51 protein-coding genes and 3 pseudogenes (2 of these 54 running past the window's edge) are annotated in these 57,671 nt (G+C 69.0%); 27 read left to right on the top strand and 27 right to left on the bottom strand.

The window, feature by feature from the left end; all coding sequences use genetic code 11:
* Positions 1-73: the 3' end of an energy-coupling factor transporter transmembrane component T family protein gene (locus QR64_RS25030; protein ID WP_039587785.1), read on the top strand. 737 nt of this gene lie to the left of the window's left edge; the window shows 73 of its 810 coding nt (coding positions 738-810); its start codon lies beyond the left edge, outside the window; it ends in the stop codon at positions 71-73.
* A gap of 4 nt (positions 74-77) precedes the next feature.
* Here the strand turns inward: QR64_RS25030 and QR64_RS25025 are convergent, their stop codons facing one another.
* Entirely contained in the window at positions 78-737 is a 660-nt protein-coding gene (locus QR64_RS25025; protein WP_033098021.1) for a DedA family protein, read from the bottom strand.
* A gap of 136 nt (positions 738-873) precedes the next feature.
* Here QR64_RS25025 and QR64_RS28970 point away from each other — a divergent pair.
* Both QR64_RS28970 and QR64_RS25020 read left to right on the top strand, forming a co-directional pair.
* Positions 874-1,139: pseudogene (locus tag QR64_RS28970) on the top strand (hypothetical protein).
* Entirely contained in the window at positions 1,136-1,618 is a 483-nt protein-coding gene (locus QR64_RS25020; RefSeq protein WP_006552866.1) for a flavin reductase family protein, read from the top strand. The pseudogene QR64_RS28970 and the gene QR64_RS25020 overlap by 4 nt, the downstream one beginning before the upstream one ends.
* A 64-nt stretch (positions 1,619-1,682) precedes the next feature.
* Here the strand turns inward: QR64_RS25020 and QR64_RS25015 are convergent, their stop codons facing one another.
* Positions 1,683-3,287 (bottom strand): MFS transporter, encoded by a 1,605-nt coding sequence (locus QR64_RS25015; protein WP_039587784.1) that lies wholly within the window; start codon positions 3,285-3,287, stop codon positions 1,683-1,685.
* Positions 3,288-3,377: 90 nt separating this feature from the next.
* On the bottom strand, positions 3,378-3,575 hold the full coding sequence (locus QR64_RS25010; RefSeq protein WP_006552868.1) for a DUF4177 domain-containing protein: 198 nt from the start codon (positions 3,573-3,575) through the stop codon (positions 3,378-3,380).
* 104 nt (positions 3,576-3,679) lie between these two features.
* Between QR64_RS25010 and QR64_RS25005 the strand changes: the two genes are divergently transcribed.
* Entirely contained in the window at positions 3,680-4,642 is a 963-nt protein-coding gene (locus QR64_RS25005) for an Acg family FMN-binding oxidoreductase (RefSeq protein ID WP_039587795.1), read from the top strand.
* Positions 4,643-4,720: 78 nt separating this feature from the next.
* Here QR64_RS25005 and QR64_RS25000 read toward each other — a convergent pair whose 3' ends face one another.
* A complete protein-coding gene (locus QR64_RS25000; RefSeq protein ID WP_372477601.1) occupies positions 4,721-5,158 on the bottom strand; it encodes a PPOX class F420-dependent oxidoreductase in 438 nt (145 codons plus the stop codon).
* 57 nt (positions 5,159-5,215) lie between these two features.
* Between QR64_RS25000 and QR64_RS24995 the strand changes: the two genes are divergently transcribed.
* On the top strand, positions 5,216-5,995 hold the full coding sequence (locus QR64_RS24995; RefSeq protein WP_039587782.1) for a maleylpyruvate isomerase family mycothiol-dependent enzyme: 780 nt from the start codon (positions 5,216-5,218) through the stop codon (positions 5,993-5,995).
* Between the two features lie 78 nt (positions 5,996-6,073).
* Here the strand turns inward: QR64_RS24995 and QR64_RS24990 are convergent, their stop codons facing one another.
* The gene (locus QR64_RS24990) at positions 6,074-6,349 is read right to left on the bottom strand and encodes a hypothetical protein (protein ID WP_006552872.1); all 276 of its coding nucleotides are present in this window, start codon (positions 6,347-6,349) and stop codon (positions 6,074-6,076) included.
* 155 nt (positions 6,350-6,504) lie between these two features.
* A complete protein-coding gene (locus QR64_RS24985; protein ID WP_006552873.1) occupies positions 6,505-7,377 on the bottom strand; it encodes a helix-turn-helix domain-containing protein in 873 nt (290 codons plus the stop codon).
* Between the two features lie 36 nt (positions 7,378-7,413).
* Here QR64_RS24985 and QR64_RS24980 point away from each other — a divergent pair, with 36 nt between their 5' ends.
* Positions 7,414-7,974: a TIGR03086 family metal-binding protein gene (locus QR64_RS24980; protein WP_033098055.1), complete on the top strand. Its 561-nt coding sequence runs from the start codon at positions 7,414-7,416 to the stop codon at positions 7,972-7,974.
* Between the two features lie 20 nt (positions 7,975-7,994).
* Positions 7,995-8,903: a pseudouridine-5'-phosphate glycosidase gene (locus QR64_RS24975; protein ID WP_039587781.1), complete on the top strand. Its 909-nt coding sequence runs from the start codon at positions 7,995-7,997 to the stop codon at positions 8,901-8,903.
* Positions 8,904-8,933: 30 nt separating this feature from the next.
* On the opposite strand, the gene QR64_RS24970 is transcribed toward QR64_RS24975, so the two are convergent.
* On the bottom strand, positions 8,934-9,599 hold the full coding sequence (locus QR64_RS24970) for an NUDIX hydrolase (RefSeq protein WP_024103645.1): 666 nt from the start codon (positions 9,597-9,599) through the stop codon (positions 8,934-8,936).
* A gap of 61 nt (positions 9,600-9,660) precedes the next feature.
* On the opposite strand from QR64_RS24970, the gene QR64_RS24965 reads away from it, so the two are divergent.
* Positions 9,661-10,641, top strand: a complete 981-nt coding sequence (locus QR64_RS24965) for an ADP-ribosylglycohydrolase family protein (RefSeq protein WP_006552877.1) — start codon at positions 9,661-9,663, stop codon at positions 10,639-10,641.
* 116 nt (positions 10,642-10,757) lie between these two features.
* Positions 10,758-11,888, top strand: coding sequence for an iron-containing alcohol dehydrogenase (locus QR64_RS24960; RefSeq protein WP_039587794.1), 1,131 nt, complete (start codon positions 10,758-10,760; stop codon positions 11,886-11,888).
* A gap of 7 nt (positions 11,889-11,895) precedes the next feature.
* Here the strand turns inward: QR64_RS24960 and QR64_RS24955 are convergent, their stop codons facing one another.
* The 6 genes from QR64_RS24955 to QR64_RS24930 form a co-directional block, all read right to left on the bottom strand.
* The gene (locus QR64_RS24955) at positions 11,896-12,090 is read right to left on the bottom strand and encodes a hypothetical protein (protein ID WP_006552878.1); all 195 of its coding nucleotides are present in this window, start codon (positions 12,088-12,090) and stop codon (positions 11,896-11,898) included.
* A gap of 129 nt (positions 12,091-12,219) precedes the next feature.
* Positions 12,220-12,681, bottom strand: coding sequence for an SRPBCC family protein (locus tag QR64_RS24950; protein ID WP_039587779.1), 462 nt, complete (start codon positions 12,679-12,681; stop codon positions 12,220-12,222).
* Positions 12,682-12,704: 23 nt separating this feature from the next.
* Complete coding sequence (locus QR64_RS24945) at positions 12,705-13,478, bottom strand: PIG-L deacetylase family protein (RefSeq protein WP_039587793.1); 774 nt, start codon at positions 13,476-13,478, stop codon at positions 12,705-12,707.
* 38 nt (positions 13,479-13,516) lie between these two features.
* Positions 13,517-15,559 carry an elongation factor G-like protein EF-G2 gene (locus QR64_RS24940; protein WP_039587777.1) on the bottom strand — a complete coding sequence of 681 codons (2,043 nt, stop codon included), beginning with the start codon at positions 15,557-15,559 and terminating at the stop codon, positions 13,517-13,519.
* Between the two features lie 151 nt (positions 15,560-15,710).
* Positions 15,711-17,480 (bottom strand): sulfite reductase subunit alpha, encoded by a 1,770-nt coding sequence (locus QR64_RS24935; RefSeq protein ID WP_039587776.1) that lies wholly within the window; start codon positions 17,478-17,480, stop codon positions 15,711-15,713.
* Positions 17,477-22,972: a glutamate synthase-related protein gene (locus QR64_RS24930; RefSeq protein WP_039587775.1), complete on the bottom strand. Its 5,496-nt coding sequence runs from the start codon at positions 22,970-22,972 to the stop codon at positions 17,477-17,479. Before QR64_RS24930 ends, QR64_RS24935 begins: the two co-directional genes overlap by 4 nt.
* 326 nt (positions 22,973-23,298) lie before the next feature.
* Here QR64_RS24930 and QR64_RS24925 point away from each other — a divergent pair, with 326 nt between their 5' ends.
* Positions 23,299-24,723, top strand: a complete 1,425-nt coding sequence (locus QR64_RS24925; RefSeq protein ID WP_039587773.1) for an aldehyde dehydrogenase family protein — start codon at positions 23,299-23,301, stop codon at positions 24,721-24,723.
* 57 nt (positions 24,724-24,780) lie between these two features.
* Here QR64_RS24925 and QR64_RS24920 read toward each other — a convergent pair whose 3' ends face one another.
* Positions 24,781-25,578, bottom strand: coding sequence for an SDR family NAD(P)-dependent oxidoreductase (locus QR64_RS24920; protein WP_039587771.1), 798 nt, complete (start codon positions 25,576-25,578; stop codon positions 24,781-24,783).
* Positions 25,579-25,726: 148 nt separating this feature from the next.
* Positions 25,727-26,023 (bottom strand): chorismate mutase, encoded by a 297-nt coding sequence (locus QR64_RS24915; RefSeq protein WP_019288919.1) that lies wholly within the window; start codon positions 26,021-26,023, stop codon positions 25,727-25,729.
* A 318-nt stretch (positions 26,024-26,341) separates the two neighbouring features.
* Between QR64_RS24915 and QR64_RS24910 the strand changes: the two genes are divergently transcribed.
* Both QR64_RS24910 and QR64_RS24905 read left to right on the top strand, forming a co-directional pair.
* Positions 26,342-27,307 carry a hypothetical protein gene (locus QR64_RS24910; RefSeq protein ID WP_039587770.1) on the top strand — a complete coding sequence of 322 codons (966 nt, stop codon included), beginning with the start codon at positions 26,342-26,344 and terminating at the stop codon, positions 27,305-27,307.
* Between the two features lie 192 nt (positions 27,308-27,499).
* Positions 27,500-28,684 carry a thiolase family protein gene (locus QR64_RS24905; RefSeq protein ID WP_006552890.1) on the top strand — a complete coding sequence of 395 codons (1,185 nt, stop codon included), beginning with the start codon at positions 27,500-27,502 and terminating at the stop codon, positions 28,682-28,684.
* A gap of 60 nt (positions 28,685-28,744) precedes the next feature.
* Here QR64_RS24905 and QR64_RS24900 read toward each other — a convergent pair whose 3' ends face one another.
* From QR64_RS24900 to QR64_RS24890, 3 genes are read right to left on the bottom strand one after another with little or no spacing between them, the layout of a single operon-like run.
* The gene (locus QR64_RS24900) at positions 28,745-32,971 is read right to left on the bottom strand and encodes a TIGR02680 family protein (RefSeq protein ID WP_152641015.1); all 4,227 of its coding nucleotides are present in this window, start codon (positions 32,969-32,971) and stop codon (positions 28,745-28,747) included.
* The gene (locus QR64_RS24895) at positions 32,968-34,113 is read right to left on the bottom strand and encodes a TIGR02678 family protein (RefSeq protein WP_039587769.1); all 1,146 of its coding nucleotides are present in this window, start codon (positions 34,111-34,113) and stop codon (positions 32,968-32,970) included. The genes QR64_RS24900 and QR64_RS24895 overlap by 4 nt, the downstream gene beginning before the upstream one ends.
* Complete coding sequence (locus QR64_RS24890; protein ID WP_039587768.1) at positions 34,110-35,639, bottom strand: DUF2397 domain-containing protein; 1,530 nt, start codon at positions 35,637-35,639, stop codon at positions 34,110-34,112. Before QR64_RS24890 ends, QR64_RS24895 begins: the two co-directional genes overlap by 4 nt.
* A gap of 175 nt (positions 35,640-35,814) precedes the next feature.
* Here QR64_RS24890 and QR64_RS24885 point away from each other — a divergent pair, with 175 nt between their 5' ends.
* Positions 35,815-36,303 (top strand): MarR family winged helix-turn-helix transcriptional regulator, encoded by a 489-nt coding sequence (locus tag QR64_RS24885; RefSeq protein ID WP_024103658.1) that lies wholly within the window; start codon positions 35,815-35,817, stop codon positions 36,301-36,303.
* Complete coding sequence (locus QR64_RS24880) at positions 36,296-38,086, top strand: AMP-dependent synthetase/ligase (RefSeq protein ID WP_039587767.1); 1,791 nt, start codon at positions 36,296-36,298, stop codon at positions 38,084-38,086. Before QR64_RS24885 ends, QR64_RS24880 begins: the two co-directional genes overlap by 8 nt.
* 62 nt (positions 38,087-38,148) lie before the next feature.
* Here QR64_RS24880 and malQ read toward each other — a convergent pair whose 3' ends face one another.
* Positions 38,149-40,272 (bottom strand): 4-alpha-glucanotransferase, encoded by a 2,124-nt coding sequence (malQ, locus tag QR64_RS24875; RefSeq protein ID WP_039587766.1) that lies wholly within the window; start codon positions 40,270-40,272, stop codon positions 38,149-38,151.
* A 61-nt stretch (positions 40,273-40,333) separates the two neighbouring features.
* On the opposite strand from malQ, the gene QR64_RS24870 reads away from it, so the two are divergent.
* Complete coding sequence (locus QR64_RS24870) at positions 40,334-40,864, top strand: O-acetyl-ADP-ribose deacetylase (protein WP_033098005.1); 531 nt, start codon at positions 40,334-40,336, stop codon at positions 40,862-40,864.
* On the opposite strand, the gene QR64_RS24865 is transcribed toward QR64_RS24870, so the two are convergent.
* Positions 40,855-42,288, bottom strand: a complete 1,434-nt coding sequence (locus tag QR64_RS24865) for a T3SS (YopN, CesT) and YbjN peptide-binding chaperone 1 (RefSeq protein ID WP_006552899.1) — start codon at positions 42,286-42,288, stop codon at positions 40,855-40,857. The two genes, QR64_RS24870 and QR64_RS24865, sit on opposite strands and share 10 nt — an antisense overlap.
* Before the next feature lie 231 nt (positions 42,289-42,519).
* Here QR64_RS24865 and QR64_RS24860 point away from each other — a divergent pair, with 231 nt between their 5' ends.
* The 3 genes from QR64_RS24860 to QR64_RS24850 are packed head-to-tail and all read left to right on the top strand — an operon-like array spanning position 42,520 to position 44,584.
* The gene (locus QR64_RS24860; RefSeq protein ID WP_019288929.1) at positions 42,520-42,678 is read left to right on the top strand and encodes a hypothetical protein; all 159 of its coding nucleotides are present in this window, start codon (positions 42,520-42,522) and stop codon (positions 42,676-42,678) included.
* Entirely contained in the window at positions 42,675-44,249 is a 1,575-nt protein-coding gene (locus QR64_RS24855) for an FAD-binding protein (RefSeq protein ID WP_039587765.1), read from the top strand. Before QR64_RS24860 ends, QR64_RS24855 begins: the two co-directional genes overlap by 4 nt.
* A complete protein-coding gene (locus QR64_RS24850; protein WP_039587764.1) occupies positions 44,246-44,584 on the top strand; it encodes a ferredoxin family protein in 339 nt (112 codons plus the stop codon). The genes QR64_RS24855 and QR64_RS24850 overlap by 4 nt, the downstream gene beginning before the upstream one ends.
* 25 nt (positions 44,585-44,609) lie before the next feature.
* Here QR64_RS24850 and QR64_RS24845 read toward each other — a convergent pair whose 3' ends face one another.
* Positions 44,610-45,644 carry an alpha/beta hydrolase gene (locus QR64_RS24845; RefSeq protein ID WP_039587791.1) on the bottom strand — a complete coding sequence of 345 codons (1,035 nt, stop codon included), beginning with the start codon at positions 45,642-45,644 and terminating at the stop codon, positions 44,610-44,612.
* 257 nt (positions 45,645-45,901) lie between these two features.
* Between QR64_RS24845 and QR64_RS24840 the strand changes: the two genes are divergently transcribed.
* The 6 genes and pseudogenes from QR64_RS24840 (at position 45,902) to QR64_RS24820 (ending at position 51,269) form a co-directional block, all read left to right on the top strand.
* Positions 45,902-46,300, top strand: coding sequence for a non-ribosomal peptide synthetase (locus tag QR64_RS24840; protein ID WP_235367329.1), 399 nt, complete (start codon positions 45,902-45,904; stop codon positions 46,298-46,300).
* 93 nt (positions 46,301-46,393) lie between these two features.
* Positions 46,394-47,665, top strand: a pseudogene (locus tag QR64_RS24835) (carboxylesterase/lipase family protein); the annotation flags it as partial.
* 1 nt (position 47,666) lies between these two features.
* A pseudogene (locus QR64_RS28530) lies at positions 47,667-47,900 on the top strand (carboxylesterase family protein); the annotation flags it as partial.
* A 102-nt stretch (positions 47,901-48,002) separates the two neighbouring features.
* Entirely contained in the window at positions 48,003-48,659 is a 657-nt protein-coding gene (locus tag QR64_RS24830; protein ID WP_006552906.1) for a TetR/AcrR family transcriptional regulator, read from the top strand.
* 10 nt (positions 48,660-48,669) lie between these two features.
* Positions 48,670-49,617 carry an ABC transporter ATP-binding protein gene (locus QR64_RS24825; RefSeq protein ID WP_039587762.1) on the top strand — a complete coding sequence of 316 codons (948 nt, stop codon included), beginning with the start codon at positions 48,670-48,672 and terminating at the stop codon, positions 49,615-49,617.
* A complete protein-coding gene (locus QR64_RS24820; RefSeq protein ID WP_230810636.1) occupies positions 49,614-51,269 on the top strand; it encodes an ABC transporter permease in 1,656 nt (551 codons plus the stop codon). Before QR64_RS24825 ends, QR64_RS24820 begins: the two co-directional genes overlap by 4 nt.
* 4 nt (positions 51,270-51,273) lie before the next feature.
* On the opposite strand, the gene QR64_RS24815 is transcribed toward QR64_RS24820, so the two are convergent.
* Genes QR64_RS24815 through QR64_RS27105 form a run of 6 tightly spaced genes read right to left on the bottom strand, consistent with a single transcriptional unit; the run spans position 51,274 to position 54,507 of the window.
* Complete coding sequence (locus tag QR64_RS24815; protein WP_006552909.1) at positions 51,274-51,564, bottom strand: GNAT family N-acetyltransferase; 291 nt, start codon at positions 51,562-51,564, stop codon at positions 51,274-51,276.
* On the bottom strand, positions 51,561-52,211 hold the full coding sequence (locus QR64_RS24810) for a Type 1 glutamine amidotransferase-like domain-containing protein (RefSeq protein WP_039587760.1): 651 nt from the start codon (positions 52,209-52,211) through the stop codon (positions 51,561-51,563). Before QR64_RS24810 ends, QR64_RS24815 begins: the two co-directional genes overlap by 4 nt.
* A 4-nt stretch (positions 52,212-52,215) precedes the next feature.
* Positions 52,216-53,070, bottom strand: coding sequence for a maleylpyruvate isomerase family mycothiol-dependent enzyme (locus QR64_RS24805; RefSeq protein ID WP_039587759.1), 855 nt, complete (start codon positions 53,068-53,070; stop codon positions 52,216-52,218).
* Positions 53,067-53,507: an HIT family protein gene (locus tag QR64_RS24800; RefSeq protein ID WP_052227421.1), complete on the bottom strand. Its 441-nt coding sequence runs from the start codon at positions 53,505-53,507 to the stop codon at positions 53,067-53,069. The genes QR64_RS24805 and QR64_RS24800 overlap by 4 nt, the downstream gene beginning before the upstream one ends.
* A gap of 9 nt (positions 53,508-53,516) precedes the next feature.
* Positions 53,517-54,281, bottom strand: coding sequence for an SIR2 family NAD-dependent protein deacylase (locus QR64_RS24795; protein WP_039587756.1), 765 nt, complete (start codon positions 54,279-54,281; stop codon positions 53,517-53,519).
* 22 nt (positions 54,282-54,303) lie between these two features.
* Complete coding sequence (locus QR64_RS27105) at positions 54,304-54,507, bottom strand: hypothetical protein (protein ID WP_006552914.1); 204 nt, start codon at positions 54,505-54,507, stop codon at positions 54,304-54,306.
* Positions 54,508-54,943: 436 nt separating this feature from the next.
* Between QR64_RS27105 and QR64_RS24785 the strand changes: the two genes are divergently transcribed.
* The 3 genes in view from QR64_RS24785 to QR64_RS24775 are tightly spaced (each overlapping or abutting the next) and all read left to right on the top strand, a layout consistent with a single transcriptional unit that may run on beyond the window.
* Entirely contained in the window at positions 54,944-56,071 is a 1,128-nt protein-coding gene (locus QR64_RS24785) for a Re/Si-specific NAD(P)(+) transhydrogenase subunit alpha (protein ID WP_006552915.1), read from the top strand.
* Entirely contained in the window at positions 56,072-56,401 is a 330-nt protein-coding gene (locus QR64_RS24780; RefSeq protein WP_006552916.1) for an NAD(P) transhydrogenase subunit alpha, read from the top strand.
* On the top strand, positions 56,401-57,671 hold the 5' portion of the coding sequence (locus tag QR64_RS24775) for an NAD(P)(+) transhydrogenase (Re/Si-specific) subunit beta (RefSeq protein ID WP_033097995.1). Its footprint extends 154 nt past the window's final position; only the first 1,271 of its 1,425 coding nucleotides appear in the window; it begins with the start codon at positions 56,401-56,403; its stop codon lies beyond the right edge, outside the window. The genes QR64_RS24780 and QR64_RS24775 overlap by 1 nt, the downstream gene beginning before the upstream one ends.

The following is a 57,671-nucleotide window of genomic DNA, read 5'->3' as shown; positions in this document are numbered from 1 at the left end:
ACTGCGGCTCGGGGACGTCCTGACGGTGCTGGTCGTGGCAGGCGCGTGCACGGCGATCACCGTGTGGGGTTGACCCGTCAGTTGCGGTTGTGCGAAGCGGTGTCCTTCGAACGCGAGCGGATGCGCCGGACGATCCCGTAGCCGATCACCGCCACGACGACGGCGATCACGACGTACTGCAGCGCCGAGGCGTACGGTTCGACGGCGCTCCAGTTCTCGCCGAGCTGATAACCGGCCAGCACGAAGATCGAGTTCCAGATGAGGCTGCCCGCGGTGGTGAACGCGAGGAACTGCCAGATCGGCATCCGTGTGACACCGGCGGGGATGGAGATGAGGCTCCGGAAGACGGGCACCATCCGGCCGAAGAAGACGGCCTTGCGTCCGTGCCGCTGGAACCAGGCGGTCGAACGGTCGAGGTCCTCGACATCGACGAGTGGAAGCTTCCGCATGACCGCGCGAATCCTGTCCTCACCCACCCAACGGCCGATCGAATAGAGACCGAGAGCGCCGACCACGGAACCGAGGGTCGTCCAGAACAGCGCACCGAACAGGGTGAAACTGCCCAGGCTCGCGGCGAACCCGGCGAGCGGCAGGATGACCTCGCTGGGAAGCGGCGGAAAGAAGTTCTCGAGAGCGATCGCGATGCCGGCGCCGACACCGCCGAGGCGATCCATCAACTCGAGCGCCCATCCTGCGAGACCGTCCGTGGGGGCTGACTGTGAATCCGCGACACTCATCCACCCGACCCTACCGAGGGGTCGTCGAGGTTTCCGCTCGTACGGATCGAAACAGTTCCGGTCTGCTCGATCGGCGAGAAGGATGGCGGCGAATGTCGCTCTCCACCCCGAGGGCCGATCCGGAAGGTGATCTCCAGTGACGATCGTTGTCGTCGCGGGCAACCCGAAGCTCGCGTCCCGCACCCTCGCCGCCGGGCACGCCGCGCCACGGCCCTCACCGGACGAGAGCCCGATCACGTTGTGGATGTGATCACACTCGGTGGTAGAACTGGGGCGCTATGCCCAGCCCCCGGCCTGTATCTTCACGATTCGACCTACACAACCGAGATCCGTATTGCGGACTACGCCGAACGCTGGTCGTCGGTGCTGTCCGCCGCACTTCGAAACGAGGCCGCCTCATGACCACTCTCGACGGACCGTCTCTGCGCCAGGCATTCGCGCACGTCCCCTCGGGCGTCGTCGCGATCTGCGCGGAGATGGACGGAGAGCGGATCGGGATGGCGGCGAGCACTTTCGTGCCGGTGTCGCTCGATCCGCCGCTCGTCTCGTTCTGCGTACAGAACACCTCGACCACATGGCCGCGTCTGGCGTCGCTCCCGCATCTCGGCATCAGCGTGCTGAGCGAGGAGCACGACGGTGCCGCGCGGGTGCTCGCCGCGAAGAACGGCGATCGCTTCGCCGGGATCGACATCGAGAGCCGCGAAGGCGGCGCGCTGTTCGTCTCGGGCACGAGCGTGCGCATGGACGTGACTGTGCAGCAGGAGGTTCCGGCGGGCGACCACGCGATCGTCGTACTGCGCATCAACGAACTGCTCACCGACGCCGATGTCGAACCCATCGTGTTCCACCGCAGTTCGTTCCGTCGACTGCTCGCGTCCTGACCTGCATACGATCGATTTCGGTGGTTCCACCCCCGCTCAGCGCGGGTGGAACCACCGAAGTTCTCTAGGGCGGTGGTGTTCCGACCGATCGTCGCGGCAGCCGTCCGGTTCCGAACAGCGCCGCGATCGCGAGGAGCGCTGTCACAGCGAACGCGGCGCGTAGCCCTTCGAGTCGAGCGTCGGCGTTGACCGCGACGAGTGCTTCCGTTGTGGACGGGTCGACACCCGCCTCGTCGAGCCCGGCCCGCAACTGGGTCGTGGACAGGAACGGCACACCGGAGGCCAGCTCGGTCGTCGCCTGCTGCTGCACCGACGGCGGGATGTCGGAGTTGTCCTCGATTCCGGCAACGACCGATGTGGTGAGGGTGGCGATCAGGATCGATCCGATCAGTGCGGTGCCCAGCGACGCCCCGAGATTCGTTGCGGTGTTCTGCACACCGCCGACTTCGGCGCTCTGGGAATCCGGTACCGACGAGACCGTGATCGCGCCGAGCTGGGACGCCAACGCTCCCAGGCCGAGACCCATCAACAACATCGGTATCGACACCACGGCCGCATCGGCACCCGGGTCCATACCGGCAACGAGGATCAGGATCCCCAGGATCATCGAACCCAGACCCATACGCACCACGCGTCGGGGATCGGCGTGGGGTCGCACTTTCGGGATCACCGTTGCGGCCAGCACCAGCGCGATCGACAACGGCAGGATCCGCACACCTGTCTGGACTGCGCTGAGTTCGAGTACGACCGACAGGAAGAGAGGGACGGAGAAGAAGACTCCGGCCTGCACCGCGAACTGTGCGAAGAACATCGTCAGACCACCGACGAGCTGTCGGTTGGCGAACAGCCCCGGATCGATCAGCGGGTCGCGACCCTTGCTGACGAGAGCGCTCTGCCACCGCATGAATGCATAGAGCACCAGCGAGCCCGCGACGAGAAGCCAGATGACCGGGGACAGACCCAGTACGGCGGGTGCGCCCGGCTCGGCCCGCACCCAGCCCCATTCGCTCGAACGCAGGACGCCGTAGACGACGGATCCCAGACCGAGTACGGACAGTGCGGATCCCACGAGGTCGAGGTGGACGCGGTGAGGGGGAACGTCCTCGATGCGGCGCAGCACCAGCAGGATCAGCACTACCAGGACGACCTCACCGAAGAAGACGTAGCGCCACGACGCGAACGTCGTGACGGCCCCGCCCAGCAACGGCCCCACAGCCACTGCCGACGCACCGGCCGCCGCCACCAGACCGTACGCTGCGGCACGTCGCTCGGGAGCGAAGTTGGCCGCGACGAGCGAGACGATCGCCGGCATTATCAGGGCCGCGCCGATGCCTTCGAGCAACGACCAGCCCACCAGTAGGACCGCGAGGTTCGGGGCGAGTCCGGTGGTGAACGAGCCGATGCCGTAGATGACCAGTCCGACACCGAACGCGCGACGTCGACCGAGGATCGTGCCGACCTTCCCGCCGGTGATCATCAAGGATGCCATCACCAGGGTGTAGAGGGTGATCGCGGTCTGGATGCCGGTGATCGTGGTGCCGACGTCCTGCGCGACGGTCGCCATCGACACGTTCATCACCGAGCTGTCGAGCGTCATCAGGAACTGGCCCGACGCCAGCACTGCGAGTACCAGTGTCGAACCCGAGCGGACCTCCGGCTGCGACGACACCTGTCCGTCCTTCGGCTCAGGTCGCCGGCAACGGCCGACAGGAGCTACTGCCGCTACCGGTGGGCACCGGCATCCGCTGCGACATGACTTCTATTCTTCGCGTTCGAACGTCACGAGCATTCCCTCGACGCCACCGGGACCGATCCGTCCCTTGATGTCGGCGGAGGTGATCGCCTTCAGGCGCCACCCATCTCGGGCATGATCGTTGAGGATCTTCTCGAGCTTGCCGCCGGACATCTTCCCGCCGAGCATGCCCTCGCGGATCTCGATCACCTTGTACGAGTACACCCGTTCAGCTTACGGTCGTCCCGCGAGAATCTCGTCGAAATCCGACGGCTGTACGTGACACTGGAAGGTGACGTTTTCGAAACCCGGAGGCAGCAGTGGAGACGATGCCGGACCGTCGGACTCTCGAGTCGGCAGTTGCGCTCGCGAGTCGCGCGCCGTCGCTTCACAACAGCCAGCCGTGGCGGTGGACTCTGGACGCGGACGAGCTTGCGCTGTTCAGCGACAGTGATCGCATCCTTCCGGCCACCGATCCGTCCGGTCGTCAGATGGTGTTGTCCTGTGGAGCAGTGCTGCACCATCTGCGGGTGGCGCTCACCGCCCGGCACTGGGCCACGGTGGTCGAACGGATGCCGGACGCGACGAATCGTCGTTGTCTCGCGACGCTGCGCTTCCGCCGACTTGACGCGGTGACCGACACCGACCTCCGGATGGCAGAGGCGATCGGCTGCCGACGTACCGAGCGGTTACCGATGGGGGCTCCGCAGGAGTGGGCTCGGACCGAGAGCGCTCTGCAGATGCTCGTCGAGCCCGCGGGTGTCCGCCTGAGTGCCATCGCCGAACACGAGCGACCTGCACTGGAAGAGCTGTCCCGTCGCATCGGCGGTGAGCGTCGCTCCGATGCGACCTACCAGACGGAACTTTCCTGGTGGGCCGGGCACGGGATGTACCCGGACGGAATACCTCCGGACGCACTCCCACCGGGACGGCGCACGGTAGCGACGGAGCGGGAGTTCCCTCCCGGCAACGCGACCGGCGAGTCGGCAGAGACGGAGGACCGAGCCGCGATACTTCTCCTGTCGACCACGACGGACACGCGGCTCGACTGGCTGCGGAGCGGTGAAGCCCTATCGGCCGTGCTCCTCGCGTGCACCGCCCGTGGACTGGCCACCTGCTCCGTCACGCACCTGACGGAATCCGAATCCTCACGTGCGTTCCTGCGGGAAACGGCCCGCATCGAGGGCGTGCCGCAAGTGATGATCCGGGTCGGTGTACGCGCGGGACCGGGTCCGGATGCGGCGACGCCGCGCCGTCCGACTTCCGCGATTCTGTTCCGCAAGCAATCCTGATCCCGAACTTCGGTGTTCCCGACCGAGCTCAGCGACGTCGAAACCACCAGAATCGTTCGAGGACAACAAAAGCCCGGATCAGCGGGCGGTGCCGTAGAAGCGGGAGACCCGTACACGCAGCAGCAACCTGCGATCGGCGACCATCGCGGCCCGGAAGTCGTCCCAGTCCGGATGCTCGCCCTGCACCGCTCGATACAACTCGACGAGCTGCTCGACGGTGTCGTCGTGGGGGTCCGCGGCCACCGGCGTCAGCTCGGCCTCGCCCTCCGCGACGGCGTAGGACCACTTGTCGTCGGAGTCGACGAACAGGCTCACACGCGGGTCGCGGCGCACGTTCCGGGTCTTTGCCCGGTCGTCGGTGATGGAGACGGAGAACGTGCGGGTCGCGGGCTCGTACCGGTAGGTGACGTTCGACAACTGGGGTCGCCCGTCGCGCTTGATCGTCGCGAGCACAGCGACACCGGTGGGAGGGAACAGGGCTTCGAGTGCGCTCTCGTCGGCCGGCATGGCGCCCAGCCTACGGCCGACCGTGCAGAATCGGGGCGGGTATCGGGCCGAGCACGAAGGGTAGGCATGCTGGACTACGCGCGTTACTGCGGAGAGATCGTCGAACAGACGGAACTGCTGGTGGACTCACTGGCCGGGCAGGACATGACCACACCGGTGCCGTCGTGCCCGGGATGGAACCTCGGTCAGCTCGCCCGACACATCGGCTACGGCCACCGCTGGGCGAGCGAGGCGGTCCGCGGTGAAGGGGCGATGCCGCGCACCGACCGCGCGATGCGGGAGTTGGCGGACTACGTCGACGAGGATCCGGACGAGCTGATTCCGTGGTTACGGGAAGGAGCGCGCGAATTCGGGGCCGCGTTGCGGGAGGTCGGTCCGAACATGCGGGTGTGGACACCGATCCCGGGTGGCAAGAAGACCCCGGAGTTCTTCGCCCGACGCTTCGCCCACGAGACCGTGGTGCATCGCGCCGACGCTGCACTCGCACTGGGAGCGGACTTCGAGCCGGCCCACGATCTTGCGGTGGACTGCGTGGACGAATGGCTCGACCTGGCGGTCGTCACCTGGCCACGACTCGATGTCGAACGGCACCGCGCGTTGCACGGACCCGACCGGACGCTGCATTTCCACGCGACGGACACGTCGGCGGAATGGGTCGTGGACCTGTCCGGCGAGGACTTCGCGTGGCGGCATGCCCACGAGAAGAGTGCCGTGGCGGTACGCGGCCCGCTGACGGAACTGCTGTTGGTGCTCTATCGTCGGCGCGCTGTGGGCGCAGCCGACGTGGAGGTCTTCGGCGACTCCGGGTTCCTGGCGTCCTGGCTCGACGTCAGTCCCTTCGGATAGAACGCACAGCGGGTGGCCGCACCGCGACGGGCCCGAGTAGTCGCACCGCGACGGCGAGACGCGGCCCCCACCTATGAACTAGACCGACAGGCGCGAGGCCGAGTACGCGTGGCGGATCGCGTCGAGTGCGCTGGTGCAGGGAATATGAGCTTCCTGCAGCGAATGGATCACCTCGGCGATCGGTCCGGACTGCTCGAAGGCGCTACCGGCGGCGACGGCCCAGGCGACTTCGCCGGGCTCGAACGTCCGGGTGGGCTTCCATCCTCGCTGAGGAGCGAGCTCGCGCAGAGTGCTCCAGTGTGCGACCTCGTCCGCATCCGGACGTCCGATGAAAAGTAGGCGGTCGTGTCCCACGGTGAACCCCTTCGTTCCTTCTCGTGCTTCGACAGGTAGGTCGTCTTCACTGTGCGCTTCGTTACATTCACCTGATCGAGAAGCGTCGCAGGTTTAGGACCTTCCACTATGTGGTACACCCGCCCGAATCCGACGGACCTGTCGGACAAGGGCGATCATCCACCGCCGTAGCGAGCCGCGAACGCGCCCGGCGTCATGCCCATGACCCTCGCGAAATCACGTACGAAATGCGGCTGGTCGGCGTAACCGAGGACCGCGGCGACCTCCGACAACGAACCGGGTTTCTCGCGCAGGCGACCGGCGGCCTCCTGCAGTCGCCGCCGCTGGATCAGCCACTTCGGGGTCAGCCCGATCCGTCGCTGGACGAGGCGTTGCAGCGCGCGCTCGCCGAGACCGAACTCCGCGCGCACCTGCTCGACCCGCAGGACGTCGGAGTTCTCCTCGACGAACGCCACCACCCGGTTGACCAGTCGCCCCTCCTCATCGATCGGCAGATGGGCGCGCAGCACGTCGTCGAACGCCTCCGTCGCGGCGCGGTGCGACTCGCGAGAGTCCGGGCCGTGTGCCATCGCCTCCCGAACCCGCGTGATCAGACGCGCGCCGGCATCGCCGAGGACATCGGTGAGGTCGACGGCCCGGTCGGTGAACGCCGCGAGCGAGGTGCCCGTGATCAGTGCCCCGGCCGCCGGGCTGAGCATGGACCCGACCGCCCAGCCCTCGCCGGTGAGGGTGACCGTGGACAGTCCGTGTTCGACACCGTAGAAGCGCGCGTAATCGTGCGCAACCACCAGTTGGCAGACCGGATAGCGCAGCACCCGCTGGGGTGCCTCCCGCCCGGCCGGCACCGACCACACGGGAATCCAGTACCGCTGCATCAGATCCGTGAGGTCGGAAGCGGCGGGATAACGGTGGATGGTGTGCGAGGCGTCGTGCGGATCCTTCAGGTGGGCACGTTCGATGTCGTCGCGACCGCCGACACGGTCGGTGTCGTCGTGACCGCCGAGGGGGTCGCCGCCGTCGGGTTTCATCAATACCTCACGCTCGCCGGTCGTCAGTATCGAGTCATGAATACAACAGCACTGCGACACGCAGAGGCCGACAAGCCGCTCACCGACGTGATCTCGTCGCTCCGCGGCACCGACTGGGATGCGCAGTCGCCGTGTGAGGGGTGGACGGCGCGCGACGTCCTGGCCCACGTCATCGACACGCAGCGGGACTTCTTCGCCGGACGCGGCGTCGAGATGGGGGAGCGGCCCGAGACCGACCGTCCTGTCGAGGCGTGGAGGACGCACACGGCACGGATCGCCGAGATCCTCGCGGACGACTCGTTCGTCTCGACGACATACGACGGATACTTCGGGCCGACCACGGTGGGTGCGACCTTCGAACAGTTCTACCTCTGGGACATGCTCGTGCATCGCTGGGACATCGCACGCAGCGCGGGGGTCGATGTGACCTTCTCGGACGCCGAACTCGACCGGATGGAGGCCGGCGCCGACAGTTTCGGCGACGCGCTCTACATGGACGGTGTCTGTGCTCCGGCGGTGCCGGTTCCCGAGGACGCAGACCGCACGGCCCGGATCCTCGCGAAGATGGGACGTCGCACGGCCGCGTCGATCGGTTAGGCCGCGTTATCGTCGGTCGTATGAGCGAAACGATCCGCGTCGCGGACTACGTGCGCGAAGCGATCGCGGCCGGACGGCCGGTCGTGGCGCTCGAATCGACGATCTTCACACACGGCCTCACCCGGCCACGCAACGTCGAGGTCGCCCTCGAGGCCGAGAAATGTCTGCGCGATTCCGGGGTGCTGCCCGCGACCATCGGGGTTGTCGACGGCACGCCGACGGTCGGTTTGTCGGAACAGCAGATCCGCATGCTCGGTGCCGAGGACGTCCCGGTCGTCAAGCTCGGTAGCCGCGACCTGCCGGTCGCGGCGGCGAAGGGATTGCACGGGGGGACCACGGTGTCGGCGACGGCGCTGCTCGCGCATCGCGCCGGGATCGACGTATTCGCCACCGGCGGCCTGGGCGGCGTGCATCGGGGGGCTTCGTCGACCTTCGACGAGAGCGCGGATCTCGTTGCGCTGGCGACACTTCCGATCCTCGTGGTGAGCGGCGGCGTCAAATCCGTCCTCGACATCCCTGCCACACTCGAACGGCTCGAGACGCTCGGGGTGGTCGTGGTCGGCTATCGGACCACGCGTTTTCCCGGCTTCTATGTGCGCGACAGCGGCTGCGATGTCGACGAGGTGGAGTCGGCGGAGCAGGCCGCGGCGGTGGCGCGGGCGCGGGACGGGCTGGGTCTGCGGGCGGCGGTGCTCGTCGGGAATCCGGTGGCGGCCGAGGCTCAGATCGATCCGGAACTGCACGATCGCGTGCTCGCCGAGGCCGAACACGCCGCAGCCGAGGCCGGGACACGCGGCAAGGCGATCACCCCGTTCCTGCTCGAACACATGCACCGGGCCACCGAGGGGCACTCGCTCGAGACGAATGTCGCGGTCTATCGCGGGAACGTCGCGGTCGCCGCGGAGATCGCGCACGCGCTGGCGTCCTGATTCTTCATTGCAGGCCGACGGCCTGATTTCTCACTGCAGGAGGAAGGCGGCGGTGGACGACGGCAGGGGAGTGCCGCGCCGGCGGTAGATCTCGGCGGGCCGGCCCGTGCCCTCCCTGTGCAGTTCGCCGGTGGGTTCGAGGCCGTGCAGCAGGTGCCGGCGGAAGGTGTCCTTGGGATAGCTGCGGGCATAGACGGTCTCGTACAGCAGCCGCAGGTCGAGCACGGTGAACTGCTCGCCGAGGAAGTTGCCGGGGTCGACCTCGGCGGAGTACCTGCGTCGCAGGTCGGCGACGGCCAGGTCGACGATCTCGGCATGGTCGAAGGCGAGGTCGGAGGTCTCGGTGGTCGGCACGAGATACGCCTCGGCGGGGATCTCGGCGACCGGCACCGCGGCGCCGTGGGCCATCGACAGCACCCACCCGCGGTCGTCGCGCTCGGGATCGTCGAGCATGGCCAGCTGGTGGAAGTCGACACCCGTGAGTCCGGCCTTGTCGCGCAGGGCGCGTTCGGCGGCCTCGGCGAGTCGCTCACCGGGGTGCAGGAAGGTGCCCGGCAGGGCGAAGGTGCCGTCGGGACGTTCGACGACCAGTACCTTCAGTACTTCGTCGATGGTGAGGACGGCGACGTCCACGGCCACCGAGGGGCGCGGGTAGTCGGTGAGCGACCTGCCGGTCGAGTCGGTCGGTGTGCCCATGATGGACATTCAATCATTGATGCGCTAACTTTAGCGCAGACTTGATCGAATAGAGGGGTTCATGGAAACAACCGCAGCACAGAACGACCGGGCAGCCGGAGTCCTGCTCGCCACCGCAGCAGGCGACGCACTCGGGGCCGGATACGAATTCACGTATCCGACGGACACCACGCCCATCGACATGATCGGCGGCGGACTCGGGCCGTTCGCGCCCGGTGAGTGGACCGACGACACCTCCATGGCCCTCGCGATCGCCGAGGTCTCGGCGACCGGCGTCGACATCGGTGAGGGCGCCGGACTCGACGCGGTCGCGGCGCAGTTCCTCCGCTGGTACGCCACGAACCCCAAGGACATCGGCAACCAGACGCGTGCCGTCCTGCGCGAGGCGGGCCCCACCGCCGTCACCATGACGGCGCGCGCCCGCAGCCTCCCCGGACGCACCGGTGGCAACGGATCGCTCATGCGCACCGCACCCGTCGGGCTCGCCTACCTCGACGACGCCGAGCGGTGCCTGTCCACGGCGCATGCGATCAGCAGCCTCACCCACGCGGACGAGCAGGCATCCGAGGCATGCCGACTGTGGTCGTTCGCGATCCGTCACGCCGTCCTCCACGGCACCTTCGACGGGGTGCGGGTCGCCCTGTCCTGCCTGTCCCAGCCCGCCGCACAGCGGTGGACGGCGCTGCTGGACGAGGCGGAGACCGCGCCGAGTCCGCGCGTGTTCGACAACAACGGCTGGGTCGTCCACGCCCTGCAGGCGGCGTGGTGGGCGATCACGCACGCCCGCACCGACGGCCCCGGACACCTGCCGGAGGCGCTCGAACTGGCCGTGCGCGCAGGCAACGACACCGACACGGTCGCGGCCATCGCGGGCGGACTGCTCGGCGCCCGGTGGGGTGCGTCCGCGGTGCCGGAACGGTGGCGTCGCATGCTGCACGGATGGCCCGGTTACCGCGCGGACGACCTCGAGCGCCTCGGGCTGCTCACTGCGCGGAAGGGCTCCGGGGCAGGCGGGGATGTACTACGGGTCGTCCAGAGCTGAGACTCCCCGAGATCCGCCGGATGTCTCCACTCGCGGTTGTGATGCGGTAGACACGACCCGTCCGACGGATACTCGAGGAGGGATCGCACGTGGCTTCCATCGCACTTCCACGCATCATGCGCGTCGGCGGGGGCGCCGTCGAGGAGATCGGTGAGGTAGTCGCCGGACTCGGACTCGCCCGGCCCCTGGTGGTGACCGACAAATTCCTGGTCGGCACCGGTGCGGTGGATCGGATGGTCGCGCAGCTCGAGGCCGCCGGACTGCGGCCGGCAGTCTTCGCCGAGACCGTTCCCGACCCCACCACCGCCTCGCTCGACGCGGGTGCCGCAGCGGTCGCCGAGCACGACGCCGACTGTGTGATCGGGTTCGGTGGAGGAAGCCCGATGGACACGGCCAAGGCCCTCGGCCTGCTCGCCCGGAAGGGCGGTCACATGCGCGACTACAAGGTGCCGCGCGACAACATCGGCCCGGCGTTACCGGTGATCGCCGTGCCGACCACGGCGGGAAGCGGCTCGGAGGCAACCCAGTTCACGATCATCAGCGACAGCGAGTCCGACGAGAAGATGCTGTGCACGGGCCAGGCCTTCCTGCCGGTCGCTGCGATCGTCGACTATCGGCTCACCATGACGATGCCCCCGCGCCTGACGGCGGACACCGGCGTGGATGCACTCACCCATGCCATCGAGGCCTATGTCAGCAGGAAGGCGAACCCGTTCTCCGACAGCCTCGCGCTCGTCGCGATCGACACCATCGGACAGGTACTGCGGCGCGTCTACGCGGACGGGCAGGACGCCGAGGCGCGCGAGCGGATGATGCTGGCCGCCACGCAGGCGGGCATCGCCTTCTCCAACTCCAGCGTCGCGCTCGTGCACGGCATGAGCCGTCCGATCGGGGCGCACTTCCATGTTGCGCACGGACTGTCGAACGCGATGCTGTTCCCGGCGGTCACCGAGTTCTCGGTGGATGCCGCCGAGTCCCGCTATGCCGACTGCGCCCGCGCGCTCGGCGCGGCCTCGACGGACGCCTCGGATGCGACCGCCGCCGCAGACCTGGTCGTCGCGCTGAAGGAACTGTGCCGCGACGTGGAGGTGCCGACACCGAAGTCGTACGGCATCGACAAGCAGACCTGGGACGAGAGGCTCCCGGTCATGGCCGAGCAGGCGCTGGCGTCGGGATCCCCGAACAACAACCCGAGGATCCCGACGGCCGAGGAGATCTGCGATCTCTACGGGCGGATCTACGCCTGAGGCCGACTCATTCGGGAGCCTGATCGTCGGGCTCGACCTTCTCCGTCCTCACCCGGTCCGCGACGTTGCCGGGCGCACCCTCCTCCTCGCGTTCCTTCTCGACCTTCTGCTCGAGCTTGTCGACGAGATGCTTGATCTTCTGCCCGGTGAGGTCGTCGTTGTCCTCTGGGCGGCCCGAACCGTGCTTGGGGGCGTTGTCCATCGACGTCCGTCCTTCGTTCGTAGGGTGCAGGGGAGCGGTACCCGAGCGCCGGAACGGTCAAACGGGCAACGGTTCTGCTCACACCGATCACCACCGGCAAGCTCGATGAGACCGTTCCCACCGCCTAGCTCATCCCGCCCGCTCGGCTGCGGCGGCGATGTCGGCGAGGTCCTGTTCGAGGGCCTTGCGGGTCGCGCGTTTCGCGAGCGGCGCGAACACGGTCATCGCAAGCTGAGCGAAGGCGCCGAGGGGTCCGCTCTCGCCGGAGAACTCCACGGACAGATCCGTGCCGCCCGCCGAGGGGGTCAGATCGAAGACGGTCCGGTAGCGGGCGCCGCGGGATTCGGCGACGACGACGGTGCGCCGCTCCGGATCCGCCTCGGCGACCTGCATCTCCTCGGTCGCCGACTGCCCGAACATCACGCGGGTCTCCCGCCACCGTGTGCCCACCTCGTAGCCGGTGCCGTCCAGTCGTTCCACGGCCTTCACCGCACGCAGGGTGGTGGGCGCCTCGTCCAGCGCGGTGAGCACCCGCCACACCGCGGATGGTGGTGCGGCGATGTTGCGCGAGACCTCGATGCGTTGTTCCACTTCTCTCCTCGTGATCGTTCGGGTCAGAGCGGGAGCTCGGTCTCCTGCAGCCCGGGCGGAACACCGCGGCGCCGGAACCATTCGACACCGAAGGCGGCCCGCAGGTGTTCCTCGGGCATGTTCAGCATCGGCCCGAAGTCTCCGATCTGCGACTCATAGCCGATCATGGCAGCGCGTTTGGCGGCCAGCGCCGTCGACACGTCCACCGCGGTGGTCAGTTCCGATTCCGGTAGGCCGAACGTCTCGAGGTCCGGTGGGCGCACGTCGTCGGGGGTGTCCGGCAGCGCCGAGAGCAGCCGCATCAGGTGGTCCCGGTTGCTCGATGCCTCGTAGACGGCGTCGTGTCCGGTGATCCGTTCGGCATGGATCCCGGCCCGGTGGACCTGGACGTGATCGGGATGACCGTAGCCGCCGTGCGCGTCGTAGATCGTGACGACATCGGCGCGTTCCTGCTCGATCACGGCGGCCAGCCTGGCTCCCACCTTGCTCGGATCGGCGTTGGTGAAGGCATTCGGGTCGTGGTTGCCGGCGGTGCCGGCCATCCCCGAATCGCCGTATCCGAAGGGCACCACCCGCGCCGCACCCAGCGCCCGGGCCGATTCCTCGAGTTCCTTCGTGCGGCGGGCGGCGAGGGATTCGCCGGGCGCGAGCAGCCCGTCGGGATATTCGCCGCGGGCACCGTCGGTGGCGACGACGAGGACGACGCGATGCCCGGCGTCGGCGGCTCGGCGCATCACGCCACCGGTGAGGAACACCTCGTCGTCGGGGTGTGCGTGAAAGCACAGCAGAACGCTCATGGCGTTCATGCTGACACGCTGCTCGTGCGGTGCAGCGGTCAGTCCGACTCGCCGTAGCGGGCCGCGAGATTCTCGGGCATCGGTTCGTGCCGCAGATACTGGCGGGCGAAATCGGCGGTGCCCTGCGTGATGGCCCGCAGTTCCACCGGATAGCGGCCGAGTTCGAGCTCGGGAACCTCCGCGCGCAACAGGGCGATACCCGGCTCGGGGGATTCGGTGCCGAGCACCCGTCCGCGCCGGGCCGACAGATCGCCGAGGACCGCGCCGAGATGCTCCTCCGGCACGATCACCCGCACGGCGGCGACCGGTTCGAGTACGCGAACGGTGCTGTGTGAGGCCGCATCCCGCAGGGCCAGCCCGGCGGCGGCCTGGAAGGCCGCGTCGGACGAATCCACCGAGTGGGCCTTGCCGTCGACCAGGGTGACCTGCACGTCGACGAGCGGATATCCCGTCGTCACGCCCTTCTCGGCCTGCGCGTACACGCCCTTCTCCACGGACGGGATGAACTGGCGCGGAACCGCACCGCCCACCACCTTCTCGGCGAACACCACCCCGCTGCCCACCGGCAGTGGTTCGACCTCGACGTCGACGACCGCGTACTGACCGTGCCCGCCGGATTGTTTGACGAGCCTGCCGTGGCCTTTCGCGGGGCCGGCGAAGGTCTCCTCGAGCGGCACCCGATGCTCGACCGTGTCGACCTGGACACCGTGCCGGGTGCGCAACCGTTCGAGGACCAGTTCGGCGTGCGCTTCACCCGTGCACCACAGCACGAGCTGATGGGTCTCGGGATTCTGCTCGACGCGCAGCGCGGGATCCTCGGAGGCGAGGCGCGACAGGGCCTGGGACAGCTTGTCGTCGTCGGTGCGGGTGTGTGCCTCGATCGCGACGGGCAGCAGGGGAGTCGGGGTGGGCCACCGGTCGAGCGGGACCGGATGGTCGGGGTCGTACAGGACGTCACCGGGTTGTGCCGTCGCGAGCTTCCCGACGGAGGCGATGTCTCCCGCCACGGCTTCACCGACCGGGCGCTGTTGCTTGCCGAACGGGCTCGTCAGGGCGGGAATGCGTTCGCGGCTGTCGCGGTCGCCGTCGGCCAGCGCGACGATCGTGTCGGGTCGCAGCGTGCCGGAGTACACGCGCACCAGGCTGATCCGCCCGACATAGGAGTCGCCGGCCACGCGCACGACCTGCGCGGCGAGCGGACCGTCCGGATCGCACGGCGGTGCACCACGACCGCGCTGCGTCGGTGCGGGGAATCCGGTGGTGATCAATTCGAGCAGTTCGACGGCACCGATTCCCGTCTCGTCGGCGGGAACGGCCGGGTGCAGGGTGCACGCCAGGATCTCGCGGGTGAGTCCTTCCTGCAGGGAGGCCGTGTCGAGTTGCTCGCCGGCGATGAACCGCTCCATGAGCGTGTCGTCCTGGCCGGAGATGGCCTCCACGAGGCTCTCGCGCGCTTCGGTGGACACCGGGCACGGACCGGGTTCGCCGTAGCTGCGGCCCGTCAGCAGACCCATCGACCCGATCGGGCGGTCGCCGTCGTAGACGGGATAGAACATGGCCCTCAGGGTGTCCGGTCCCAATCCGAAGGCGACGTGACAGTCGGTGAGCATGTCGTCGAAGCTGTGCCGGGCGACATCGAGTTTGTTCACCACGATCGCGCGGGGGATCGCCTCGTCGTCGCATTCGCGCCAGAGCGCGCGGGTCGCTGCGCTGATGGGATCGGTGGCGGAGACGACGAAGATCGCCGCGTCGGCCGCGTGCAGGGCTGCGCGGACCTCGGCGTCGAAGTCGGGGTGTCCCGGCGTGTCGATCAGGTTGATCTTGATGTCGTTCCATTCGAGGGGGACGACGGACAGCTGCACCGACCTGCGGTGGCGCTGCTCGATCCCCTCGTAGTCGGACACCGTGGTGCCCTCTGCCACGCGCCCGGCGCGCCCGACGGCGCCCGCTGCGACGGCGAGGGATTCGGTGAGGGTGGTTTTCCCGGAGCCGCTGCACCCCACCAGGGCAACGTTGCGGATCCGGTCGGGACTGTCGGCGGTCGGTGCCTGCCGGCTGCGTGCTGCGGAGCGATCGGGCATCGAGCTACTCCCTCGTGTGACCTGCAGCACAGTCTAAGGCATTCCGATGGTGCCTCCGGGGAGGTTCGCAACACGCGCTCGGGGCTCGCAACGCCACCGGTGACCGATGGTGTTGCGAGCCTCGCGGCGGCGGTGCGTACCCCCGGCCTGCTCAGTACACGTCGCGCACGTACCGCTTCTCGCGCTTGAGGGTGGTGACGTACTCCGCGGCCTGCTCGTCGTTCATGCCGCCGTGCTCGGCGACGATCTCGTGCAGCGCACGGTCGACGTCCTTCGCCATCCGCGACGCGTCGCCGCAGATGTAGAAGTGTCCACCCTCCTCGAGCCACGCGAACAGTTCCGCGCCGTGCTCCTTCATGCGGGTCTGCACGTAGATCTTCTCGGCCTGATCGCGGGAGAACGCCAGGTCCAGGCGCGTGAGCACACCCGAGTCGGCGAACTCGGCCAACTCCTGTTCGTAGATGTAGTCGCAGCCGCGCTTCTGGTCGCCGAAGAACAGCCAGTTCTTCCCCGTCGCACCCCGTGCGCGACGTTCCTGCAGGAAGCCGCGGAAGGGTGCGATGCCGGTGCCCGGACCGACCATGATCATCGGTGCGGTGTCGTCGGCGGGCACGCGGAAGGCCTTGTTCTTCGACACGAAGATGCCGACCTTGCCTTCACCGACACGATCGGCGAGGAAGGTCGAGCACACCCCGCGACGCTCGCGGCCGTCGGTGCCGTAGCGCACCGCCGCGACCGTCAGGTGCACCGAACCGTCGCACGCGTTCGGGCTCGACGAGATCGAGTACGCCCGGTGCTGCAGCGGACGCAACAGCGCCAGGAACTGCTCGGCCGACAGCTCGGGCGCGGGATCGAGCAGGAGCACGTCGAGAATGTCGCGGCCCCACAACCATTCGTCGAGCGCAGTCTTGTCGCCGTGCCGCAGTACGTAGGTGAGTTCGTCGTTGCCCGTGTGCTTCTCGATCTCCTCGAGGAGATCGACGGACGGAGCGGTGATCTCGTAGTTGTAGGTGAGGAGGTGCTCGAGCGTGTCGTCGTGACCCTCGGGGACGGTCGCGCCATCGAGACCGAGCCGACCGAGGATCGCGTGCACGAGTTCGGTGTCGTTGACGGGCACCACGTTCAGCGCGTCGCCCGCTTCGTATTCGAGACCGGAATCGGCGAGCGCGAACTCGTAGTGCCGAATCTCCTTGGCCGAGTCCTCCCCGGACAGGAGCACGTTCGACGTCAACACCGCCGGATAGGGATTCTTGCGGGTCCACTGCGACTTCGCCCGGGCCGGTGCCGCCGGTGCCGCGGGAGCGGGAGGGGGAGCACCATCGCCCACGATGCCCTCGACGGCCGCGACGAGCGGCAGCGTCTCCGCGATCCACGTCGCGGCGAGCTCCTCGAACTCGACGTCGCAGTCCACCCGCGGCACGATGCGCTGCGCACCGAGCTGCTCGAGACGCATATCGATGAGCTTGCCGGCCTGGCAGAACCCGTCGTAACCGGTGTCGCCGAGGGCGAGCACCGCGAAGTTCATGCCGTCGAGGCGCGGCGCGCTCTCGGCCGACAGCGCATCCCAGAACAGCTCGGCGTTGTCGGGCATCTCGCCCTCGCCGTAGGTGGATGTGACGATCAGGACCTGGCCCAGACCGGCGAACCGGTCGAGGTCCATGTCGTCGAGAGCGCACACGACGGGCGCGAAGCCCTGGGTGCGCGCTGCAGCCGCGGCGTCCTCGGCGACGGCTTCGGCATTGCCGGTCTGCGAGCCGTAGAGCACGTGCAGAGCAGTCGCCGAGCCGACGGTCCCGGCATCGGCGGCGGGACCCCCGGAGAACAGGCGGGTCTGCATCCCGGCGACGAAGCCGGAGAGCCACGACCGCTGATCGGCGGTGAACGGAGCGTCGAGGGGAATGAACGGGCCGGTGGTGGTCACGCGGAGACTCCCATCGTGGAGGTGAGGACGTTCGGGACGGCGTTGCGTGCGAACAGTTCCTCGTAACCGGGCAGGCGACCTGCGGCGTCGAGATTCTTGCGGCTCTGCAAGAGGATCCAGCCGTAGGTACCCGGCGCATCGACCGAGCGGACGTTGCGCAGGGCCAGGGCCTGCTTGTAGTCGTTCAGGCGCTTGTCGGCGACCAGCGCCGCGAGCTGCTCGTCGGTGTGATCGGCGATCGCCGCGAGGGCGTAGCGCTCGAGCTTCGCGACGAGGAAGAAGTCCTCGGTGAGCAGCAGATTGCGAGCGGCCTTCTGCACCGCCGGATCCGACACGTCGGTGGCGCCGGGGACCTTCTGCAGCGCCATCTCCTGCGCGGCGGCGAGCACCGTGTAGTTGTTGAGCAGCGCGTACATGGCCTCGGTGTCGGTCGCGTCCGGGGTGACACCACCGGCGACGGGAACACCCGAGCGGTAGTTCTCCTTGAACTTGCGCACCTGGTGCGCGACCAGCGCCGTGGCGACCTCGGCGGCGAGGTCCTTGCGCGACGCTGCGGCGAGGATCTCGTCGAGGTCCTGGTACTGCAGCAGCGCGCGCGGCATGCCGTACGCGAAGCGGTGCTGCTCGACCTGCCAGTTGTCGATCAGGAAGCGGGCCTTCACCGAGCCGGTCGCCTCGACGTGCAGGTGCAGCAGCTGCAGCACGGCGGCGTTGTGGATCGCGGCCTGCGGGTCGTCGCCGGTGATCGACCCGAGGACGATCGAGTCGGCGCTGGCCTTGCGGGGGAGCAGGCCCTCGGGGTCGTACTGGTAGACGAACCCGCCCGACATGCCGTTGCCGAAGCCCTTGCCGAACTCGCCGATGTTGAGCACCGCGCCGTTGGTCATGTACTCGCAGGCGAACTCGCCGACACCCTCGACGACGGCGGTGGCGCCGGAGTTGCGCACCGCGAAGCGGTCGCCGGCCTCACCCTCGACGAACAGGCGACCACCGGTCGCACCGAAGAGCGCGAAGTTGCCGATGAGCACGTTGCCGCCGCGTCGGTCGCTGCCGCCGCCGGGGGAGTGCAGCACGATCTGCCCGCCGCACTGGCCCTTGCCGACGCCGTCGTTGGCGGTACCGGTGTGCTCGATGTGCATGCCGTCGTTGCAGAACGCCCCGAAGGACAGGCCCGCCGAACCGGAGGTGGTGATGGTGACGGTGCCGTCGCGTAGCCACCGGCGTCCGCGCTCGTCGTCGAGCACGGCCGGCAGGGCGCCGAGATCCTCGTGGTTGAGCATGCGCTCGATGTCGATCGCCAGCTGCGCGCCGACGCTCTTGTTGTTGTTCGTCAGCTGCACGCCGTCGCCGAGCGAGACGGTGAGCTCCTTCGCATCGACGAGGGCCTCGCGCAGCCGGGCCACCCACGCCTCGTCGAGCGAGTAGTCCTTCTCCATGTAGACCGGATTGTCGATGTGCACCTCGGGCAGCACCGCGAGCATCGCCCGCAGGTCCAGCCGGCCCACGCTCGACGGGTGGTCGAGCAGGTGCAGCAGGTCGGCGCGGCCACGCGCGTCGCGCAGCGACCGCAGACCCAGGCGGGCGAGCAGCTCTCGGGTCTCGTGCGCGACGTTGAGCAGGTACTGGGCCATCGCCCGCGGATCGCCGTTGAACACTTCGGGATTCGTGGTCAGACCTGCCGGGCACTTGACGTTGCAGTTCTTCGCCATGACGCAGCCGAGCATCATCAGCGCGGTGGTGCCGAACTCGAAGCTGTCGGCGCCGAGCAGCGCGGAGACGATGACGTCCGACGCCGTCTGGTGCGCACCCGAGCAGCGCAGCACGACCTTGTCGCGCAGACCGTTGGCCGTGAGGGCCTGGTGGACCTCGGCCACACCGATCTCCGCGGACCGGCCCGCGTACTTCAGCGAGGTCACCGAGGCGGCACCCGTGCCGCCGGTGTTGCCGGCGACGTTGATGACGTCGGCGCCGGCCTTCGCGACACCCACGGCGATCGTGCCGATGCCCTCCGAGGAGACGAGCTTGACGATCACCCGCACCCGCGCCGCCTTGGCGTCGTGGATGAGCTGGGCGAGGTCCTCGATGGAGTAGGTGTCGTGGTGCGGCGGCGGCGAGACCAGCTCGACGCCCGGGGTCGCACCGCGCGCCGCGGCGATCTCCACCGTGACCTTCTTGGCGGGCAACTGGCCGCCCTCACCGGGCTTCGCGCCCTGCGCGATCTTGATCTCGATCTCCTCGAGCATCGGATCGGCGAGATAACCGGCCCACACACCGAAGCGGCCGGACGCGAACTGCTTGATGCGCGACCCGCGGATGGTGCCGTAGCGGGAGATGTGCTCGCCGCCCTCACCGCAGTTCGACATGCCGCCGACCATGTTGGTGCCGTGGGCGACGGCCTCGTGGGCGTTGGAGTTGAGCGCGCCATGGCTCATCGCACCCGACGCGAGCGCCGGGGTGATCTCGTGCGCCGGCTGCACCCGGTCGAGCCGCACGCTCAGCGGGGCCTGGCGGACCTGCTCGAGATAGCGCGCGGCGTCACCGATCGCGTGCACGGTCAGGGTGTCGCCGTAGCAACGGTGCGAGACGATGCCGTCACCGAAGCGCGCGACGAGCGAGGCCGCGAGCGCATCGGGACGACGGTGGTCGTCTGCGAGCGGACCGGTCAGACGCAGGACGAATTCGCTCTCACCGACCCGCGCCGCGGAGATCCCGCGCACGAGCATCGAGTTGTTGCCGAACCGCGCGAAGCGGCCCATCTCCTTGGTGAAGTCCTCGGCGGTGACGGCGTAGGTGACGTCGGCGGGCAGGGCGAGCACGTCGCGCAGCGCCGCGGGACGCTGTGTGCGCTCGTCGGCCATCGTGCGGGCGAACGCGCGGTAACCCGGGGTGATCTCGAAGGCATCGATCTCGGCGGGTGTCAGGGCGCGGAAGCCGCCGTAGCGGTACGACGCGTCGTCGAGACCGTGCGCGTCGGAGAGCCGGTGCAGCGGCAGCAGACGCAGCGCGTCGGTCAGATCCGGCTCGGCCTCCTTCTCCACGGGCAGCGCGAAGGGCTCCTCGGTCATGTCCACGAAGCCGCGCACGGCGGTCGTGCCGAACGAGTGACCGGCGCCCTCGGCGCGCTCCTTGAACAGACCCAGCAGCGGGACGTCCTTCTCCGTCTCCACGGTGAGAGCGCGACGGTGCCAGTCGGCGACGGCCTGCGCGAGGGTGGTGAAACCGACACCGCCGACCGGGGACTTCACGTTCGGGAACCAGCGCGCGAGCACCTCGTCACTCGTGTCGAGATAGCTCGGCTCGAAGAACTCACCGCCGATGTACGACTCGACGGTGCACAGGCCGACGCGTCCCATCGTCTTCATGAGCGACTTCTCGGCCGCCTTGCGGAACTTCAGGAACGCGGCGTCGGCATCGTCGCCGAACTTCTCCTCGGCGCGCATCTGCACCGTGAGCGGATACACCGCAGCGGCACCGAAACCGAGGGTCGCGGCGATGTGATGCGACGAGAACAGCTGTCCGGATTCGACGATGACGGACACGCGCAGACGCAATCCCTCGTCGATCAGGCGCTGGTTGACCGCGGCGACGGTGAGCACCATCGGCAGTCCGGCGCGGTCGGTGGAGACGTGGCGGTCGGTGAGCACGGCGATGCCACCGGATTCGCGGGCGAAATCGGCAATGGCCTCGGCCGTACCGTCGATCGCGGCGGCGAGCGCGGCCGCGTTCGCCTTGGCGTCGTCGAAGACGGGGGAGTACAGCATCTCGAAACGCCGCACCGGGGTGTCGGACTGCTCGCGGATACGCAGCATGTCGAGGTGCGTGAGGATCGGGGTGGGCACCACGATCTGGGTCGCGGACGAGACGGGAGCACCGCTACCGGGGCGAGCACCGAGCGCGACGCGCAGGGTCATGCCGTCCGCTTCGCGGATCGAGTCCAGCGACGGGTTGGTGACCTGGGCGAAGCGCTGCGAGAAGTACTTGGCCACACCGCCTTCCTGATCCGACAGCGCGTTGATGGCGTTGCCGTAACCCATCGCGGAGATGCGCTCCTGACCCGACGCGAGCATCGGGTCGAGCATGAACCGGAAGGATTCCTGGTTGATGCTGTAGGACACGTAGCGCTGGTAACGCTCGAGATCGCCGTTGTAGCGCAGCGGGGAACCGGCCTTCTCGGCGGGAACCTCGGGCAGGGCATCGAGATTGCGGCGGGCCTCGTCGACGAGCGACGCGTAATTCTGCCGGGCAGCAAGAAGTTCGAGCGCCTCATCCGCTCCGTAGGAGCGGCGCGTGCGGTGATCGAAGTACAGCATGCCACCGGCCTCGATGCGGCCGCGACGCAGCACGGTCTCGGGCGCGAAGTCGAACTGGCCGGCCTCGGAGGTGACGGCGAGGTACTCTTCGGTCTCCACGGTGCGCAGCGGACGCAGGCCGAGGCGGTCGAGGCGCGCGCCGACGACGGTGCCGTTGCCGAAGACCAGCGCCGCGGGGCCGTCGTTCTTCTCCTCGTACAGGGAGAAGAACTCGAGCATCGCGCGGACCTGTGGCGACAGCTCGGTGTCGTTCTCCCAGGCAGGCGGCATCATCTGCACGACGGCGGTGACGAGGTCGAGTTCGTTGTGGGCGATACGCGAGGCCAGGGTCTGGTCGAAGCGGCAGCTGTCGGACTGTCCCGGCGGGCGAATGATGTCACGGCCCATCGCGCGGGCGAGGGCGCCCTCGAACAGCCGGTTCTTGCGATCGGTGTTCAGCTCACCGTTGTGCGCTATGAGGCGGAACGGCTGCGCCATCGTCGGATGCGGATCGGTGTTCGTCGAGAACCGGGTGTGGAAGAACAGGGTGTGCACCGCGTGCCGCGGATCGGTGAGATCGCGGAAGTACGGGATGACCTCGTGAGAGTTCAAGCGGTTCTTGAGAACCTGCGTGCGCGCACTGAGCGAGAGCGGGTACAGCCCGCCCAGTTCCGGCTCGGTGTAGGCGCGGGCCTCGACCTCGAGGAGCACGCCGTGCAGCAGTCGGTCGAACTCGTCGACGGAGTCGCACGCGTCGGGCCGCGTGAAGATCCACTGACGGATCGGCAGCTGGTATTTCGTTGCGGCAGGACGCAACACGCTGTCGTCGACGGGGACGTCGCGCATCGTGAGCACGGTGACCCCGGCTCCGGCGAGTGCCGACGAGACGAGTTCCTCGGCATCGGCATGCGCCGCGGGATCGGTGGGGAGGAAGAAGTTTCCGACACCGAAGTGCCCTTCCTGCAATGGTTTTCCGGTGATCTTGGAGAAGAAGGCGACCGACAGGTCCACGTTGATGCCGGCTCCGTCGCCGACACCCTCGGCGGACATGCCACCGCGGTGCGGCACGACGCACAGGGCCCCGTGACCGCGGGTGAGCACGTCGTGGGTCTGCACGCCGTCCTTGCGGGTGATGAAACCGACACCACAACTGCTCTTGTCCAGCGTGCTGTCGTACAGGCCGGTGTCACTGGCGTGCGTCACGGACGTCCTCCTCGGTGCATCGAATTCGACGTCGACCGGCAGTGACGATGCGAAGAAGGGGAACGCGTGGGAAGGCGCAGCTCCTGAGGTGCATAGACGTGTGCCGGAGACGATGTGTGTGAATGCAGACGTCTTTGTCCGAATGCGCCGTGCGTTGCGACGGTGGAGCGCGCGAGCAGCAATGGCAAGTGTAGCGCACGTGTTAACTCCGGTGACGGCGGGATACATCACAACCCGCCGGGAGTAAACGCTTTATTGCGGGAGGGTCTTCGCTACGCTCGCGCCCAACGGCGTCGACAGGCCGGACTACGAGCAGGGAGAGCGATATGACCGACATTCTCGACCGCACGAAGATCTACATCGACGGGCAGTGGGTGGACTCCGACGGCGCCGGCCGCATCGAGGTCGTGAACCCGACGACCGAAGAGGTCGTCGCCGCGGTCGCCGAGGGTGCCGCCTCCGATGTCGATCGGGCGGTCGCCGCAGCGAAGGCGGCCTTCCCGGCCTGGTCCGCGCTCAGTGGTGCGTCGCGCGCCGCCTACCTGGAGAAGGTCTCCTCGCTGGCGAACGAGCGTGCCGACGAACTCACGAGCGTCGTCTCCCAGGACATGGGGATGCCCGCTCACTTCGCGCGTGCCATCCAGGTCGGGATGCCGCTGAAGAATATTGCCGCCTATGCGTCGCTGGCCGGAACGTACGACTTCGACGACCAGGAGATCGGCAACGCCCTGGTCGTACGCGAACCCATCGGGGTCGTCGGGGCGATCACCCCGTGGAACTACCCGCTGCACCAGGTGGTGCTCAAGGTGTTCGCCGCGCTCGCCGCTGGGTGCACCGTGGTGCTCAAGCCCACCGAGGTCGCGCCGCTGGTGACCTACGCGCTCGTCGACATCGTCGACGAGGCCGGCCTGCCGCCGGGCGTGTTCAACCTCGTCAGCGGTTACGGACCGGTCGTCGGCGAGGCCATCGCCGCACACCCCGACGTCGACATGGTGTCGTTCACGGGCTCGACGCGTGCCGGCAAGCGCGTCTCGGTCGTCGCTGCGGAGACGGTGAAGAAGGTCGCGCTCGAACTCGGCGGCAAGTCGGCCAACATCATCCTCGACGATGCCGACCTCACCGCCGCCGTCACTGAGGGTGTCGGCAAGTGCTTCCTCAACTCCGGCCAGACCTGCACCGCCCTGACCCGCATGCTCGTCCCCGCCGACCGTCTGCAGGAGGCCACCGCCGTCGCCGAGCAGGTCGCGCGGGCCTACACCGTCGGGCTGCCCGACGATCCGTCGTCGAAGCTGGGCCCGCTCGTCAGCGGCACGCAGCAGGCCCGCGTGAAGGCGTACATCGACAAGGGCGTCGAGGAGGGGGCCGAACTGGTGCTCGACGGACGCGAAACCGAGTTAAGCACCGGCTACTTCGTCGGCCCGACCGTGTTCACGAACGTCGCGCCGGAGATGACGATCGCCCGCGAGGAGATCTTCGGGCCGGTGCTGTCGATCATCGGATACCAGGACGAGGACGATGCGGTGCGCATTGCCAACGACAGCGAGTACGGCCTGTCCGGTGGGGTCTGGTCGGCCGACCCAGCGCGAGCGGAGGCCGTGGCCCGCCGTATGCGCACCGGTCAGGTCTACATCAACGGCGGCGCCTTCAACACCGACGCACCTTTCGGTGGTTACAAGCAGTCGGGTATCGGACGCGAGGCCGGTGTCTTCGGGCTCGAGGAGTTCCTGGAGATCAAAACGATCTTGCGCTGACGGCGGTGCCGTCGAATCTTGCGCTGACGGCGGTGCCGTATCGTTTCGTCGGACCGGTCAGTAGTAGACCGCGCCGGGTACGCCGCCGCCCACGGCGATCGCATCGCCGGTGATGCCGATGCTGCGCGGGCTCGCGAGGAACGCGACGACGTCGGCGACCTCGCTCGCGTCGATGAGGCGGTTCACGGAGTTCTTCGCGATCTGCTGTTCCAGTTCGGCTATCGGCGTGCCCGTCTCGGCGGACTCCTCGGCCAGTCGCGCCGCCAGCCGTTCTGTGCGGGTGCGGCCGGGGTGGACCACGGTGACGTTGATGCCGTGCGGGCCGAGTTCGTCGGCGAGGTTCTTCGTCACGGCTGCAACGCTGACGTTCCGGACCGTCTGGGCGATGGAGTTCGCGCTGCGCGCGCCGAGCCCGCTGATGTTGATGATCCGGCCCCAGCCCTGCTCGATCAGGTAGGGGGCGACGGCGCGTGCGGTGCGCAGACAGCCGAGGACCTTGATCTCGACTTCGTTGCGCACGATGTCGTCGGTGGTCGCGGCGAAACTCGTCGGCTTGTCGGCGGTCCAGGGTGTGGCGGCGGAGTTGACGAGGATGGCGACGCGACCGAGTTCGGCGACGGCCCGCGCGACGAGTGCGTCGACCGAGGACTGGTCGTTGGTGTCGGTGGGCACGGGAACGATTCGTCGCCCGGTCTCCTCCGAGAGGGTCTTCGCCGCGATGTCGAGATCGGCCGCGGTACGGGCCGCGATCACCACGTCGGCACCTTCGGTGGCCAGTGCCCGCGCGATGGCGTAGCCGATGCCGCGGCTACCGCCGGTGACGATGGACCGCTTGGCAGCGAGTCCGAGATCCATGCTGCCTTGTCCGTTCTTCGGGGATGTCCCGACGGTATGCCGACAGGGGAGCGGGCGGCCACATTTGCGACCGGCGTGATGCGAAGCGGTGGACGGCTACGGCGACGGCCCCCGCACCATGTGGTGCGGGGGCCGTCGGTGGTAGGTCTCAGGCCTTGCGGGTGCGGCCGAGGCGCAGCAGCGTCATCGCGAGCGTGCTGCCGTCGGTGCCGAGTTCGGCGAAGCGTCCCATGACGGCCATTTCCTCGGCCTGTGCTTCGCGGCTCGCGTCGGTGCCCTTCGCGGATGCTCCGGCGCGCTGAACGAGCTCCGAACGCCGCTTGATCACCGCGAGCAGCTGAGCGTCGAGCTCCTTGATCTGCTCGAACAGCTCCCCGAGCTCTGCCTCGGCCGACGAAGCTTCGCCGACGGACGCAAGGCCAGGCGAATCAAGCTGGACAGTCATGCAGACTCCTCCGGTCTCGTCTGAATCGTCACAGATTGTGTCGTGCTTACACCTATAGGTGTTACCGACACGTAGGGAAAAATTCTCGCGAGATTCTCCCATGCGCGTCCTGTTCCTTCATAAACGGCCGTGACCTGGTTCAACACCCTGATGGCCGGGGGTATGTTAATTGTCACACCGACCGGTGCCAACTCGTGTGTCCGTCGGTGACGCCGCGCCCGAAGGGTCCGCATCGGGTCCGCCGCTCGAGGTAGCGTTCCGGCCGACCGGCAGGGCCGAGGACGTCGGGGCTCCTCGGTACACCTGGAGGGGAGACCGATGCGACGACCTGTTGTCCCGTGGGGTGGGCGCGGCACGGAGGCTGCGACTTCCGGTACCGAACCGACTTCCGGTACCGAACCGACTTTCGGTGCCGAACCGACATCCCACATCGAACCGCCGAGCGAATGGCAGCACGGCACGCGCAATCTGCACGTGTACGCAGCGGCCGGTGCGGCGGTGCTCGTGGCGATTTTCGCCGCGGCCCGCGGAGCGAGCGCGTGGGGCACCGATTCGGTGGGCGCCGACCGCTTCTATTCGATCCTGGCGGTGCTGATGCTGCTGACGGCGGCCTTCGGCGCCACCTTCTGGTGGCCTGCCGGATCTGGGGTCCGGCGACCGTCGTCGTGGCCTCCGAGCCGCACACCGCGGTTCCGGTACGTCGAGACGGCCGATCGCGGCAGTACCGAGATCGCGGGCCGTCGCCCCGTCTTCGGTCTGCTGCTCGCGATGGTGCTGTGCGGGACGTTCCTCTCGCTCGGCGCAGCCGTGGAGATCGTGGTCGGGAACGAGGGTCTACCTCTCGTGGCGCTGGTGCTGGCGCTCGTCGCCGGGGTGTGTCTGGCCTTCCTCGTGGAGGTGGCACTCGGGCGCATCCGGGCCGGTTCGCTGGTTCTCGGGCCGGACGGGATCAGGCTGCGCGGCTGGTTCGTGGAGTCCTATCTGCCGTGGGTGTCGGTGCGGGGTCTTCGTGCGGTCGACCGGGGGTTCCCGGAAATCTGGATCGAGGGGCACGGGTCGGCGGCGTGGGCGCGTCGGCGCACGAGTCGGGTGTTCCCCTTCGAGCGCCTGCCGTCCGAGCCCCGGATCGAGGTGGACTCACGGCATCTGGCCGTCGATCCGGTGCAGTTGTACCGTTTCCTCGAGTTCTACGTGGAGCACCCTCGCCACCGCCGTGAACTGGGCACACCGGCGGCTGCGGAACGTCTCGCGGAGGGTCCTCCGTTCACCGTCGACGACGAGTGAAAATAACGTAGTCCGTATTGCAGAATGGCGTTTCCGTTCCCGTTCCTGCAACTCGTGTTCGGACCTTCACAAGTGCGGCACTCGGTGCCGTAGCATCGAGTCAGACGCTTCGGGAGGACGCCTTCCCGAAGATCTGTGCGCTCGGCGGTGCCGGCGCGTGGACCCCAGGTGTTCGACCAGATTGGACGAGAAATGACCGCTCCGGAACGCATCGTCATCGTCGACGGCGCACGCACCCCCGTCGGCAGCTTCGGCGGCGCACTCAAGGACGTACCCGCGCACGAACTCGGCGCCACCGCGGTCCGCGAGGCGCTGCAGCGCGCGGGTGTCGCAGGTGAGGACATCGACGAGGTTGTCATGGGTTGCATCGGCCAGGTCGGTGCCGACGCCTACAACGCCCGTCGCGTCACCCTCGCCGCCGGACTTCCCGTCTCCACCCCGGCCCTCACCGTCAACCGCCTGTGCGGCTCGGGTCTGCAGGCCGTGTGGTCCGCAGCCCAGGAGATCCGTTGGGGTGCCGCGGAGATCACCGTCGCCGGTGGCGACGAGAGCATGTCGCGCATGCCGTTCTACGACTTCGGTGCCCGCAACGGTTACAAGCTCGGCAACCGCGAGCTCGTCGACGGCACCGTCGGCATGCTCACCGATCCGTTCAGCGGACTGCACATGGGCGTCACGGCCGAGAACGTCGCCCGCGAGTACGGCGTCAGCCGCGAGCAGCAGGACGAGTTCGCCCTCGAATCGCAGCGCCGCGCCGCCACCGACGCCGCGAAGGCCGCCTTCGCCGAGGAGATCACCCCGGTCGAGATCGGTGGCCGCAAGCCCGTCACCGTCACCGAGGACGAGCACCCCAAGCCCGACACCACCCTCGAGGTGCTCGGCAAGCTGCGCTCGGCGTTCATCAAGGACGGCACCGTCACCGCCGGTAATGCCTCCGGGATCAACGACGGCGCTGCCGCGCTCGTCCTGGCCCGCGAGTCGGTCGCCCGTGAACGCGGTCTCGGTGCCTCTGTCGTGCTCGAGTCGGTCGTCACCTCGGCGATGGAGCCCGAGCTGATGGGCTACGCCCCGACCCTCGCCCTGGTGAAGCTGTTCGAGCAGAACGGCCTGACCCCGGCCGACATCGACACCGTCGAGCTCAACGAGGCCTTCGCCTCGCAGGCCGTGGCGGTGGCGCGCGACGCCAAGCTCGACCCGGAGAAGACCAACCCCTACGGCGGTGCCATCGCCCTGGGCCACCCGGTCGGCGCGACCGGCGCGATCCTGACGCTGCGCGTCGCCAAGGACCTGATCCGTCGCGATCTCGAACTCGGCGTCGTCACCATGTGCATCGGTGGCGGACAGGCACTCGCCGCGCTGCTGCGCCGCGTATCCTGATCCGGGCAGGTTTCGAAGGACCGACAGTGGTGGGAGCGATACGTATCGCTCCCACCACTGTCATGTCTGCAGCTCGGTGAGCGGTCGGAGTTGCCGGACGCGCCCGTCCCAGTGCACGCGGGTCGTCACGGCCGCGCCGTCGGCGAGTCGCCGGACCTCGTAGACGTCGAGCTCGGGCACCTCCGGCACACAACCCCACAGTGCGTGCCCGGTCATGACGAAGTCGATATCCTGCCGTACGAGCAGACCCATGAGTTCACCGATCGTCGGGTCGTCGATCTTGGCGAACGCGTCGTCGAGCAGCACGAGCCGCAGTGCGGTGCCGGTGTCGGGTAGGCCCGAGAGATAGCCGTCCGCCGCCGCGAACAGCGCCACGTACGACACGAATCGGGTCTCACCCTGGGATATCTTGGCGCGCGCGGAGATCCGCCTCTCCCGGTCCGGTTCGGGGCCGAGGATGGTCACCTCGACCTCGTGCCAGCGCCGGTAGTCCAGTGCCTGCGACAGGTGCTGCGCGTAGCCGGCGGACGGATCGGCGGTGTGGGCGGATTCCACCCGGCGCCGCAGCATCCCGACCAGTTCGGACGCATCCTCGGGTGATCGCTCGGTGGCGGTGAGCAGCTGCGTCAGCCGCGCCGCGTCGGCGTCCTCGCCACCGGGGCGCCACTCGATCCTCACTCCGATCCCGTGCGTCGTGCGGCTGTCGGCGAGACTGTCGTTCATCGCGGCGATCACCTGTCGTGCCCGCTCGATCCGCCGGCGCAGTTCGTCGGCCACACCGCCGAGCACGAATCCCGTGAACACGTCGTGTTCGCGTTGCGACAGTGCCCGTCGGCCGTCCTCGACCTGCCGGGTCAGGGTGGCTGAGAGACCCGCGGGCGTGGTGTCGTCACCCGCCCCGGCGATCCGGACGCGATGGGCGCCGTGCGTCACCGTGTGCTCGATGTCGAACCGGGCCGTGAGGTCGCGGTCGAACTGTTGCAGCGCGACGAGCATCGCGTTCTCGTCGACTCCCGTGCGTGGCGGCAACGTGGCCAGCAGGGTGCGGGCCACGGAGAGCACGTGATCCGGATCCTCGAGGTGGACGGGAGGCAGAACCGTCCGGGCAGAGGCGGAGTCCGACTCCGGATCCTCCTCGAGTGCGCCGCGTAGTTCGGGCAGCTGCAGGTGAGCGGCGAGCAGTTCGGCGGCCGCGGCGAGTTCGCGACGGTCGCGGTCGAGTCGTTCGCGTGCGGCAGCACATCGCTGCAGCACCTCGGCGACGGCACGGCCGAGATGGTCGCGATGGGCGACCGTGCGCCGGAACTGTTCGTCGGCGCGTGCCCGTTCGGCCTCCGAGTCACGCAGTTCCTGCGCCAGGTCGGCGGCGTCGACGTCGACAGCGGCGGTCTGGGCAGCGACCACCGCGGCCTTCGCGTGCCATTCGTAGCGGCACGATTCGGCGATCTCCTCCGAGTCGATCCGCTCGGCGGTGGCCTGCACGCACCGTTCGGCGGCATCCGTGAACCGGACGTGGGCAGCAAGGACGTCACCGAGATCGCGTGCCAGCTCGGTGCACAGTGTCTCTGCGGAGGCGCATCCGGCGACCAGCGCCTCGAGTTCCGGAACATCGCCGGGCACGCCGAAGTACTCGCACGCCGTGCGGTGTGCGTCGAGCTCGGCGGTCCAGCGAGCACGCAGCGTCGTCGCCCGCTCGCGCAGTTCCACCGCGGTGTTCGCCGCGGACCGCACGTGCGCGTACGCGTGCCGACGTCGTTCGAGCGCGGCGCGCAGAGCGTGTGAGGTCGGCGCGGTCGACAGGTGCGCGTCGATCTTCGCCCGCCGGTGCGCCGCGTCGGGATAGTCGACGCGCAGCTGTTCCACCGCCAGGTCGATCCGGATGAGTTCGGCGCGGATCTCGTCGAGACGCACCCGACGTGCCGCGGTTGCGGCCTCCCGGGCAGGACTGCCGATGCTGCGCGGGGCCTCGGCGGTGTGGCGCCCGCGCAGAACTCCGTTGTGCCAGCGGCCGTCCCGTGAGACCGAGGCCACCGCGGTGGCGTCCTCGAATCCGATCGTGTTGAGGACCGCCTCGATCGCCGGGCGCGGTACGTCGGCCTCGGGGTCGGGACGCAGGACCGTCGACAGGGGCTGCGCCGGTGGTTCACCGCGCGGCGAGACGAGGACCTGGCCGCCGAGCGCACGCAAGCGGCCCTCGCCGTCGACCGTGGCGGTGAGGAAACCCGCGGAGAGCAACGCCGCCTCGATTCCGGCGCGATCGTCGTCCCCGAGGGTGTCGACGAACTCGACCGCCCGCCACAGCGGGACACCGTCGGTGCGCACGTGCCAGGGTGCCTGTTCCGGTCCCTCGCCGATCGCGTCGAGTGCCGCCTGTTCCCGGACGAGGTCCTCGCGCGCGGTCCGCGCCTCACGTTCGCGGCGCTCGCGATCGGCCGGGGCGCCGACGAGGTCGCTCAGAGCGGACCGAGCGGCAGCCGCGGGCAGCGAATCCAGCTCGGCGAGTGCCGAATCGACGTCGACGTCCTCGGAGTCCGTGTCGCCGGCGTCGGTGGGGGACGAGTCGATCAGTGCGTCGAGTCGCGTGGACAGTCGGCGCATCAGGATGACCCGATCCCGATCGAGTTCCGGCAGCAGAGCCGTCGTGCGGTCGGCGGTGATCCACTCGCGCCACCGGTGCTGCAGACCGGCGGCGGCCGCACCGACACCGGCATCCGTCTCGGCGGCCTCGACGGCACGCTGCTCGGCGTCGCGGGCCGCGCGGTCGGCCGCCGCCTCGGCTTCCCGGACCGCATGCGCGGCGGCGTCGAGTCGACGCGCCTCGAGCAGTCGCCGACCCGCCTGGTCCCGCCGGCGACGGGTCGCCTCGGCGGCACGCAGGATCGCGCCCCGGACCTCGTCGACGTGCCCGGCGTCGAGGGAGACCGTCGCGACCACCGGCCGCACCACCGGCTCGGTGGTGTCGTCGATGCCGGTGCGCACGGGCTCGAGCACAGCGGGTGGACGGTCGGCGGAGAAGTGCAGCGTGGTCGGCGCGGTGTCGTGCGGAAGACCCACCGACAGCAGGTCGCGACCTACCGTCGCAAGCCGTCTCGCGGCACGCGTGACCGAGAAGGTCAGTTCGTCGAGGAGGCGGGCCGCGTGGTCGGTGTGGCGCCGTTCCTGCATGCGGCTGCGATCGGCGGCGGCGGTTGCGTGCTCGGCGGCGCGGCGGAGCGCATCGACGGCGAGCTGGCGCTGCGCGAGATCGTCCGCGGACCGGAACATCTCGTGGGTCTCCAGTCCGCGGATCGCGCGGTCGAGTTCGGCGACCTGGTCGCGGCGCTCCTTCAGGCGGGTGTCCACGGCGGCGGCCTGCGCGTCGAGGTCGGCCGCCTCGGCTTCCGCGACGGTGAGTGCGCGTCGCGTCTCGACGACCCGCTGCGCGAGGTCGCGCGCGGTCTCGGCGCCGGCGCGCAGCAGATCCGCAGCGTACTGCCGGTACACCTCGTGGAACCGCAGCACGTGTGCGTGCGCCGCTTCGAGACGGACCTGTTCCTGGCGGGTGTCACCGAGCAGGTCGAGGCGACCTCCCGCTTCGGCGAGCATGTTCTCCGTCAGCGGTGGCAGCGCATCCGACAGGATCTGAGGGAGGCGTCCCTCGTCGATGCGGTGGCCGACATCGGGTGAGCGCAGGGTGTGCAGCAGTTGCAACAAGCCGTCGTAGCGTTCGCGTCCCGTCTGCGCGTGCAGGCCGAACACCGACTTCCGCACGGTCTCGCGATGCCGCTCCGGATCACGGGTGAGGTTGTCGGCACCGACGAGTTCGGCGAGTCGCTCCCGCGAGAGCGGGATGCGGGCGTCATCGATGAGGTGCAACTCGGTGCCGACACGCAAAGGTGTCGTGAAGAAGTGCACGTCGCTGCGACGGGCGTCGGCGCGGTGCCGGACCTGCGCCCCGACGGTGAGATGTCCGCTGGGGCGCGCCAGTTCGAGCCAGAGATAGCCGACACGGTCGGTGGTGTCCGAGGCCCCGGTACGCATGAGTTCGTCGAGATCGACCTTCGCGGCGCCCGTCGCGTCCATGCGCCTGCGGTCGGCGTCGAGCAGGAAGGGCAGCAACATCTCGAGGGCGCGGGACTTCCCCGATCCGTTGGTGCCGCGCAGGATCATCCGCCCACCGGACAGGACGAACTCGACGTCCAGGTAGTGCCACACGTTCACGATGCCGGCGCGGTGGAGACGCCAGCGATCCGGGAAACGGGGTGGAGAGTTCTCGTCGAGGGCGGACGGGTCGGACGAGTGGGTCATCGACACTTGCTTTCGGCGGGGACGGGGCGGTAGCGGGCGGCGGGTGCGGTCAGTTCGAGTCCGTTCTCGTGCGGGCGCGCCAGCCCGAGCCGGAAGAGCAGGGCGACGACGTCCCGGCGCAGGAGCGCGAAATCGCGGACATAGATGCTCTTCCAGGTGCGGGAACGCGCGGCGGCGAGATCGGCGAGAACCGAGTCGAGGGTGTGCGCGTCGACGTGCAATGTGGTCGCCGCGGAGTCGCCGAACCGTTCGGTGAGTTCGGCCAGGAGCAGCAGGCTGGCGTGCTTCAGGGTGCCCGACCCCGGGAACGCCTCGTCGGTGAGCACGCCGGCCGGGTCGTACGCGAGCGCGCCCTCGGCACGCACCTCGAGCACGAGGCCGAAGTCGTTCTCCAGCATCCGGGCGAGCTCGTGCCGGTCGCGGGCGAGGATCGTCGCCGACTCGTCGTCCAGTTCGTCGCGCGCGACGAACGGGTCCTCGACGAGCCTGCGGTACAGGCGGAGAGCGGCGGGTTCGTGCTCGTGACGTGTGAGTGCCGCTGCGGGACCGGGCATCCCATGGAGGGGAGTGTCGAGCAGCTGGGAGAGCAGGTCGCGGTGGACGTCGAGATGCGGCTCGTCGCCCCTCACCTCGTCGCCGCTCACCTCGTCCCCGTGACCGGACTCGGCGATCACGCCCCATTCCTCGAGGACGCGCAGGGCCGCAGCGAGGTTCCGCTCCTCGGACACCGGGTCGCCGAACACGATCCCGTTCTCGCGCGCATCGGCGCGCACCTGCTCGAGCAGGTCGTCGACGGACACCCTCTCGCCGGTCCCGGGTTCGAGCAGTGCCGCGCACACCAGCGCGAGACACGCGTAGGTGATCGCGCCGAACTCGGTGCCGTCGGCGTGGCGGAGCGCCCGGTGCGGTGAGGTGGGCCCGAGCGGTGCCTTGATCAGACGGGCGAAGGTCGGTTCGACGACGAGCCGGTATCCGAGGCGGTCGGCGAACATCGACTTCAGGGCCGGGGCGTGGCGCCGAACGAGGTCGAAGGTCTCCCGTTCGCTCGCGGCGGTGACGATCGGCTGTTGCAGCAGCGCCCGCGCCGCGTCCCGCCGACCGGAGACGTCCCCGGACACCGTGCTCGCGTGCGAGGTGCTCATGGCGCCGCCGCACTGTGATCGACCGATGCCGTGACCGACGTGCGCAACGAGAAACCGTGCACGGTGAGATCGCCGTCGGGGGAGTGCACCACGGTGTCGGCGCCGGGCTCCGCCGTCAGCGACAACCCGAGATCGGGATCGTCCACCTGCACCGGACCGTCGGTGGTGAGGTGGCCCGCGAGCGCGGCGGCGAGGACGTCGAGCAGGACGTCGCGCGCCTCCGCCGACAGGTCCGCTCCGTGCAGATCGCCCGCCGCACTCAGTTCGGCGACGGCGTCGGAGCGGCGGCGCGACTCTCGCCGGGCGAGTTCGTCGGCCCGGACCCGGCCGGGCATCGAATCGGGGAGTCGGCCGACGGCCCCGAGGGACGTGTGGTCGCCGCGTTCGCGCAACGACACGGGCACGACGACGGGATCGGCCCGCCACCACGACGTGCCTGCACCCACTCGCGGGTCGGTCTCGTCGGGGCCGAGCAGCAGGTGCCGGCTCGGGAAGGCACCGAAGGTCGCGGCGAACAACCGGTGGCCCTGCTCGTCGGAGGACTCGGTGAACCACCGGGCCAGGCGCAGGAGATCTGCGCGGTGCGAGAAGCCCGGTGTGCTCGCCATGATCCGCCGAGTGCGCACGAGCAGCCGGTTCAGCGCCTCCGCCGCTGCCTCGCGCATGCGGCGCGGGCCGGCGTCCTCGGCGTACCACTGCGCCAGTTCGTCCCAGTCGGTGCGACGGCGACCGGGGGACCCGGGCACGGTGTTCGGCAGGCCGGACTCGCGCAACGCGGCGAGCAGGGAGTCCAGACGCGGCCTGATCCGGTCGAGCCTGCCGGCGACGAGAGGGGCGAGGCGCTCGACGTCCGAACCGATGACGTCGACGTAGTCGAGGAGCAGGTTCTTGGTCTCCGCGTAATCGTCGACCGCCCCGGCGCGTTCGCGATCGGATGAGTGTTCGGGACGGCCGGAGTGCTCGAGACGGCTCAGGATCTCGGCGAGGTGCGAATAGAAATCGGCGACGCTGTCGGTGAACATCCGGTGGTGCGCGAACAGGGCGGTGACGTGGGCGGCCAGCTCGTCCCGATCGGGCACGTTCCCGTCGTCCACCAGCAGCTCCTCGATGCGGGCGAGCCCGTCCGCGACACAACGGAGCGACACGCGTGCCACGCCGCGCACGTCGTCGGAGGTGGAGAGAAGCCTGCCGGTCTCGCGGTGCACCCGCAGCCCGGCCGGTGTCGGCCGGTATCGGGCACGGACCTCGGTCGAGGCGGTCTCGGGAGCGCTCCGCCGGTGGGAGCCGCCACCGTCGGTTCCGCCGCTGGTGAGTGCGAGATTGCCCCACCGGACCAGGCTGCGACACCGGGCATCGACGACCGCGATGTCGAGCGCCACCCCGCGCCGCGCACACGAGACCGCGATATCGTCGGCGGACAGATCGGCGAGCAGGAGGTCGGTGAAGCAGTCCATCACCGCGAGGTACTCGTCCGCTTCGTCGGCGACGAGATGACGGAACAGGTCGCGACCGATGTGTTCGCCCATCCGACCCCTTCTCCCGAGTGCTGACGCCGTACGGACAGACAGGCTAGCCCGGTGAACGCCGAGCGGGGCGGACGAGTTCACCGGGTGCGCGCACGGGCTGTGGAGAGGCAGGCCGGAAATCGGCAGGACACCGCGCGGATTCGTGCCGTGCCTCACTCGCGTTTATAGTTGCCCTGTGCAACACAATCGGCAGGCCCGGCGGCCGTCTACGGACGGCGTTGCCCGCGTATACGAGGAGTTCGTGCTTCTCGTGCGCTTCCTGACGTCCGGAGCACGAACGCAGGACAGCGGACTCTCGCTGGTCCAGCATTCGCTTCTCGGCTTCATCTCCCGAAATCCGGGCTGCCGCGCCACCGACATATCCGAGGTCTTCGGTGTCCACCGCTCGACCGTGTCGCGCCAACTGCGTCACGCCGTCGATGCGGGCTGGGTCGAGGCGGGGACGGGTCCGGCACGTGCCGGACATCCGCTCCGGCTCACCGACCACGGAGCGACAGTTCTCGAAGGTGCGGTCGTGCGTCGTCTCGACGACGTCCGCGCCGGACTCGAGGGCTGGGACGAGAACGAACTCGAACGCTTCGTGGATCTCCTGCGCCGCTTCCGCGCAGGAATCGATTCCGACGACCGGACTCCCGACCAGAACGATGGAGATTGCAGTGCGTGAGTACTCGACCCCGGCCCCGTTCACCATCGGTGACGACGAATCGGTCGTCCACACGGTGTTCACCCATGCGGAGAAGACTCCGCACCGCGTGATGTACTCCCGGCCGCAGGGTGACGACTGGGTCGCGGTCACTGCGCAGCAGTTCGCCGACCAAGTGAAGGCCGTCGCAAAGGGCCTGATCGCCAACGGTGTGCAGCCCGGCGATCGTGTCGCGCTGCTCTCGGCCACCCGCTACGAGTGGTCGCTGTTCGACTACGCGATCTGGACGGCCGGCGCGGTGTCGGTACCGATCTACGACTCCTCGTCCACCGAGCAGATTCGCTGGATCCTCCAGGACTCCGGGGCCGTCCTCGCCGTCGTCGAAACCGCGCGGCACGAGAAGCTCTTCGTCGACATGCCCGACACCCTCCGTCGCATCCTGCAGATCGAGGACGGCGCGGTGAACACGCTTGCGGCCGACGGTGCCGAGGTCGACGACGCCGAGATCACCACGCGTCTGGCCGGAATCCGTTCCGGCGGCCTGGCTTCCCTCGTCTACACCTCGGGAACCACCGGGCGACCCAAGGGCTGCATGCTCACCCACCGCAACTTCCTCGCCGAGGTCCGGTCCATCCTCAACTCGGACATCGGTATCGTCGCCAAGCCCGGCAACCGCGGCCTGACCTTCCTGCCCCTCGCGCACGTGCTGGCGCGCGCGGTGTCGCTCGCGCTCTTCGAAGCAGGCACGGCGCAGGCTCACTGGGCGGACTTCTCGACCGTCTCCGCGCAGTTTGCCCGGTACTCGCCGAACATCATCCTCGGTGTGCCGCGCGTCTTCGAGAAGGTGCGTGACGCGGCAGCGGGCAAGGCGGTGGCCGGCGGACCGGTCAAAGCGGCGATCTTCGATTTCGCCGAGCGCACCGCCATCGCCTACAGCGAATCGCTCGACCACGGCGGCCCCACCTTCACGTTGAAGGCCAAGCGCGCCCTCGCCGACAAGCTGGTCTACTCCAAGCTGCGCGAGGCCATGGGCAACGAGTGCTGGTACGCGATCTCCGGCGGCGGTGCCCTGAGTGCCCGTCTCGGTCACTTCTTCCGCGGCGTCGGCGTGCCGATCTACGAGGGCTACGGCCTCACCGAGACCACGGCCGCACACAGCGTGAACACGCCCGGCGCGCAGAAGATCGGCACCGTCGGGCGTCCCATGGGCGGGAACTCGGCGCGCATCGCGGATGACGGCGAGATCGAGCTGCGCGGCATGGTCGTCTTCGACGGCTACTGGCGCAACGACGAGGCCACTGCCGGTGCCTTCCACGACGGCTGGTTCCGCACCGGCGACCTCGGCTCGCTCGACGAGGACGGCTACCTGTCCATCACCGGGCGCAAGAAGGACCTCATCATCACCGCCGGCGGCAAGAACGTCTCACCCGGGCCGCTCGAGGACCGCATGCGGTCGCACACCCTCGTCTCCCAGGCCGTCGTCGTCGGCGACGGACGCAGCTTCGTCACCGCTCTGGTGACGGTCGATCCGGACGTCTTCGAGAACTGGAAGAACGAGAACGGCAAGCCCACCGGTGCGACGATCGCCGACCTGCGCCACGACGCCACGCTGCGGGACGCGATGCAGACCATCGTGGACGACGCCAACACCCTCGTCTCGCACAGCGAGGCGATCAAGAAGTTCGCCATTCTCGACCGCGATCTCACCGAGGAGTCCGGCGAGCTCACGCCGACGCTGAAGATCAAGCGCAACGTCGTCACCGAGCATTTCGCCCACGAGATCGACGCCCTGTACGCGAAGTGATGCCCTAGGGGNGCGGCCGCCGATCCGGCATCCGGATCGGCGGCCGCAGTGTTCGTGTGGCGTCACTCCACCGGTGAGGTGTCTCCGGAGACCGCCCGGGCCAGTCGCGCGAATCCGTCGTGGTCGACGAGATCCTCGACGAGCACGACCTTGCCGCGGGCATCGGCGAGCGGAACCCGCCAGTTCGGATACTCGTCGACGGTGCCCGGCTGGTTCTGGCTGCGACGCTCGCCGGTCACATCTGCCAGCGAAACGCCCAGCAGCGCAGACGGACTCGCCGCGATCAGCCGGTGCAGCGCCTCGACCTGGCGATCGACGTCGGTCTCGCCTTCGTCGAGCAGACCCCGTTCGACCGCGAGCGCCAGAACCGAGTCGCGTTCGGCCGTCGCATCGGTGAGTTCGGCGTCGAGGTCGCCCTCGAGCAGGCCGAGCTCCGACCGCAGCCGGATGTGTTCGCCCGCAAGGTATCCCGCGGTGGGCGCGAGGTCGTGTGTGGTCACCGAGGTCAGGCACAGGGTGCGGTAGGTTTCCGGCCCGCGTGGGGAGTCCTCGTCGCGTTCGAACCACAGGATCGACGTCCCGGCGATCCCGCGCTCCGCAAGATACTCCTGCACCCACTCCTCGAAGACCCCGAGGTCCTCACCAACGACCACGGCGCCGGCGCGATACGCCTCGAGCGCCAGGATGCCGACGAGTGCCTCGTGGTCGCTGCGGACGTACGCGCCGTCGGCGGGCGACATCCCCTCCGGTACCCACCAGGTGCGGAACAGTCCCAGGATGTGATCGGCCCGGACACCACCCGCGTGCCGCAACGCCGAGCGCACCACATCGCGGAAGGGGATGTATCCCAGCTCCGCGAGACGATCCGGCCGCCACGGCGGCTGATTCCAGTTCTGGCCGTTGCGGTTGAAGTCGTCGGCGGGGGCGCCCACCGTGACGCCCGACGCCAGCGCGTCGCCCAGCGTCCAGGCGTCGGCGCCGTGCGGACCGACACCCACTGCGAGGTCGTGCAGGATTCCGATATCGGAACCTGCTGCAAGCGAAGCAGTCTGAGCGTTCGCGAGCTGCTCGTCGCACAACCACTGCAGCCGGCGGTGGAAGTCGATCCGCGAGGCCAGTCGCTCGCGCAACCGGGTGACCTTCGGGTCGTCGGGGCTCGGAGCGCGTGACGCCCACCGGTCGGCGCGGTCGCCGAACTTCTCGTACAGCGCGCACCACAGCGCGAAGTCGTCGAGCGCCTGCCCGCCCTCGGCGCAGAACGCCTCGTACCGTGCGCGGCGGGCCGGGCCGAGCGGCACCCGGTACGCGCGCTCGAGGACGTCGAGTTTCGCGCGGAAAGTCGCGTCCCGGTCGAGACGCCGCGCCTTCCGGTTCGCCTTCGCCGCGCGCTGCGCGTGCTCGTCGAGTTCCTTGCGGTGTTTCGCGGGGAGGTAGGCCACCTCAGGGATATCCTCGATCCGCAGGTACAGCGGGTCGACGAAACGCCGCGACGACGGCAGATAGGGCGACGGTTCGTGCGGGGGCACGGGCTCGGCCGCGTGCACGGGGTTGATCAGGACGAAGTCGCCGCCGTGACCGGCCGTGATCGCCGCCAGATCGGCCAGGTCGGCGAAATCACCGATGCCCCACGACCTGCGGCTGCGCACCGAATAGATTTGGGCCGCAAGGCCCCAGCGCTTCTTCTCGAGCAGCCGGTCGGCGGTGGACAACCGGCGCGGGGTCACGACCAGGCCCGCGGTGGTCTCGATGTCGTTGCTGCGGGCGTGCACGACATGCCAGCCGAGGGGCAGCCGCGGAACGGCGAAGGTCGCGCGGCCCACGAGCCGGCCGTCGACCGTACGCGGGTCCACCCACACGTCGAGTTGCTCGACATCGACCTCCGCCCCGTCCTCGGCGACGACCCACACCGACACCGGGTCGCCGTGCGGCACATGTACCGGGAACGTCCGGTCGTCGCCCTCGACGACCACGAGCGCGGGCGGGAGCATACAGCGCCACGGGCGGTCGTCGAAGTCGGCGAGCGATGCCACGACCTCGTCGTCCGTCCCGGCCGGGACGTCGAGCGCGGCGAGTACGCGCCGCAATGTCTCGTCGGAGACATCGTGGTCGTGTCCCCCCCATCCCGTGTAGGTGGTGGTGATGCCGTGCTTTCCGGCCAGTTCGCGCAGCTTCGCCGAGGACGTCACGGTCCTGAATCATGCCAGCAAAACGACTCGGGGGCAGCGTGCGGAACATAGGGTCGACAGGGTGACCGCTCTCGACATCGCGCACGGCGACATCACCACCATCGCGGTGGATGCGATCGTCAACGCCGCGAACTCCTCCCTGCTCGGTGGCGGGGGAGTGGACGGTGCGATCCACCGGGCCGGAGGCCCGGAGATCCTCGCGGCCTGCCGCGCACTCCGCGCGACCTCGCTACCCGACGGACTCGAACCGGGCCGTGCAGTGGCGACAACCGCTGGGCGTCTCCCGGCGCGATGGGTGATCCACACCGTGGGCCCGGTGTGGTCGGCGCACGAGGACCGATCCGGGATCCTGCGTTCGGCGTACCACAACAGTCTGCTCGTCGCGCACGATCTCGGTGCCCGTACGGTGTCGTTCCCGCTCGTCTCGGCCGGCGTCTACGGCTGGCCGCTCGACGACGCCGCCCTGCAGGCCGTCACCACCATCCGGGAGACACAGACGGGCGTGGAGACCGTCGTACTCGTCGGCCTCGACAACGCCGCTGTCGACGCGCTCCGTCGCGCCGTGTCCCGGGCGGGATCGGCTCAGGAGTAATCGCCGAAGCCGTCGAAGAGGGTCGGTTCGTCGGGGTTGTCGAACAGTGCGGGCTGCTCGGGCGCCGACTCACGGCCGGCGCTCGGCTTCGACGCGCGTGAGCCGGCCGAATCGGTGCCCTCGCCCTGTTCGAGGAACTGCAGGGCCTCCGCGAGCGAGCGGCTCGTCGCCTCCCATTCGAGTGCCCGCGCCCGTGCCTCGCGAGCACCGTCGGTGTTGAGCGCCGCCTCGCGGGTCTGCGACTCGCCGTCCCACCACACCTGCAGTTCGGTGCTGATGGTGAGGAACCGCCGCAACTGCTCGGGATTGCGATCGCCGATCGCCGCGACGGTGCTCGCGGCGACATCGGTCGCGCCGTCGAGATGGAAGTCGCGCACCGCGAGCAGGGCCACCGGCAGATCGTCCTCGGCGTCGGGTAACTGCGAGACGTCGCCCCAGGGCGGATCGGCCGCACCACCCGTCGCCCCGTCGAATCCCTGATCGCGCAGCAGCGAGCCACCGATATGGGTGGCGAACGAACTGTCGACGGTGTCGAGGAACCGAGTGATGGTCTCGAGCGATCCGAGCAGGTGCGCCGGAGCGAACGGCGCGGCCGGAACGTGGTCGACGATCGCGAGGCGGTCGTCGACCAGCACGAACTTCAGGTGCGGCCACCGGCGGTTGAGGTCGACGCAGATCTCGGCGGCCCGCGTGCGTCCGGTGATGGAATGGACGATCGGTGCGAACAGGTCGACGGTGCCGCCTCCGGGGCCGACACCGACGAACACCAGGACCCCGGCGATCCGCAGGACGAGATCGCCGTCCTCGTCCCAGGCGGGCAGATCGTCGATCCGCTCGTGCAGGGTGGATTCGATCAGTTCGCGCACGTGGTCGTCGCCGCTGGGGACGACCGCGAGCGGCACCTCCGGGGCCTGCGTGCGACCGGCCTGCGGCGTCTCGGGCACGAGGAACGAGGTGAGCTCGGCGACCGAGCGCTCCGTCCCGAATGTCTCGGCCCGCAGGAAGAGGGGATGGGGAACGCCCCACACCGAGCGCAGGGCACGCACGGCGATGACGGCGAGCTGATCGGCCCAGCTGCCCGGACGATCGATCCAGAACGCCGGGGATCCGTCGTCCTCCGGATCGTCCGGTCCGCGGGAGGGCGCCTTCAGCCCGAGTTCGAGGAGCATCTGCTCGTCGACCGGCGTGAGGTGCCGGTCGGGGGCGAGGTGGGCGTTGGACGGGACCTCGCAGCGGACGAGCCGGTCTCCCCACGCGTAGAACTGCACGCACGGCCCCGCCGGGCCGCCGGCCTCGTCGGTGAAGGGTTCGAGGACCAGGCCGTCGCCGTCGCTCATGGCCGCGACATGGTCGGCCAGGCGCGTGCGGAACTCGCGCCAGGCCGCATCGACGTCCTGGTCGAACCGGGTCTGCGCGTCGGCCATGATCGGACCCCCTTCTCTGTGCGGTCGAGCCGAGAGAAAGACTAGTCGCCGGTACCGACAGGCCTTCCTCCGCTCGGTCGCACGAGCGACAGCTCGCCGGAGCGCACGGTGCGCGGTCGCCGGCGGCCCGCGCGAGCGCACGGTTCTCGGCCGCCGACGGCCCGCCGGAGTGTTCCGATCCCGGCGAGCGAAACCGTGTCGATCCGTCCGGAGATGGTCGACCATCGACGCATGATCGACGCCATCATCCGTCTCGTCCGGACGCTGCCGGCCCGCATCCCCGCAGTACAGTCGGCAGATCCGTTCGTGGAGATCGTCGCCATATCGGCCGGGGTGGCCGAATGCACCGCAGATGCGGTGGCGGACTACGCGATCCGCGTGTCGATATGACCGTCAGCGACGGGACGGAGATCGACACCGACGTCCTCGTGCTCGGCGGGGGACCGGCCGGTACCTGGGCGGCGCTCGCGGCCGCCCGGGCCGGGAGTCGCGTGGTCCTCGCCGACAAGGGCTACTGCGGGACGAGCGGCCCGACCGCGTCCGGCGGCAACAACCTCTGGTACCTGCCGCCCGGACCCGAGCGCGCCGCGGCCGTCGACCGCCGCCACATCGAAGGGGGACTGCTCTCCGATCCCGCCTGGATGCACCGGGTGCTCGACGAGACCTATCGACGCGTCGACGACCTCGCCGTCCACGGCCGTTATCCCTTCGGCGTGGACCCGGAGACCGGACGTCGCCGGGGCAGCAGCTTGCAGGGACCCGAGTACATGCGGCGGATGCGCCGCCTCGTCCACCGCGCCGGCGTGCGCATCCTGGATCAGTCGCCCGCCCTGCAGCTGCTCGTCGACACCGACGGTGCGGTGGCCGGCGCGACCGGTGTCCACCGCCGGCAGGGGTACGAGCCGTGGACGGCGCGTGCCGGTGCGGTCGTCCTCGCCACGGGAGGCTGTGCCTTCCTCTCCGGCAGCTTCGGTACCGACGTCGACACCGGCGACGGTCACCTCATGGCCGCCGAGGCCGGTGCCGAGTTCTCCGGGATGGAGTTCTCCTCGGCCTACGCGCTCGCGCCTTCCTGGAGTGGGCACACGAAGGGACTGTTCATGCAGTTCGCGACGTTCTACGACGACGCCCGTGTGCGGCTCGGCGACGACCGCGCGACCGCCATGCGGTACCTGCTCGACGGTATCCCGGTCCACGCCCGTCTCGACCGGGCACATCCCGACCACCGCGAAGCGATGCGTCGTTCCCAGCCCAACTACTTCCTGCCTCTGGACAAGGCCGGGATCGACCCGTTCACCGAGATGTACCCGGTGCGGGCGGTCCTCGAGGGAACGGTGCGCGGTACCGGTGGCCTACGGATCATCGGGACGGACTGCAGCACGACGGTCCCTGGTCTGTTCGCCGCCGGCGACGTCGCCACGCGCGAGCTGATCACCGGGGGCCGCAGCGGTGGAGGCAGTCACAACGGGGCCTGGGCGATGTCGTCGGGTTCGTGGTCCGGGGCGGCCGCCGCAGAGTTCGCCCGGAACCGCGGTGTCCCGGACGTGGCGAGACCGATCGGCGGGGTCGGCCTCGAGGGTGACCCGGACCGCGCCGCGACCCGCGCGATCATCGGCCTGGTGCAGGAGCACACGCTCCCGCTCCGACGTAGTTTCCGGCGGACGGCCCGCAGTCTCGAGGACAGCATCGCCGCACTCGACGACGCGTGGACCGCGGCGCCCGTCGTGCTCGGCGGACGAGGGCGGGAGCTGGTACGAGCCCGGTCCGGTGCCGCGCTCCTCGCCGTCGCCCGGTGGGTGAGCCGCACCGCCCTCGCGCGTACGGAGACGAGGGGCATGCACGTGCGCACCGACCACCCGGACACCGACCCCGACCTGCAGTACCGCCTCGTGACGAGCGGTCTGGACCGCGTGGACGTCCGTGCCGAAGGACACCTCGTGCGACGAGGAGCGAACCGATGATCGAGGTGATCGTCGCGGAGCGGTGCATCTCGTGCGACATCTGCATCGCGGTGTGCCCGACCGACGTCTTCGAGCGTGCGCCCGACGGGCTTCCCGTTGTCGCGCACCAGGAGGACTTCCAGACCTGCTTCATGTGCGAGGTCAACTGCCCCGCCGACGCTCTCTACGTCGCACCCTATTCGGCTGCGGTGAGCGAGGATTCGCCACACCGGGACGTCGATGCGCTCACGGAGTCCGGTGCGCTCGGGCGCTACCGCGCCGTCGTCGGATGGGGTCGGGGACGACGAGCCGGTGCCCGTGAGGACCGCAACGACCTGTTCACGGGCCGGGCCTGAGGGCAGCGGCACCCGGGGAGCGGGTTCACCGCAGTTCACGCACGAAGCGGCCGATCTCGGCGATCGCGCGGCCGCTCTCCGGGACGACCCCCGCCGCGGCCTGGAAGGCGTGCACCTGTTTCTCCCACACCTGGAGTTCGGCGGAGACCCCGGCGAGTTGCAGTCGCCGGGCCATCAACTCGGCGTCGACGTAGGTCATCTCCTCGGATCCGGTCTGGATGAGTGCGGGAGGCATCTCCGACAGATCGAGATCGACGGGGGAGGCGACCGGTTCGGCGCCTTCGCCGCCGAGGCGTTCGGCGCGTTCGACGAGGGTGGGCAGCACAGCGACGGCGCGTCGCGGGAAGACGGCACACCGGTGCGAGTTGGGATGGTCGAGTTTGCCCCGCGGGTCGAGATCGGTGAGGGGCGACAGCGCGACGGTGCCGGCCGGGCGGCCGATGCCGAGTCGTACGGCTTCGTGGGCGACGGCGAAGGTGAGGAAGCCGCCGGCGGAATCCCCGGCGATCACGACACGCTCGGCCGGGTGGCCGTGCGCCACGAGCCAGCGCAATCCGTCGAGGCCGTCCTCGACCGCGCGCCGGATCGGATGGCGGGGCAGCATGCGGTAACCGACGGCCAGGACCGGCGCGCCGGTGGTGGCGGAGATGCGGGAGACCAGATGGCGGTGCGTGGTGAGGCCGCAGCACAGGAACGCGCCGCCGTGCAGGTACAGGACGGCGGTGCCGTCCATACCGACCTGCGCGGCGGTGCCGTCCATATCGACCTGCGCGGCCGGGGGTGCGGCACCCGGCGCCCAGAGCAGTTCCGCCGGGCACATCGGTAGGTCGACTCGCCGGCGGTGTGTGCCGGGCACGGGCACGAGAGGGAACGCGAGGTGGTCTATCGCCGACGCCGGCCAGGGGAGGGTCGGGGCGTACGACCATGCCTCGATGAACGGCCGCACGGTACGGCGCACCGAGAAGGACAAGGCACGGGACCGAGTGCTCACCCCCGCGAACTCGCGCGTGGTCGCGTGGTGCGCGGGCAGAGGGAGCAACTCGGTGCGGGCGACGCTCATGACCGGCACCTCCTCGGTCTGCCCGGAGTCGTGGTCGGACCCGGTCGGGGTGGCTGCACGAACTTCGGATTTACGAGGATACGCCCGTTCATCCAGGTCGCGAGGGTTTGCTGAGCAATCGTTGTGGTCCTGGTCTCAGAGTGACGATTCCGGGCGGAGGCGGGTTCTCGGCGATGTACCTTCTGTCAGGTACCGGCAGTGCAAAAAGTTTTCCGGACCTTCTACACATCCCGTACTTTTCGGGCCACACTGACTGTATGTTTCGACTGCGGCGCGCGGCCCGGCGTCGCTCCTGGGGGACGAACGAAGGCGAGATGTTGCGTAAATTCGACGTTGCAAGCATGAATGCCGACGAGATCACCGCGGCGGACCTGCCCCGGATGGTGGCGGACGCCGCGGCATGCGAGCCCGACCGGATCGCCGTGGCGCACGGCATGGACACCACCACCTACGCCCGCTTGCACGATGAGGTCGTCAAGCTCGATGCGGCCATGGGGATCCTGCTGGGACAGGCCTCGCTCGTGCCCATCGCGCTCGCCACCGTCTTCCCGGCGCTGGCCGACTCGGCGCGCGGCGACCTGCGCAACGTGCTCGACGCACTCGTGATCGACCTCGTCGACTGCGTGGCCCCCGCGCCTCTTTCCGCGGCCGGCTGACGAACCGCCCGGTATCCACCATCATTGAATCGGTAGGTCGACGAATGAAGTGATCGGTGCTGCACGACAGTACCGGTTCGGGTGGGAGGTCACATGGACGACGACACGCTCACCGTCGCCTGCAAGTACGGCGAAGTCCGGGGGTATCGCGACGGCGAGGCCTACGTCTGGAAGGGCATCCCGTACGCAGCCCCGACCGGTTCCCGGCGGTTTCGGGCGCCGCTACCGCCGGAACCGTGGGACGGCGTCCTCGACGGCGCACGGTTCGGACCGATAGCTCCGCAGAGCCGACAGAGCCCGATCGGGATCGACCCCGAGATGACGTTGAGCGAGGACTGTCTCTCGCTCAACATCTGGGCGCCGTCGCCCGACGGACGCCGACGCCCCGTCATGGTCTGGATCCACGGTGGCGCCTACGTGCTCGGTTACTCCGGTCAGAAGATCTACGACGGCCGAAACCTGTGCGAGAGCGGCGATGTCGTGATCGTCACGATCAACTACCGGCTCGGCGCGCTCGGCTTCCTCGACCTGTCGTCCTTCTCCACGCCCGGGACCACCTTCGAATCCAACGTCGGCCTCCGGGACCAGATCGCCGCCCTCGAATGGGTGCGCGACTGCATCGCCGACTTCGGTGGCGATCCGGACTGCGTGACGCTCTTCGGCGAATCGTCGGGTGCGGGGTCGATCACCACGCTCATGACGGTCCCGAAAGCCAAGGGCCTCTTCCATCGTGCGATCGCCCAGTCGCCGCCCGCCACCTCGGTGTACGGCAGCGACCGTGCCGCGACCGTTGCACAGCGCTTCCTCGAGATCCTCGACCTGTCGCCGTCCCGGGCCGCCGAACTACTCACGATGTCGACCGACACGCTGGTCGAGGCGTCGGAGGTGCTCGTCGCCGAGACTCCGACGAAGGTGCCGGGGACGCTCGCCATGACACCGGTCGTCGACCGCGGCCTGGTGCCGAAATATCCGGTCGCGGCCTTCCAGAAGGGGCTGTCGCACCGGATCCCGCTGATCATCGGCTCGAACAAGGACGAGCCGTCCATCTTCCGCTTCATGAAGTCCCCGCTGATGCCCGTCGACGACACGGCGGTGCAGGCCATGTTGGCGGCGTTGGCCGACGACCGGACGGATCTGCCTGCCGAGCGACTCGCCGAGATCGTCGCGGCGTATCCCGACCTGCCCAAACCCATCGGGGCGATGGCGCTCTCGCGCGACGCCGGTTTCCGCATGCCGGTGCTGTGGGTCGCCGAAGCGCACAGCGCGCATTCGCCGACCTGGGTGTACCGCTTCGACCACGCCACCCCGATGCTCAAGGCCGCCCGGATCGGAGCCGGGCACGCGACCGAATTGCCATATGTCTTCNTTCTGGCTCGGCGGCCGCAAGGCCGCCGGTGAGGTCTCCGGTCGTGTGCAGCGGCGCTGGTTCGCGTTCGCGCACCACGGTGTGCCGGCGGCACTGGACGGTTCGAAGCACTGGCCGCAGTACGAGGCGGAGGAACGCTCGACCCTGCTCATCGACTCCACGGACAGGGTCGAGTCGGATCCGGACGGCGAGATGCGCCGGGTCTGGGGTACCGAGGTCATGGCCTTCACCTGAGCGCGCCCGTGCACCGGTGCGGCACGTGCTCCGATGGCACATGCCGTGAGATGACACATACGGTGCGTTGATCGGGTTGAACACGTGTGCAATCCTTGAAACGTGCATTCAACCGCCGCCGGTGACGACCTCACCACCCGTGCACGGATCCGCGACGCTGCCATCCGGTGCATCGCCGCGTACGGGGTCGGCGTGCCGCTGCGGACCATCGCCGCCGAGTGCGGCGTCAGCGCCTCGCTGATCGTGCACCATTTCGGATCCCGCGCCGGATTGAAGGAACACTGCGACCGGTACGTGCTCGACGGGATCCGGCAGGCGAAGAGTGCCGTCCTCGACCCGAAGGTCGGACCGGCCGCGCTGAACGACCAGATGGAACACATCGAGAACTACGCGACCACGGTCGCCTACCTCTTCCGCACCCTCCGGACCGGCGGCGCCCCCGCCGCCGACTTCCTCGACCGGCTCGTCGCCGACACCGAGGCCTATCTCGAGGAGGCTGTGGCCGCCGGAACCGTGCGGCCCAGCCGGTTCCCCTCCGAACGAGCACGTGCCCTCATCTCGTTCAGCGTCGGCGCCGTGCTCATGGACCTTCCCGGTCCCGACGAATACCTCGACCTCGAAACCTTTCCTGCCAGGCTGCGCGCCTACACCGAACGCCTCGCGCTGCCGATGCTCGAGCTCTACACCGAGCCGTTGCTGACGGACTCGACCCTTCTCGACGCCTGTCTGGCAGCGCGTGAGGCACCCCCCGACTCCTGACGGAGGAAAGATGGACACCCCTCTTATCGAAATCCGCGACATCGTCAAGACATTCGGAACCACCAGAGCTCTCGACGGGTTCTCGATGACCGTCGAACGCGGCACCGTCGCGGGATTCCTCGGACCGAACGGCGCCGGCAAGTCCACGGCGATCCGCGTGCTGCTCGGAATGCTGCGTGCCGATTCCGGCACCGCCCGTGTCCTCGGATTCGACCCGTGGACCGACGCCGTCGCGATCCACCGCCGACTCGCGTACGTGCCCGGCGACACGAATCTGTGGCCCACCCTCACCGGGGGCGAGATCATCGACGTCCTCACCCGCATCCGCGGGGGAGAGGCGCGCACGCGTCGTCGCGCCGAACTCCTCGAACGGTTCGAACTCGACCCGACGAAGAAGGCCCGCACCTACTCGAAAGGCAACCGGCAGAAGGTCGCACTCGTCGCCGCCCTCGCATCGGACGCCGAGCTCTACCTGCTCGACGAACCCACTTCGGGTCTCGACCCGCTCATGGAGGCGGTCTTCACCGACGAGGTGCGAGGGCTCCGCGACCGCGGCGCGACCGTGCTGCTGTCCAGCCACATCCTCGCCGAGGTCGAGAAGCTCTGCGACACGGTGACGATCATCCGGGCCGGACGCGACGTCGAGACCGGCACCCTCGCACAACTGCGGCACCTGACCCGCTCGTCCGTGCGGGCCACGACCGCCGCCCCTGCCGAGCGACTGGCCGGGCTCTCCGGAGTCCACGACCTCTCCACCGACGACGGCAGGCTCGCGTTCGACGTCGACAACACCGCCCTCGCACCGGTCCTGCAGGAACTCGCCGGACTCGGCGTCGAGAACCTCACCATCACACCCCCGTCACTCGAAGAGCTGTTCATGCGGCACTACGGCGACACCTTCGACACCGGTGACGGGAACGGTGCCGGTGCTGGTGCCGTGGAGGAGGTGTCCTCATGATGACCACGACGACACCGACAGCAGTGCCGACCCCGAGCGGTACCTCCGCGACGTCCGCGGCACCGTTCACCGGGCTCGGCACACTGCTGCGGTTCTACCTGCGGTTGGACCGCGTGCGGATCACCGTCTGGACCCTCGCGCTCGCCCTCACGGTGTGGTCGACCGTCCTCAGCCTGGCCGCGGTCTATCCCGACGAGGCCTCCCGGCAGGCCCGCGCGGCCCTGCTGGAGAATCCGGCAGCCGTGCTCATGACGGGACCGGCCTACGGGATCGACAACTACACGCTCGGGGCGATGACTGCGAACGAGCTGAGTCTGACCGTCTTCGTCGCGACGGCGATCATGAGCATCCTGCTCGTCGTCAGGCATACCCGAGCGCAGGAGGAATCCGGCCGGCTCGAACTCCTGCGGGCTCTGCCCGTCGGGGCCTACGCCCCGCCGGCGGCCGCCCTGCTGTTGGTCTCGGTCGCGAATCTCGTGGTGGGTACCGGCATCACCGTCGCGCTCATCGCCGGCGGGCTCGATGTCGTCGGCTCGATCGCCTTCGGTGTGGCCTCCGCCGTCACCGGGGTGCTCTTCGGCGCAGTCGCCGCGGTGACCGCCCAGTTCGGCGAGCACTCCCGCTCGGCCACGGGCACCGCGCTCGCAGTGCTCGCCGCGGCCTTCTTCGTCCGCGGAGCCGGCGACATCATCGAGGCCACCGGGTCGTGGCTGTCGTGGCTCTCGCCGATCGCCTGGGCCCAGCAGACCCGGCTCTACGTCGACGAGCGGTGGTGGCCGCTGCTGTTGTCCGTCGCCACGACGGTCGTGCTGCTCACCGTCGCCGTTGCGCTGTCGCGGCGCCGCGACCTCGGAGCCGGTCTACGGGCGCCGAAACCAGGCCCCGCCGAGGCCGATTCCGCGTTGCTCGGTTCGGTGGGGTTGATCCGGCGCCTGCTGCGCGGAGCGTTCGTGGGATGGCTGACGGGACTGGTGCTGTTCGGTGTCGCGATGGGCGCCCTCGCCAGTTCCGTGGAGGATCTCATCGACGAGATGCCTCAGGTGCTGGACATGGTCGGCGTGGATCCCGACGCCCTCACCGCCTCCTTCGCCGGGATGATGCTGATGTTCCTCGCCCTCGGCGCCACCGCCTTCGGTGTGTCCGCGGTGGTGCGAATGCGCAGCGAGGAGGACGGCGGACGGTCCGGTCTCGTGATCATCACCGGAACCGGGCGCAGCGCATGGCTGTCCGCGGCACTCGGTGTGATCGTCGTCCAGACGGTCGTGGCGCTGCTCGTCTCCGGCGCCGCGACCGGACTGGGGGTCGCATTCGCGGTGGGCGACTGGGCGTGGGTGCTGCGGATGATCGCGGCGTCCCTGGCCTACGCGCCGGCGGCGATCCTCGTCGTCGCCGTGGCGTTCGCGCTGCTGGGCTGCGTGCCGCGCGCGACCGGGCTGGTGTGGGTGCTGGTCGTGTGGACGGTGTTCGTCGCGTGGCTCGGCGAGATGCTCGACCTACCCGACGAACTCGTCGCACTGTCGCCGTTCTCGCACATCCCGCTGGTGCCCGCAGAGAACGCGACGGCGATGCCGCTGATCATCCAGGCGGTCGCGGCAGTGCTGCTCGTCGCAGCGGCGATCGTGGGTTTCCGCCGCCGCGACGTGCAGGTGTGACGGATCAGTTGCGGTATTCGGGATGTTCGGAGACGAACTTCTCGACGTACGAGCAGGACGTACCGATCTTCAGTCCCTGCTTCTTGGTCTCGTCGAGGGCGTGCTTCACCACGATCCCGGCGAGACCCTTACCGCGGAACTGCGGGTCGGTGACGGTGTGGTCGAAGTCCCGCAGGTCGCCGTGCTGCGTGTAGTCGGCGTAGGCCGCGAGGTCGTCGCCGAGATAGAGCGCGAAGCGGGCCTTGTCGGCGTCGTGCTCGATCCGGGGTTCGGTGCCGTCGATGTTCTGCGTCATGATGTCACCGTACTCGGGGCGTGCTCTGGAGGAGTGTCGACGACGATCGCGTCGTCGTCGGTCAACGCCACGTGCTCGACGCCGTGCTCGCGCAGGTATCGCAGGGTCCGCTGTATCCCGTCGTCGGCCAGCATCGAGTCGCCGGCGTGCGGCACGATCGCGTGCTCGACCCAGCCGAGTCCGTCCCACACCACCGGGATACCGCAGGTCGCGGCGACCTCGTCGGGGTCGTCGGAGAACTCGATGCCGCGCAGCGACGGTGTCGCGACACAGGCCCCGGCGCTGTAGCCCCCGTACACGAGACGGTTGCTGCGCACCAGATCCGTGAGCACGGCGTCGCCTCCGCTGCGGGCCAATTGCGCTCGCAGGACGAAGGTGTTGCCGCCGCGCACCCACACGGACGTGAAGCCCGACAGTCGCTGCCGCAGCGAGTCGGGATCGTCGAGGTGATCGCGCAGATCCACCTCCTCCGGAGCGAAGCCGAGCGACCGCAGCGGGCCCATCTCGCTCGTGACCGCCGCCGCGCGGGCGGAGGCCGGCCACGCGTCGGCGGCGTTCGCGATCACCGCGATCCGGCCCGGCGCCACCAGACGGACGAAGGTGTCCGGGTCGGCGCCGAACCGGTAGGAGGACAGGAACAGCCGCACGACGTCAGATCGTGAACGCGAGGTTGTCGACGATGCGGCGCCCGACCTCGGTGTCGCCGCCGAGGGTGATCTCGTCGATTCGGTCCTCGGCGCGCACGCGTCCTCCGGCGAGCCGAACGAACAGTCCCGAGTCCATCGCGATCGTCGTGGTGGCCGGTTCGGAGAGGGCCGGGACCTCGGTTGCCCGTCCGTGCACCTCGACGTGGACGGTGCGTGCGAGGGGACCGGAGAGTTCGATCGTGATGCGTGCTCCCTCGGGGGCCTTGCCGCGCTTGCCCACGATGAACGGAACCGCACCGAAGACCTCCGCGGATCCGAGTTCGGCACGCGGGCCGCCCTCGCTGCCCGTCCTGCCGAGAGCGTCGCAGATGTCGAGTTCGTGGAGCCAGCAGTCGAACACGCGGATCCGCATGAAGCGTCCGTAGGGCGCCGGCCCGACGGGAGTGTTCGACTGCTTCCCGAAGTCCGCCTGTGTCATCGCGCCGAGTTGCTCCGTGCGCAGGGCGACGATCTCCCGGTAGCGCTCGAGCACGTCCGGGCCGGGGACGGGACGCAGCGACTCCACCCACAGCTCGTTGAAGGCCGCGATGTCGTTGCGGACGTGGTCGAACGAGCGCACGTCGCGTTCGACGCGCGGAGCCTCGATGCCCGCGAGCATCGACTCGGTGCCGATGAGATGCGCGGTGATGTCCTTGACGGTCCATCCCGGCAGGCAGGTGGCGGCGTTCCACTCGTCCTCGGTCGGTCCCGAGAGCAGGTCGTCGATCACGGCGAACTGCTCGAGCAGCAGCGGCCGGATCGTGTCGATCGGGAACTCGGCAGCGGAGGTATCGGGGGTGGTGTCGGGCTGCGATGTCACTGGTGCTCCTCGGCGGTGAGACGTTCGAGACCGGCGCGGATGAGTGCCGCGGTGGTCTCGGGGTCGTGGGGTCGACGGCGGACCAGACCGATACCCATCCGGACACGGTCGCCGTTCCAGCGGGGCAGGACGTGCAGGTGGGTGTGGAAGACGGTCTGGAAGGCTGCCCGTCCGTCGTTCAGGACGAGATTGGTTCCGTCGGTGGCGAGTTCGGAACGGGTCATCGCCCGGGCGATCCGCTGTCCGGCGCGGAAGACGGCCGCGCCCGACGCCGGATCGAGGTTCTCGAGGCGTGCGGCGTGCACGCGCGGGATCACGAGGGTGTGCCCGCGCGCGATCGGCCGGATGTCGAGGAAGGCCACGACCTCGTCGTCCTCGTACACCCGTGTCGCCGGACCGCTGCCGTCGGCTATGGCGCAGAACACACAGGAACTCACCGGGTCACCTTAACGCGGTGTGTCGGTCCCGATCCTCAGCGCGTCGACGAGTGCGGGAAGACCCACGGCGGCCGTGGTGCGCCAGACGTGGTCGACCTGATCGCTCAGATCGGTCTCGCGCGGATCGATCTGCACCACCGGCACGCCGTGACTGCGCGCGAGCGACGGCAGGCCGGCCGCCGGGTGGACGACACCCGAGGTGCCGACGACCAGCAGCAGGTCGGCATCGCGCAGGGACTCGGTCGCGGTCTCCCACGGTTCCTGCGGCAGCATCTCGCCGAACCACACGACGCCCGGCCGGCCGTCGCCTCCGCACGCGGGGCACGACGGCGGATCGAGACGGGCGACGGGATCCTCCGGCGGATCGGGGAGGTCGACGGCACGCTCGCACCGGCTGCACCGCGGGGCGAACAGGCTTCCGTGCAGATGGGTGACCTCGGGGCTTCCGGCCCGCTCGTGGAGGTCGTCGACGTTCTGCGTCACGATCTGCACATGCGCCGCCCGTGCCCAGTCGGTGAGGGCCCGGTGTCCGGCATTGGGTTGTACGCGCCGGACGAGCGCGACCCGCCACTGGTACCAGGCCCAGACCGTCGCGGGATCGTCCGCCCACGCCGCTGGTGTGGCGAGGGCGGTGGCGTCGAAGTTCTCCCACAGTCCGGTCTGCGCATCGCGGAAGGTGGGGACACCGCTCTCGGCGGACATCCCGGCGCCGGTGAGGACGGCGACGCGGCGGGCCGAGCGGGCGAGGTCGAGGACGGGTTCCGGCACGTTCATGGGGCCAGGTTAGGTGCTCGGGTCAGGAGGGATCCGGGATCGGGTGCTCCCTGCCGCATCGCGGGCACGGTTCCTCCTCGGAGGTGAGCATCGCCCCGCAGTCGGGGCAGAGGAGATGGAGCCAGCAGACCGGGTCGCCGCCGAGGTCGGCCGTGCCGGGGTCGTCGTCGACCGTGAAGTCGGCGGGCGTGTCGTTCGCGGGGTCCTTCCGAGGTTCGTGTGTCACGGACACCCCCTACGCGGGCTGCCGGACGAGCGCAAAGGCCGGGTCCGGTGACCGAGTATCTGAATCGATTCCGAAGTGTTCTGAATCGGTACACACCGCCGTTCGGTACACACGGAACGAATCTGTTTGCACTCCGCCTTCTTTCGCATCGGGGGCCGCTCCCGGGCCGTTTTCGGGACCGATTCCGATCGTCCTACACGGTCTTGCTCACCGGAGGAAAATGGCATTTGTGAGGTGAGCTGCCTCACAAACTTGCGCCGTCTTGCTGTTCGGACTCGATTCAGATGATCTGACCAGGTTGCGAGGTCACGGGAGGGCACGGTAGGTCTGCTTAAGCCTTTCAGTGCATGACAGGCCGTCACATGGCCTTCGATAACGCATCTTTCGCCGCCGATCGCGGCACGACGCGCACTTTCATCGACGCAGGAGTCAAGAATTGAGTACCGAAGGATCGAACACGGGGAGCGGAGCGCACCGCCGTCCGACCGTCGGCGTGGTTCGTGAGACGAACGACGGGGAACGGCGGGTCGCGCTCGTGCCGAAGATCGTGCCCTCCTTGATCGGCAAGGGTCTCGACGTCGTCGTCGAGTCCGGTGCCGGCCAGGGCGCGCTGATTCCGGATGCGGCCTACAAGGAAGCCGGCGCGACCGTCGGCGACGCCTGGTCCGCCGACATCGTCGTCAAGGTCGCTCCGCCGAGCGACGCCGAGATCGCCCACCTGAAGTCCGGCCAGCGCCTGATCGGCTTCCTCGCCCCGCGCAACGCAGACAACCAGATCGGCGCCCTCACGCAGGCCGGAGTCGAGGCGTACGCCGTCGAGGCCATTCCGCGTATCTCCCGCGCGCAGGTCATGGATGCCCTGTCGTCGCAGGCGAACGTCGCCGGCTACAAGGCCGTGCTGGTCGCGGCGAGCGAATCCACCCGCTTCTTCCCGATGCTCACCACCGCCGCCGGCACCGTGAAGCCGGCGACCGTGCTGGTGCTCGGGGTGGGCGTCGCGGGTCTGCAGGCGCTGGCCACGGCGAAGCGTCTCGGTGGCCGCACCACCGGTTACGACGTGCGTCCCGAGGTCGCCGACCAGGTCCGGTCGGTCGGTGCCCAGTGGCTCGACCTCGGCATCGACGCCGCGGGTGAGGGCGGCTACGCACGCGAGCTCACCGAGGCCGAGCGGGCCCAGCAGCAGCAGGCGCTCGAAGACGCCATCAAGGGCTTCGACGTCGTCATCACCACAGCGCTCGTGCCCGGCCGCCCGGCGCCGCGCCTGGTGACCGCCGCCGCGGTCGAGGGGATGAAGCCGGGTTCGGTCATCGTCGACCTCGCCGGCGAGACCGGCGGCAACTGCGAACTCACCGAGCCGGGGCAGACCGTCGTCAAGCACGACGTCACCATCTGCTCGCCGCTCAACCTGCCCGCGACGATGCCGGAGCATGCCTCCGAGCTCTACTCGAAGAACGTGTACGCGCTGATCGAGCTGCTCCTCGACGAGTCGGGTGCCCTGGCCCCGGACTTCTCCGACGAGATCCTCGAGGCCGCCTGCGTGACGCGTTCGAAGGAGAACTCCTAGATGTACAACGAACTACTCGCGAACATCGCGATTCTGGTCCTGGCCGGATTCGTCGGTTTCGCCGTCATCTCCAAGGTGCCGAACACGCTGCACACGCCGCTGATGTCGGGCACCAACGCGATCCACGGCATCGTCGTGCTCGGCGCTCTCGTCGTGCTCGGTCATCTCCCCGGTGATGCCCACTGGGGCATCAAGATCATCCTGTTCGTCGCTCTGGTCTTCGGCACCCTGAACGTCGTCGGTGGCTTCGTCGTCACCGACCGCATGCTCGGGATGTTCAAGCAGCGCAAGGACTCCCCGGCTGCACAGAAGAAGGGGGCTGACGCCTGATGGGCTACCTCGTCTCGGTCCTGTACATCATCGCCTTCGCGATGTTCATCTACGGTCTGTCGGGTCTGACGGGCCCGAAGACCGCAGTCCGCGGCAACTACATCGCCGCCGTCGGTATGTTCATCGCGGTCGTCGCGGTGCTCATCGACATCCGGGAGACGGAGAACTGGGGTCTGATCATCGGCGGTCTGGCCGTCGGCATCATCCTCGGCGTCCCGCCGGCACTGAAGACCAAGATGACGGCAATGCCGCAGCTGGTCGCGCTGTTCAACGGCGTCGGTGGTGGCACCGTCGCACTCATCGCGTGGGCCGAATACCTCGAGTCCACCAGCTTCACGACGTTGGACGACGACCCGACCGTGGTCATGATCGTCGGTTCACTGTTCGCCGCGATCATCGGCTCGATCTCGTTCTGGGGTTCGCTCGTCGCCTTCGCGAAGCTGCAGGAACTGCTGAACAAGACTCTCGAGCGCAAGCTCGTCGCGTCGGCGAAGCTGTTCCAGCTGGCCAACATCGTCCTCGTCCTCGCGTCGATCGCCATCGCCGTCTACATCGGCATCAGCGCCGACGGTGACCCGCTGGCCTCGTGGTGGATCCTGGCGCTGCTCATTGCCGCCGGTCTGATGGGTCTGTTCGTCGTGCTGCCGATCGGTGGCGCCGACATGCCGGTCGTCATCTCGCTGCTCAATGCCCTGACGGGTCTGTCGGCAGCAGCCGCCGGTCTCGCGCTGAACAACCAGGCCATGATCGTCGCGGGCATGATCGTCGGTGCTTCGGGCACGATCCTGACCAACCTCATGGCCAAGGCCATGAACCGGTCGATCCCCGCGATCGTCTTCGGCGCCTTCGGTGGCGGCGAGGCGGCGGCCGGTGTGGCCTCGGCGTCGGGTGGCACGGTCAAGGCCACCTCGGCCTCGGACGCCGCCATCCAGATGGCGTACGCCAACCAGGTCATCGTCGTCCCCGGCTACGGTCTGGCCGTCGCCCAGGCGCAGCACGCCGTCAAGGAGATGGCGGCGCTGCTCGAGGACCGCGGTGTCGAGGTCAAGTACGCGATCCACCCGGTCGCCGGTCGTATGCCCGGCCACATGAACGTCCTGCTCGCCGAGGCCGACGTCGAATACGACGCGATGAAGGAGATGGACGACATCAACGGCGAGTTCGGCCGCACCGATGTCACCATCGTCATCGGCGCGAACGACGTCACCAACCCGGCTGCCCGCCTGGACTCGACGAGCCCGATCTACGGCATGCCGATCCTCAACGTCGA

Origin of the sequence: Rhodococcus sp. Chr-9, from assembly GCF_000801125.1 — a bacterium.
Taxonomy (GTDB): domain Bacteria; phylum Actinomycetota; class Actinomycetes; order Mycobacteriales; family Mycobacteriaceae; genus Rhodococcus; species Rhodococcus pyridinivorans.
The sequence above is the reverse complement of the archived record's forward strand: the minus strand, read 5'-3'. Positions and strand labels throughout refer to the sequence as shown.

Coding starts and splice junctions, on each gene's coding strand:
- QR64_RS24865 (WP_006552899.1), bottom strand. CDS start 42,288: ATGGCCGACGCGCAGACCCGGTTCGACCAGGACGTCGATGCGGCCTGG.
- QR64_RS24945 (WP_039587793.1), bottom strand. CDS start 13,478: ATGAGCGTTCTGCTGTGCTTTCACGCACACCCCGACGACGAGGTGTTC.
- QR64_RS24955 (WP_006552878.1), bottom strand. CDS start 12,090: ATGGACAACGCCCCCAAGCACGGTTCGGGCCGCCCAGAGGACAACGAC.
- QR64_RS24795 (WP_039587756.1), bottom strand. CDS start 54,281: ATGAACGTGCCGGAACCCGTCCTCGACCTCGCCCGCTCGGCCCGCCGC.
- QR64_RS24900 (WP_152641015.1), bottom strand. CDS start 32,971: ATGACCCACTCGTCCGACCCGTCCGCCCTCGACGAGAACTCTCCACCC.
- QR64_RS24980 (WP_033098055.1), top strand. CDS start 7,414: ATGAATACAACAGCACTGCGACACGCAGAGGCCGACAAGCCGCTCACC.
- QR64_RS24780 (WP_006552916.1), top strand. CDS start 56,072: ATGTACAACGAACTACTCGCGAACATCGCGATTCTGGTCCTGGCCGGA.
- QR64_RS24970 (WP_024103645.1), bottom strand. CDS start 9,599: ATGGGCACACCGACCGACTCGACCGGCAGGTCGCTCACCGACTACCCG.
- QR64_RS24960 (WP_039587794.1), top strand. CDS start 10,758: ATGCGCGTCGGCGGGGGCGCCGTCGAGGAGATCGGTGAGGTAGTCGCC.
- QR64_RS24815 (WP_006552909.1), bottom strand. CDS start 51,564: ATGACGCAGAACATCGACGGCACCGAACCCCGGATCGAGCACGACGCC.
- QR64_RS24850 (WP_039587764.1), top strand. CDS start 44,246: ATGATCGAGGTGATCGTCGCGGAGCGGTGCATCTCGTGCGACATCTGC.
- QR64_RS24855 (WP_039587765.1), top strand. CDS start 42,675: ATGACCGTCAGCGACGGGACGGAGATCGACACCGACGTCCTCGTGCTC.
- QR64_RS24995 (WP_039587782.1), top strand. CDS start 5,216: ATGCTGGACTACGCGCGTTACTGCGGAGAGATCGTCGAACAGACGGAA.
- QR64_RS24925 (WP_039587773.1), top strand. CDS start 23,299: ATGACCGACATTCTCGACCGCACGAAGATCTACATCGACGGGCAGTGG.
- QR64_RS24940 (WP_039587777.1), bottom strand. CDS start 15,559: ATGCCCGATCGCTCCGCAGCACGCAGCCGGCAGGCACCGACCGCCGAC.
- QR64_RS24840 (WP_235367329.1), top strand. CDS start 45,902: ATGTTTCGACTGCGGCGCGCGGCCCGGCGTCGCTCCTGGGGGACGAAC.
- QR64_RS25020 (WP_006552866.1), top strand. CDS start 1,136: ATGACCACTCTCGACGGACCGTCTCTGCGCCAGGCATTCGCGCACGTC.
- QR64_RS24890 (WP_039587768.1), bottom strand. CDS start 35,639: ATGGGCGAACACATCGGTCGCGACCTGTTCCGTCATCTCGTCGCCGAC.
- QR64_RS24915 (WP_019288919.1), bottom strand. CDS start 26,023: ATGACTGTCCAGCTTGATTCGCCTGGCCTTGCGTCCGTCGGCGAAGCT.
- QR64_RS25005 (WP_039587795.1), top strand. CDS start 3,680: ATGCCGGACCGTCGGACTCTCGAGTCGGCAGTTGCGCTCGCGAGTCGC.
- QR64_RS24920 (WP_039587771.1), bottom strand. CDS start 25,578: ATGGATCTCGGACTCGCTGCCAAGCGGTCCATCGTCACCGGCGGTAGC.
- QR64_RS24825 (WP_039587762.1), top strand. CDS start 48,670: ATGGACACCCCTCTTATCGAAATCCGCGACATCGTCAAGACATTCGGA.
- QR64_RS24895 (WP_039587769.1), bottom strand. CDS start 34,113: ATGAGCACCTCGCACGCGAGCACGGTGTCCGGGGACGTCTCCGGTCGG.
- QR64_RS25025 (WP_033098021.1), bottom strand. CDS start 737: ATGAGTGTCGCGGATTCACAGTCAGCCCCCACGGACGGTCTCGCAGGA.
- QR64_RS24975 (WP_039587781.1), top strand. CDS start 7,995: ATGAGCGAAACGATCCGCGTCGCGGACTACGTGCGCGAAGCGATCGCG.
- QR64_RS24965 (WP_006552877.1), top strand. CDS start 9,661: ATGGAAACAACCGCAGCACAGAACGACCGGGCAGCCGGAGTCCTGCTC.
- QR64_RS24910 (WP_039587770.1), top strand. CDS start 26,342: ATGCGACGACCTGTTGTCCCGTGGGGTGGGCGCGGCACGGAGGCTGCG.
- QR64_RS24985 (WP_006552873.1), bottom strand. CDS start 7,377: ATGAAACCCGACGGCGGCGACCCCCTCGGCGGTCACGACGACACCGAC.
- QR64_RS24845 (WP_039587791.1), bottom strand. CDS start 45,644: ATGAGCGTCGCCCGCACCGAGTTGCTCCCTCTGCCCGCGCACCACGCG.
- QR64_RS24905 (WP_006552890.1), top strand. CDS start 27,500: ATGACCGCTCCGGAACGCATCGTCATCGTCGACGGCGCACGCACCCCC.
- QR64_RS24860 (WP_019288929.1), top strand. CDS start 42,520: ATGATCGACGCCATCATCCGTCTCGTCCGGACGCTGCCGGCCCGCATC.
- QR64_RS24820 (WP_230810636.1), top strand. CDS start 49,614: ATGATGACCACGACGACACCGACAGCAGTGCCGACCCCGAGCGGTACC.